General features: G+C 60.8%; 50 protein-coding genes (1 of these 50 running past the window's edge). 26 read left to right on the top strand and 24 right to left on the bottom strand.

Annotated features, from left to right (window positions below):
* The 3 genes in view from cysT to NTD84_RS20035 are tightly spaced (at most 13 nt apart) and all read left to right on the top strand, a layout consistent with a single transcriptional unit that may run on beyond the window.
* A protein-coding gene (gene cysT, locus NTD84_RS20045) for a sulfate ABC transporter permease subunit CysT (protein ID WP_033058556.1) crosses the window boundary here: on the top strand, positions 1 to 479 show its 3' portion. 340 nt of this gene lie to the left of the window's left edge; the window shows 479 of its 819 coding nt (coding positions 341–819); its start codon lies off the left edge, out of view; its stop codon occupies positions 477 to 479.
* A gap of 13 nt (positions 480 to 492) precedes the next feature.
* Positions 493 to 1365, top strand: coding sequence for a sulfate ABC transporter permease subunit CysW (gene cysW / locus NTD84_RS20040; protein ID WP_262168986.1), 873 nt, complete (start codon positions 493 to 495; stop codon positions 1363 to 1365).
* A gap of 3 nt (positions 1366 to 1368) precedes the next feature.
* A complete protein-coding gene (locus tag NTD84_RS20035; protein WP_262168983.1) occupies positions 1369 to 2358 on the top strand; it encodes a sulfate/molybdate ABC transporter ATP-binding protein in 990 nt (329 codons plus the stop codon).
* A gap of 107 nt (positions 2359 to 2465) precedes the next feature.
* Here NTD84_RS20035 and NTD84_RS20030 read toward each other — a convergent pair whose 3' ends face one another.
* Entirely contained in the window at positions 2466 to 2984 is a 519-nt protein-coding gene (locus NTD84_RS20030; RefSeq protein WP_262168979.1) for a DUF962 domain-containing protein, read from the bottom strand.
* An 84-nt stretch (positions 2985 to 3068) separates the two neighbouring features.
* On the opposite strand from NTD84_RS20030, the gene NTD84_RS20025 reads away from it, so the two are divergent.
* A complete protein-coding gene (locus NTD84_RS20025) occupies positions 3069 to 3755 on the top strand; it encodes a Crp/Fnr family transcriptional regulator (RefSeq protein ID WP_262168976.1) in 687 nt (228 codons plus the stop codon).
* An 87-nt stretch (positions 3756 to 3842) separates the two neighbouring features.
* Positions 3843 to 4208, top strand: a complete 366-nt coding sequence (locus tag NTD84_RS20020; protein WP_262168973.1) for a response regulator — start codon at positions 3843 to 3845, stop codon at positions 4206 to 4208.
* A 188-nt stretch (positions 4209 to 4396) separates the two neighbouring features.
* On the opposite strand, the gene NTD84_RS20015 is transcribed toward NTD84_RS20020, so the two are convergent.
* Positions 4397 to 5401: an AraC family transcriptional regulator gene (locus NTD84_RS20015; RefSeq protein ID WP_262168971.1), complete on the bottom strand. Its 1005-nt coding sequence runs from the start codon at positions 5399 to 5401 to the stop codon at positions 4397 to 4399.
* A gap of 100 nt (positions 5402 to 5501) precedes the next feature.
* On the opposite strand from NTD84_RS20015, the gene NTD84_RS20010 reads away from it, so the two are divergent.
* The 11 genes from NTD84_RS20010 (at position 5502) to NTD84_RS19960 (ending at position 20281) form a co-directional block, all read left to right on the top strand.
* Positions 5502 to 6575: a fatty acid desaturase gene (locus NTD84_RS20010; RefSeq protein WP_262168969.1), complete on the top strand. Its 1074-nt coding sequence runs from the start codon at positions 5502 to 5504 to the stop codon at positions 6573 to 6575.
* A gap of 448 nt (positions 6576 to 7023) precedes the next feature.
* Entirely contained in the window at positions 7024 to 7605 is a 582-nt protein-coding gene (locus NTD84_RS20005) for an alpha/beta hydrolase (RefSeq protein ID WP_262168966.1), read from the top strand.
* 59 nt (positions 7606 to 7664) lie between these two features.
* Complete coding sequence (locus tag NTD84_RS20000; protein WP_262168963.1) at positions 7665 to 8591, top strand: sigma 54-interacting transcriptional regulator; 927 nt, start codon at positions 7665 to 7667, stop codon at positions 8589 to 8591.
* A gap of 201 nt (positions 8592 to 8792) precedes the next feature.
* Complete coding sequence (locus NTD84_RS19995; RefSeq protein WP_262168961.1) at positions 8793 to 9839, top strand: hypothetical protein; 1047 nt, start codon at positions 8793 to 8795, stop codon at positions 9837 to 9839.
* Positions 9840 to 9876: 37 nt separating this feature from the next.
* Positions 9877 to 14595 (top strand): RHS repeat domain-containing protein, encoded by a 4719-nt coding sequence (locus tag NTD84_RS19990; protein ID WP_262168958.1) that lies wholly within the window; start codon positions 9877 to 9879, stop codon positions 14593 to 14595.
* 172 nt (positions 14596 to 14767) lie between these two features.
* Positions 14768 to 15550, top strand: coding sequence for a MetQ/NlpA family ABC transporter substrate-binding protein (locus tag NTD84_RS19985; protein WP_262168956.1), 783 nt, complete (start codon positions 14768 to 14770; stop codon positions 15548 to 15550).
* A gap of 557 nt (positions 15551 to 16107) precedes the next feature.
* Positions 16108 to 16773: an amino acid ABC transporter permease gene (locus NTD84_RS19980; protein WP_008148239.1), complete on the top strand. Its 666-nt coding sequence runs from the start codon at positions 16108 to 16110 to the stop codon at positions 16771 to 16773.
* Entirely contained in the window at positions 16754 to 17413 is a 660-nt protein-coding gene (locus NTD84_RS19975; RefSeq protein ID WP_262168952.1) for an amino acid ABC transporter permease, read from the top strand. Before NTD84_RS19980 ends, NTD84_RS19975 begins: the two co-directional genes overlap by 20 nt.
* Positions 17410 to 18192, top strand: coding sequence for an amino acid ABC transporter ATP-binding protein (locus NTD84_RS19970; protein WP_262168951.1), 783 nt, complete (start codon positions 17410 to 17412; stop codon positions 18190 to 18192). Before NTD84_RS19975 ends, NTD84_RS19970 begins: the two co-directional genes overlap by 4 nt.
* Positions 18189 to 19070: a transporter substrate-binding domain-containing protein gene (locus tag NTD84_RS19965; protein WP_262168949.1), complete on the top strand. Its 882-nt coding sequence runs from the start codon at positions 18189 to 18191 to the stop codon at positions 19068 to 19070. The genes NTD84_RS19970 and NTD84_RS19965 overlap by 4 nt, the downstream gene beginning before the upstream one ends.
* A gap of 101 nt (positions 19071 to 19171) precedes the next feature.
* Positions 19172 to 20281, top strand: a complete 1110-nt coding sequence (locus tag NTD84_RS19960; RefSeq protein WP_262168946.1) for an RHS repeat-associated core domain-containing protein — start codon at positions 19172 to 19174, stop codon at positions 20279 to 20281.
* Between the two features lie 20 nt (positions 20282 to 20301).
* Here NTD84_RS19960 and NTD84_RS19955 read toward each other — a convergent pair whose 3' ends face one another.
* Positions 20302 to 21462: an AAA family ATPase gene (locus NTD84_RS19955; protein WP_262168944.1), complete on the bottom strand. Its 1161-nt coding sequence runs from the start codon at positions 21460 to 21462 to the stop codon at positions 20302 to 20304.
* A 180-nt stretch (positions 21463 to 21642) separates the two neighbouring features.
* Between NTD84_RS19955 and NTD84_RS19950 the strand changes: the two genes are divergently transcribed.
* Genes NTD84_RS19950 through NTD84_RS19940 form a run of 3 tightly spaced genes read left to right on the top strand, consistent with a single transcriptional unit; the run spans position 21643 to position 26860 of the window.
* Complete coding sequence (locus tag NTD84_RS19950; protein WP_262168942.1) at positions 21643 to 22746, top strand: efflux RND transporter periplasmic adaptor subunit; 1104 nt, start codon at positions 21643 to 21645, stop codon at positions 22744 to 22746.
* Positions 22743 to 23810 (top strand): efflux RND transporter periplasmic adaptor subunit, encoded by a 1068-nt coding sequence (locus tag NTD84_RS19945; RefSeq protein ID WP_262168940.1) that lies wholly within the window; start codon positions 22743 to 22745, stop codon positions 23808 to 23810. The genes NTD84_RS19950 and NTD84_RS19945 overlap by 4 nt, the downstream gene beginning before the upstream one ends.
* Positions 23807 to 26860 carry an efflux RND transporter permease subunit gene (locus NTD84_RS19940; protein ID WP_262168938.1) on the top strand — a complete coding sequence of 1018 codons (3054 nt, stop codon included), beginning with the start codon at positions 23807 to 23809 and terminating at the stop codon, positions 26858 to 26860. Before NTD84_RS19945 ends, NTD84_RS19940 begins: the two co-directional genes overlap by 4 nt.
* Positions 26861 to 26979: 119 nt before the next feature.
* Here NTD84_RS19940 and NTD84_RS19935 read toward each other — a convergent pair whose 3' ends face one another.
* From NTD84_RS19935 to NTD84_RS19880, 12 genes are all read right to left on the bottom strand, one after another.
* Entirely contained in the window at positions 26980 to 27606 is a 627-nt protein-coding gene (locus NTD84_RS19935; RefSeq protein ID WP_262168937.1) for a class I SAM-dependent methyltransferase, read from the bottom strand.
* A gap of 157 nt (positions 27607 to 27763) precedes the next feature.
* A complete protein-coding gene (locus tag NTD84_RS19930) occupies positions 27764 to 28408 on the bottom strand; it encodes a methionine ABC transporter permease (protein WP_262168934.1) in 645 nt (214 codons plus the stop codon).
* Positions 28398 to 29519 carry a methionine ABC transporter ATP-binding protein gene (locus NTD84_RS19925; protein WP_262168932.1) on the bottom strand — a complete coding sequence of 374 codons (1122 nt, stop codon included), beginning with the start codon at positions 29517 to 29519 and terminating at the stop codon, positions 28398 to 28400. The genes NTD84_RS19930 and NTD84_RS19925 overlap by 11 nt, the downstream gene beginning before the upstream one ends.
* Before the next feature lie 2 nt (positions 29520 to 29521).
* Positions 29522 to 30331: a MetQ/NlpA family ABC transporter substrate-binding protein gene (locus NTD84_RS19920; RefSeq protein ID WP_262168930.1), complete on the bottom strand. Its 810-nt coding sequence runs from the start codon at positions 30329 to 30331 to the stop codon at positions 29522 to 29524.
* 119 nt (positions 30332 to 30450) lie between these two features.
* On the bottom strand, positions 30451 to 31809 hold the full coding sequence (locus NTD84_RS19915; protein ID WP_262168929.1) for an LLM class flavin-dependent oxidoreductase: 1359 nt from the start codon (positions 31807 to 31809) through the stop codon (positions 30451 to 30453).
* Entirely contained in the window at positions 31809 to 33002 is a 1194-nt protein-coding gene (locus NTD84_RS19910) for an SfnB family sulfur acquisition oxidoreductase (RefSeq protein ID WP_262168926.1), read from the bottom strand. Before NTD84_RS19910 ends, NTD84_RS19915 begins: the two co-directional genes overlap by 1 nt.
* Positions 33003 to 33025: 23 nt before the next feature.
* A complete protein-coding gene (locus tag NTD84_RS19905) occupies positions 33026 to 34267 on the bottom strand; it encodes an SfnB family sulfur acquisition oxidoreductase (protein WP_262168924.1) in 1242 nt (413 codons plus the stop codon).
* A gap of 386 nt (positions 34268 to 34653) precedes the next feature.
* Positions 34654 to 35403: a hypothetical protein gene (locus NTD84_RS19900; RefSeq protein ID WP_262168921.1), complete on the bottom strand. Its 750-nt coding sequence runs from the start codon at positions 35401 to 35403 to the stop codon at positions 34654 to 34656.
* 467 nt (positions 35404 to 35870) lie between these two features.
* On the bottom strand, positions 35871 to 36626 hold the full coding sequence (gene tcyN, locus NTD84_RS19895; protein ID WP_262168918.1) for an L-cystine ABC transporter ATP-binding protein TcyN: 756 nt from the start codon (positions 36624 to 36626) through the stop codon (positions 35871 to 35873).
* Positions 36627 to 36630: 4 nt separating this feature from the next.
* Complete coding sequence (gene tcyL / locus NTD84_RS19890; protein ID WP_150633140.1) at positions 36631 to 37296, bottom strand: cystine ABC transporter permease; 666 nt, start codon at positions 37294 to 37296, stop codon at positions 36631 to 36633.
* Positions 37296 to 38090 (bottom strand): cystine ABC transporter substrate-binding protein, encoded by a 795-nt coding sequence (tcyJ, locus tag NTD84_RS19885; protein ID WP_262168913.1) that lies wholly within the window; start codon positions 38088 to 38090, stop codon positions 37296 to 37298. Before tcyJ ends, tcyL begins: the two co-directional genes overlap by 1 nt.
* A 239-nt stretch (positions 38091 to 38329) precedes the next feature.
* On the bottom strand, positions 38330 to 39322 hold the full coding sequence (locus tag NTD84_RS19880) for a D-cysteine desulfhydrase (RefSeq protein WP_262168911.1): 993 nt from the start codon (positions 39320 to 39322) through the stop codon (positions 38330 to 38332).
* A 189-nt stretch (positions 39323 to 39511) separates the two neighbouring features.
* Here NTD84_RS19880 and epsC point away from each other — a divergent pair, with 189 nt between their 5' ends.
* Both epsC and betT read left to right on the top strand, forming a co-directional pair.
* Positions 39512 to 40438, top strand: a complete 927-nt coding sequence (gene epsC / locus NTD84_RS19875) for a serine O-acetyltransferase EpsC (protein WP_262168909.1) — start codon at positions 39512 to 39514, stop codon at positions 40436 to 40438.
* A 434-nt stretch (positions 40439 to 40872) separates the two neighbouring features.
* Positions 40873 to 42828 (top strand): choline transporter BetT, encoded by a 1956-nt coding sequence (gene betT / locus NTD84_RS19870; RefSeq protein ID WP_262169099.1) that lies wholly within the window; start codon positions 40873 to 40875, stop codon positions 42826 to 42828.
* Between the two features lie 15 nt (positions 42829 to 42843).
* On the opposite strand, the gene NTD84_RS19865 is transcribed toward betT, so the two are convergent.
* Complete coding sequence (locus NTD84_RS19865; RefSeq protein ID WP_262168906.1) at positions 42844 to 43104, bottom strand: hypothetical protein; 261 nt, start codon at positions 43102 to 43104, stop codon at positions 42844 to 42846.
* Between NTD84_RS19865 and NTD84_RS19860 the strand changes: the two genes are divergently transcribed.
* Positions 43103 to 43264 carry a hypothetical protein gene (locus NTD84_RS19860; RefSeq protein WP_262168903.1) on the top strand — a complete coding sequence of 54 codons (162 nt, stop codon included), beginning with the start codon at positions 43103 to 43105 and terminating at the stop codon, positions 43262 to 43264. The genes NTD84_RS19865 and NTD84_RS19860 overlap by 2 nt on opposite strands.
* An 11-nt stretch (positions 43265 to 43275) precedes the next feature.
* Here the strand turns inward: NTD84_RS19860 and NTD84_RS19855 are convergent, their stop codons facing one another.
* Positions 43276 to 44016, bottom strand: coding sequence for an SDR family oxidoreductase (locus NTD84_RS19855; RefSeq protein ID WP_262168901.1), 741 nt, complete (start codon positions 44014 to 44016; stop codon positions 43276 to 43278).
* A 120-nt stretch (positions 44017 to 44136) separates the two neighbouring features.
* Between NTD84_RS19855 and NTD84_RS19850 the strand changes: the two genes are divergently transcribed.
* Entirely contained in the window at positions 44137 to 45027 is an 891-nt protein-coding gene (locus NTD84_RS19850; protein ID WP_262168898.1) for a LysR family transcriptional regulator, read from the top strand.
* Positions 45028 to 45196: 169 nt separating this feature from the next.
* Positions 45197 to 46234 (top strand): L-glyceraldehyde 3-phosphate reductase, encoded by a 1038-nt coding sequence (gene mgrA, locus NTD84_RS19845; RefSeq protein ID WP_262168895.1) that lies wholly within the window; start codon positions 45197 to 45199, stop codon positions 46232 to 46234.
* A gap of 176 nt (positions 46235 to 46410) precedes the next feature.
* Here the strand turns inward: mgrA and tauD are convergent, their stop codons facing one another.
* The 7 genes from tauD to NTD84_RS19810 all read right to left on the bottom strand — a co-directional run bounded on the left by tauD (position 46411) and on the right by NTD84_RS19810 (position 54725).
* Positions 46411 to 47253 carry a taurine dioxygenase gene (tauD, locus tag NTD84_RS19840; RefSeq protein WP_262168893.1) on the bottom strand — a complete coding sequence of 281 codons (843 nt, stop codon included), beginning with the start codon at positions 47251 to 47253 and terminating at the stop codon, positions 46411 to 46413.
* A 55-nt stretch (positions 47254 to 47308) separates the two neighbouring features.
* The gene (gene tauC / locus NTD84_RS19835; RefSeq protein ID WP_262168889.1) at positions 47309 to 48142 is read right to left on the bottom strand and encodes a taurine ABC transporter permease TauC; all 834 of its coding nucleotides are present in this window, start codon (positions 48140 to 48142) and stop codon (positions 47309 to 47311) included.
* Complete coding sequence (gene tauB, locus NTD84_RS19830) at positions 48139 to 48933, bottom strand: taurine ABC transporter ATP-binding subunit (RefSeq protein WP_262168887.1); 795 nt, start codon at positions 48931 to 48933, stop codon at positions 48139 to 48141. The genes tauC and tauB overlap by 4 nt, the downstream gene beginning before the upstream one ends.
* 16 nt (positions 48934 to 48949) lie before the next feature.
* Positions 48950 to 49927: a taurine ABC transporter substrate-binding protein gene (tauA, locus tag NTD84_RS19825; RefSeq protein WP_262168884.1), complete on the bottom strand. Its 978-nt coding sequence runs from the start codon at positions 49925 to 49927 to the stop codon at positions 48950 to 48952.
* Positions 49928 to 50173: 246 nt separating this feature from the next.
* The gene (gshA, locus tag NTD84_RS19820; RefSeq protein WP_262168881.1) at positions 50174 to 51757 is read right to left on the bottom strand and encodes a glutamate--cysteine ligase; all 1584 of its coding nucleotides are present in this window, start codon (positions 51755 to 51757) and stop codon (positions 50174 to 50176) included.
* A gap of 260 nt (positions 51758 to 52017) precedes the next feature.
* A complete protein-coding gene (locus NTD84_RS19815; protein ID WP_262168878.1) occupies positions 52018 to 52401 on the bottom strand; it encodes a PaaI family thioesterase in 384 nt (127 codons plus the stop codon).
* On the bottom strand, positions 52401 to 54725 hold the full coding sequence (locus NTD84_RS19810) for a Tex family protein (RefSeq protein WP_262168876.1): 2325 nt from the start codon (positions 54723 to 54725) through the stop codon (positions 52401 to 52403). Before NTD84_RS19810 ends, NTD84_RS19815 begins: the two co-directional genes overlap by 1 nt.
* A 361-nt stretch (positions 54726 to 55086) precedes the next feature.
* Here NTD84_RS19810 and ompR point away from each other — a divergent pair, with 361 nt between their 5' ends.
* The gene (ompR, locus tag NTD84_RS19805) at positions 55087 to 55827 is read left to right on the top strand and encodes a two-component system response regulator OmpR (protein ID WP_064675389.1); all 741 of its coding nucleotides are present in this window, start codon (positions 55087 to 55089) and stop codon (positions 55825 to 55827) included.
* 103 nt (positions 55828 to 55930) lie between these two features.
* Positions 55931 to 57244 (top strand): ATP-binding protein, encoded by a 1314-nt coding sequence (locus tag NTD84_RS19800; protein ID WP_262168872.1) that lies wholly within the window; start codon positions 55931 to 55933, stop codon positions 57242 to 57244.
* Positions 57245 to 57326 lie beyond the last annotated feature (82 nt).

The following is a 57326-nucleotide window of genomic DNA, read 5'->3' as shown; positions in this document are numbered from 1 at the left end:
TGACCGCGTTGTACACCCCGACCGGTCTGGTAGGGCAGTTCGCGGCGGACCTGGGCTTCAAGATCGCGTATACCCCCCTCGGTATCACGCTGGCGCTGACGTTTGTCACGCTGCCATTCGTGGTACGTACGGTACAGCCGGTATTGGCCGATATCCCTCGTGAAGTGGAGGAAGCGGCGGCCTGTCTCGGTGCCAAGCCGTTGCAGGTTTTCCGGCATATCCTGGTGCCCGCGTTGCTGCCCGCCTGGTTGACCGGTTTCGCGTTGGCCTTTGCCCGCGGGGTCGGCGAGTACGGCTCGGTGATTTTCATTGCCGGCAACATGCCAATGAAAACCGAGATCCTGCCACTGCTGATCATGGTCAAGCTGGACCAGTACGATTACACCGGCGCTACCTCCATTGGTGTACTGATGCTGGTGGTTTCCTTCGTCCTGTTGCTGCTGATCAACTTGCTGCAACGCCGCATCGAAACCCCATAAGGAGGCGCGAACCATGTCCCAATCGTCTATTGCGGCCGCCTCTTCGGCCAACGCTGCCCGCCGTGGCAGTGCGACTTCGCGGCGGGTGCTGATCGGCCTGTGCTGGCTGGTCTTCATTTTGTTCTTGCTACTGCCGCTCTTCATCGTTGTCTCTCAGGGCCTGAAAAACGGCCTGGGCGCGTTCTTCACCGCGATCTTTGAGCCGGACGCGCTGTCCGCGTTGAAACTCACGGTGTTCGCCGTGCTGATCTCGGTACCGTTGAACCTGGTGTTCGGCGTCAGTGCCGCATGGTGCGTGAGCAAGTACTCGTTTCGCGGCAAGAGCATGCTGGTGACGCTGATCGACCTGCCGTTCTCGGTGTCGCCGGTGATCGCGGGCCTGGTCTACGTGCTGATGTTCGGCGCCCAGGGCCTGTTCGGGCCGTGGTTGCAGGATCACGACATTCAGATTGTCTTCGCCTTGCCGGGCATCGTGCTGGCGACGATTTTCGTCACGGTGCCGTTCGTGGCACGCGAACTGATCCCGCTGATGCAGGAACAAGGCACTCAGGAAGAAGAGGCCGCGCGCCTGCTGGGTGCCAATGGTTGGCAGATGTTCTGGCACGTCACCGTTCCCAATATCAAATGGGGCCTGATCTATGGCGTGGTGCTGTGTACGGCCCGTGCGATGGGTGAGTTCGGTGCGGTGTCGGTGGTTTCCGGGCACATTCGCGGGGTGACCAACACCTTGCCGCTGCACGTCGAGATCCTCTACAACGAATACAACCACGTGGCCGCGTTCGCCGTGGCGAGCCTGTTGCTGATCCTGGCGCTCTTCATCCTGCTGCTCAAGCAGTGGAGCGAAAACCGTATTAACCGCCTGCGCGCCAGCGCCGCGGAGGAATAATTCATGTCGATCGAAGTGCGTAACGTCAGCAAGAATTTCAATGCGTTCAAGGCGCTGGACAACATCAGCCTGGACATTCAGAGCGGCGAACTCGTGGCCCTGCTTGGCCCGTCGGGCTGCGGCAAGACCACGCTGCTGCGGATCATCGCCGGCCTGGAAACCCCGGATCAGGGCAGCATCGTGTTCCACGGTGAAGACGTCTCCGGGCACGACGTGCGCGATCGCAACGTCGGGTTCGTGTTCCAGCACTACGCGTTGTTCCGCCACATGACGGTGTTCGACAACGTCGCGTTCGGCCTGCGCATGAAACCGAAAAACCAGCGCCCGACTGAAAGCCAGATCGCCGTGAAGGTCCACGAGTTGCTGAACATGGTGCAACTGGACTGGCTGTCGGATCGTTACCCGGAACAACTCTCCGGTGGCCAGCGCCAGCGTATTGCCTTGGCCCGCGCCCTGGCGGTGGAGCCCAAGGTCCTGTTGCTCGACGAACCGTTCGGCGCCCTCGACGCCAAGGTGCGCAAGGAGTTGCGGCGCTGGTTGGCGCGGCTGCACGAAGACATCAACCTGACCTCGGTGTTCGTGACCCACGACCAGGAAGAAGCGATGGAAGTGGCCGATCGCATTGTGGTGATGAATAAAGGGGTGATCGAGCAGATCGGTTCACCGGGCGATGTCTACGAGAACCCGGCCAGCGATTTCGTTTATCACTTCCTTGGCGACTCGAACCGTCTGCACCTGGGCGAAGACAATCACGTGCTGTTCCGTCCGCACGAAGTGTCGCTGTCGCGGCATGAACTGGAAGATCACCACGCGGCCGAAGTGCGGGATATTCGTCCGCTGGGCGCGACGACGCGGGTGACGCTGAAGGTCGAAGGCCAGAGCGAACTGATCGAAGCTGAAGTGGTGAAGGACCACGACAGCCTGACCGGGTTGGCGAAGGGCGAGACATTGTTCTTCAAGCCGAAGGTCTGGCAGAAAGTCGCCAGCCTCTAAGATCAAAAGCTTCGCGAGCAAGCCCGCTCCCACAGTGAACAGTGTCGTGCACATAATGTGTGATCGACCAGATCCACTGTGGGAGCGGGCTTGCCCGCGAAAGCGATCTACGCTGCGGCGCGATTCGGATTGACCCGCACCCCACCCGCTCGCGCTTCGATCTGCTCTTTCAACTCCCCGCGCATCCCCAGCAAAAACGCCAGCTCCGCCACCACGAACAACGGCCCGACGATCAACCCGGTCACGTCATCGACAAACGCCGGCTTGCGGCCTTCGTAGTGATGACCGACAAACTGGATCGCCCAGCCGATCACAAACATCCCGATGCCGCTCGCCAGCCATACCAGCGTGCTTTGCTGCGCCAATACCTGACCAGCCCAAACGCACAGGCCGAGCAATACCGTCATCAACAGCCCGAGGCGCAATTCCAGGCGCAGGTAGAACCAGGCCGATGCCAGGGAGACCAGCACCGCCGGCGACAGCCAGCCACCGCTCCATTGCGGCCGCGACAGCAGCACCGCCACCGCCACCACAATCAGCGGAATACCGATAAAGTGGCTGGCGATATTGCGTGGGTCACGGTGGTAGGCGGCGTATTGACTGAGATGGTCAACGAGGCTTTTCATTGTTATTCCTCCTGTAGGGTGATTGATCATGCCCCGGGTTCACCTTTTGCTCTGTCAGCCAGGCGACAATTTCCAGGAGTTTCGATGGACATGCAGGTTTGGCGTTCGCGACTGATGACGGGGCAATGGTTCAGTCATTTATCGACCTCTTTTCAGAATAGTCTGCTGGCCGCCGCCAAGGTGCGGCGTCTGTCGTCGGGGCAGCGCCTGTTCAAGCGCGGCGATCCGCCCTGCGGCCTGTACGCGGTGCTCGAAGGGGCGGTGCGCATCGGCGCGGTGAGCGAGCAGGGCAAGGAGGCGCTGCTGAGCCTGGTGGAGTCGCCGCATTGGTTCGGCGAAATCTGCCTGTTCGACGGTCAGCCGCGAACCCACGATGCGTTCGGGCTGGGTCAGTGCGTGCTGTTGCACATTCCGCAAACCGCGCTGTTGGCGCTGCTGGATGAACAACCGCTGTACTGGCGGCAGCTGGCGCTGCTGATGAGTCAGAAGCTACGGCTGACCTTCATCAACCTTGAGCAGTTGAGCCTGATGCCGGCGCCGGCACGTTTGGCCCATCGCCTGCTGCTGATTGCGGCGGGTTACGGTGAGCTCGAGCCACCCCGGCGTTCGCTGCAACTGCCCCAGGACCAGTTGGCGTCGATGCTGTCGCTGTCGCGCCAGACCACCAACCAGATCCTCAAGGACTTGCAGGGCCAGGGGATCCTGGACCTGAAGTATGGCGAGATCGAAATTCTCGATGCCGAGCGGCTGCGGGCGTTGGCCACGTTGTAACCGCTCCCACAGGGAATAAGTTGCAGTTTGTGATGGGCAATCGAGCCGAAGGCGCCTAGCCTGTGTGGACGACAATCGAGGTGTGCCATGCGTGTGCTGTTAGTGGAAGATGAACCGGAAACCGCCAAGCTCCTGGCCAACGGCCTGAGCGAGGCAAGTTTTACGGTCGATGTGGCGCTCAATGGCATGGACGGCCGTCGCTTCATTGAGTCGGGTGAATACCAGTTGATCATCCTCGATGTGATGCTGCCGGGGCTCAACGGCTGGCAGTTGCAGCAACAGATCCGCAAGCTTGGCGAGACGCCGGTGCTGTTCCTGACCACCAGGGACGGCATCGAAGATCGCCTGCGCGGGTTGGAGTTGCATGAGGATGATTACCTGCTCAAGCCGTTTGCCGTAAGTGAGCTGGTGGCGCGGGTGCGCAAGTTGTTGCGGCGGGATCGGGGGCGCTGAGATTTTTGCGGCGCCTGAACCGCCGACCTGCTCGCGATACAGGTGGCACATTCAACATTGATGGCGACGGATACACCGCTATCGCCAGCATGCTGGCTCCTACAGGGGCCGTGATGTGGCTCTAATTCCCTGTGGGAGCGGGCTTGCCCGCGAAGGGGCCGGCTCAGGCACCGCATCTTTTCGACCTGTCACCGCAACCCATCCCGAAACTGCCCCGGCGTCATCCCCGTCCAGCGTTTGAACGCGCGGCTGAAGCTGCTGGTGTCGGCAAATCCGAGCAGATAACTGATCTCGCTCAACGAGCATTGCGGATCACGCAGGTGCAGCAGCGCCAGGTTTTCGCGGCTTTCATTGAGCAGCGTATCGAACCGGCAACCCTCATCCGCCAGATGCCGTTGCAGGCTGCGCAAGCTCAGGTGCAAAGCCTGGGCGATGTGCTCGGCGCTGGGCTCGCCTTCGGGTAATTGCTCTTCGATGGCATCGCGGACCTTGCGCTCCCAGGTCAGCGGTTTGAGTTGCGCCAAGGTCCGTTTGAGCACGGTTTCGTTGTGTTCGGCCAGTTCCGGATTGGCATCGTCCAGGTGACTGTCGAAATCCACCAGGGAAAACTCCAGCCGGTCTTCGTCAGCGGAAAAATGCACCGGCGCACGGAACACTTTATGCCACTGGTGCGCGTCCGCCGGTTCCGGGCGGCGCAGGTACACCGCCAGCGGCGCGTAGTCACGGCCGAGGCGATTGCGGCAGGTGCGCACGTAAATCGCGGTGAAGGCATCGATGGCTTCGAACGCCGGCGCCGGATTGCCTGGCGGGATTTTCAGGCGGAAGCGGTAGCGATCCTCGGCGCGGGTCAGTTCCAGCTCCAGTGCATTACTCACCACCTGGTGATAACGCACGATGCGCTCGAACACCTCGCGCAAACTGCCGCTGGCCACCAGCGCGTAACCGAGCGCATGAAAGGTGGTCGGGCTGACGAACCGTGACACACGCAAGCCGATCGCCGGGTCGCCGCTGACCAGCACGGCGATTTCCCACAGGCGCGTGGTGCCGGACAACGGGTAACGGGCGTTCGGGTCGTCCATCAATAGCGGGTCGAGCCCCGCCTGCTGACACAGGGCGGTGCTGTCGAGGCCCAGCGCATCGAGTTGTTTGCGCAGGGCGCGGGTCCAGCTGGCTAGGGAGGTCGGTTCAGTCATGCTGATTGGCGCTTCCGGTCAACAGGTTGGCGTCCACGGCTACCGCGTCGCGAGGGTTCGCAAGGCAGGATGCAGACATCAATAACCAGAGGATGGAAGCATGGAAGGTACTTCTGCAAGTCCCCAGCGACTGAATGCAGCCCAACGATCAGCACATATTCGCGAAGTGGTGTTGGCCAGAGGCGTCGAACTGCGTCAACGCTACCCGATTCTCAATCATCAGGACGCCTTGGGTGTGGGCATTCTGGCCTTCGCCCTTGCCGGCATGCTCGGTTCTGCGGCGCTTTACCTGACCGGGCACATGGCCTGGTGGGCGTGCCTGCTGCTCAATGCGTTCTTCGCCTCGCTGACCCACGAGCTGGAGCACGACCTGATTCATAGCATGTATTTCCGCAAACAACGGGTGCCGCACAACCTGATGATGGGCCTGGTATGGCTGGCGCGGCCCAGCACGATCAACCCCTGGATCCGTCGGCATCTGCACCTCAACCACCACAAGGTTTCCGGCACCGAAACCGACATGGAAGAACGGGCGATCACCAATGGCGAGCCTTGGGGTTTCGCGCGCTTGCTGATGGTGGGCGACAACGTGATGTCGGCCTTCATCCGCATGCTGCGGGCCAAGACCTGGACTCATAAATTCAGCATCATCAAGCGCACGCTGAAGGTCTATGCCCCGCTCGCATTGGTGCATTGGGGCGCGTGGTATCTGTTCCTAGGCTTTCACGCCGCCAACGGTGTCGCGCATCTGCTGGGGGCTTCGATTGAATGGTCGGCGACCACGCTTTCGGTCATGCAGGTGATCGATATCGCGGCCGTGGTGATCATCGGCCCGAACGTGTTGCGCACCTTCTGCCTGCACTTCGTCAGTTCGAACATGCATTACTACGGCGACGTCGAGCCGGGCAACGTGATCCAGCAAACCCAGGTGCTGAACCCGTGGTGGATGTGGCCGATGCAGGCGTTCTGCTTCAACTTCGGCAGCAGCCACGGCATTCATCACTTCGTGGTGAAGGAGCCGTTCTACATCCGTCAGTTGACCGTGCCGGTGGCGCATAAAGTGATGCGCGAGATGGGCGTGCGTTTCAATGATTTCGGCACGTTTACCCGGGCCAACCGCTTTGTTCGCCGGGACGCCGCCGAAGCGCAGGAGGCGCGTGCGGCTCAGGCTTGATCGATGCACCCGGAAACTCAAAAGGCTGGTCATCAATTTGACCCAATGCCGCGTTAAGTTGAAATCCAGAGTGAGAACGGCTTATGCGATCAAGGTCTAATAAAGTAATTAAATATTCCTTTATCAGATAACCGTTTCAGCCAATTATCGCGCTACAGATTTTTGAGTTTCCGGGGCCGTCTCCTTGGCAGGGTGCGGCCCCTTTTTTATCTCCGGCAAAAACCACCCCCCCTGTAGGAGCGAGCTTGCTCGCGATAAACGTAAGAACGCCGCGGAAGTCAGGGATCCAGCGTTATCGTTGACGACCCTCGCGAGCAAGCTCGCTCCTACAGGTTCCTTAATGCGCATATACGATATTGGTCTTAATAAATAGCTTCTTATTCCTTAACGGATATAACTCTCCTCCCTATACTCGTGCAGGAACAGACACGCAGCAGGAGAGCTCCCCATGCGCAACGAATCAATCCGCTACCTGATTGTGCCGGGCTGGCAAGGATCGCCAGATGATCATTGGCAAACCCATTGGCAGAACAGCCTGCCGAACAGCGCGCGGGTGGAACAGGCCGACTGGCTGACGCCGCGTCGTGAAGACTGGGTGGCGGCGCTGGCCGAGGCGATTGCCGCTGACAGCACACCGGTGATCCTGATCGCTCATAGCCTCGGTTGCATCACCGTTGCCCATTGGGCGGCTACCGCTCCGCTGGAGTTTCTGCGTCAGGTGCGCGGTGCGTTGCTGGTCGCACCCGCGGACGTCGAGCGCCCGGCCTGCGCGCCGGCATTGCGTAATTTTGCGCCGATTCCGACTCATCTCTTGCCGTTCCCGAGTCAGGTGGTCAGCTCCGACAACGACAGTGCCGTGAGTGCGCCGCGGGCACTCGAACTGGCGCGTCACTGGGGCGCCGAGGCGGGCATTCTGTCGGGTGCCGGGCACATCAACGTGAAGTCCGGTCATCAGCGTTGGGAGCAGGGTTTTGCTTATCTGTATCGCCTGCAAAACCGCATGGAACATCACGCCTTGCGCCGCGCTTGAGCCTTTTCCTTTTTTAAACACGGCCCCCGCCCATCGGCGCTGTGGGCCGGGAGTCTGCCATGAGTTTTGAAGCCTTCGGTCAGCCGCTGCTGACCTTCCCCGACGCCGACAAAAGTCCCCTGAGCATCCGCGCCAAGGCGCTGGTGTTCGTCGACCCGCGCTCGCGCCAGTTGCGCGAGGAGCTGGAGCAACTCGCACCGCGTTCGATCTCGGTGTTGATCCGCGGTGAAACCGGCAGCGGCAAGGAACTGCTGGCGCGGCACATCCACCGCGCCAGCGACCGCGGCGGGTTGTTCGTGTCGGTCAATTGCGGAGCGATCAGCCCGACGTACGCTGACGCCGAATTGTTCGGCTATGCGGCCGGGAGTTACACCGGGTCGGCCAGCAGTCGCGCCGGCTGGTTCGGTTCGGCCAATGGCGGCACCCTGTATCTGGACGAGATCGGCGACTTGCCTCTGCCGATCCAGATCAAGCTGCTCGCCGCACTGGAAAACCACGAAGTGACCCGCGTCGGCGCCCATCAACCGAGCCCGGTGGACGTGCGGCTGGTCGCCGCAACCAGCATCGATCTGGCCCAGGCGGTGGCTGCCGGAAAATTTCATGAGCGGCTCTATCACTACCTCAGCGAAGGCCAGCTTGAACTACCGGCGTTGCGTGAACGGGTCGGCGACATCCTTTCATTGTCCGAATACTTCCTCGGTATCTACAGCCAGCGCCTCGACCTGCCCGTGCCGCTGATCAGCGATGCGGCGCAGCACTTGCTGGAACAGCACAGCTGGCCGGGCAACACCCGGGAGCTGGAGAATGTCATTCACTTCGCGTTGCTGGTGAGTACCGGCGACGAGATTCTGCCGGAGCATTTGAATCTGCCTGCGATCCAGCCGTCCGCATCAGTGATACAGCGATGGCTGGAGCAACTTGTTCAACAAGGCGATATCACCGAACTCAAAGCGATGAAACACTATTTTGCAAGCTTGAATATATAACGAACTTATAAGCAGTAAAAAGCCCAGGTCACCATCCGTTACTTGGGCTTTTTGTTGTCTGCGCCGATATGTCTTGAAAATCTTGTAATGCGGTCGTAACACTTTTCCGTGCATTGACCGAAGGTGTCCAGGCGTATGCTTTTTACTCCCTGGATACATCGATATCCGTCACTATTCATCTTTATGCGGGAAAGTTCGTCCATGATCTTTACTGAAAATGATGCCGCCATGGCGCCAGGCATCGACACTGAAATAAACGGGTTTGAGGCTGTCGACAACCTATATAGAACTGCCACTGCAGGTATTGCGCCGTTATCCGATGCACAAGCTGAAGTATCAAGTTGGGTGGGCATTAACCGACTCCAGATATTTTCGGCCTGGGGCGGAAATGTCATTTACGCCAACGGGTCTCAACAACTGAAACTGATCGTCGTCATACAAGTGGCCGGTGCCAGAGCCAAAGCGGCAGATATTACTCAAGGTGAACTGGACAGCGTTCGTCTGCTGGACGCGAATTCCGGCAAGGCCCTGCCAATAGATATTATTCGGGATGGCGATGCGCCAGGCTGGAAATGCATGCTCGAACGTCAAGCGAAATTCGAGCCTTTCCCTTACGCGGGCGAGGTGCGCGGGCCTTTAACCACCGGTGAGCATGTTTTTCTGAAGGAGTTCTTTGTCAGTAGCAACACCTCAGAGCCGATCAAGCTGATGGCGGACATTACCCGTGCGGATGGCACGGTGTTCCCGAGTAACGAAAGGTCGCTGTATGGCAGTATCACCCTGAGCACCGTCTCCCCTCCTGCTTATCGAAAAGAGCACTACCGACTTAAACGATTGTCCACCAGCCGGCAAGCGACTGAACATGTTGCCAAAGTTGATCGCTATATTCTGGATCTGGTGTCGGATCAGCGTCATATCAAGTTCGTCGATTGCAGTCTCTCCGCAATCTTGCAGGCTCGCAGTGATAATTCGGATTATCTGGGCTATTACGCCCTTGGTTACTTTAACGGGCACAAAGCCAACCACTGGCAAGGAACATCGTGGGAAACGGCTGATAACTATGCGCTCAGCAATGAAGAGCCAGGCAAAGTGGTGTTGCTGATGCACTTCGCCAGGAAGGGTGGGCACTCACAGGTTCGATATGATCGTTTAATGGCGAGGATATTCGTTCGTGATATGTACGGCAATAAACACGAACTCGATGTGGCAATGAACGCTGCTAATCCCTCGCTGATTGAAATTATTTAATGACACCTGCCATCAAGGAATGATGATGAGTAAAGCCGTGCAAACATTAGAGTCGGGTGCTTTTAATTTTTCCGAGTTTATCCAGTCCGGTGTAGATGTCCGCACCGGGACTTATAGCACCAGCCTCAGTCTGGCGGGATGGATGGCCAACAATGGTGACGGTCCGGCCATACCCCTGAACATGTCATTCGACTGTTTCCGCACAACGGACATCGGCTGGGGCACCGGCTGGTCGTTGGGACTGAGTTCCTACGACCAGAAAACCCACAGGCTCACCCTGGCCAGCGGGGTTTCCTATCGCGTCTACATCGACAAGGGCAAGGTGATCGTCCGGGACAAAAAACTGCAGAACACCTGGGTGACACTTGACGGGGACAATCTGATCGTCAGCCATAAAAACGGCATGGTCGAAGTGCTGTCCCGACCCGATCACACCTACGACGAATGGCTCCCTGAGCGCGTGTATTCCAATGAAGGACGCTCGGTCAGTCTGATCTACGATCTGGTGCGTGGCCGTCGGTTATTGAAGGAAATTCGCGATCGCCAGCATCGGGCAGTGCTTCTGGAATATGAAACGTCCGACAGCCCCCCCAGCATTACCCTATGGCCGGATCACCCGCAGAGACGTCTGACATTCATCCTCTGGCTGCGTGATGGGTGGCTACGTCAGATCACCCTTGATTACGGTGCCGCCACTGACCTGGTGTGGTCGTTCGATTACCAGTCGCTCAACGATTTCGTGGTCATGACCGAAGCCCGCTCGCCTGGCGGCTGCGTCGAAAGGCTCGAGTACACCTCTCAAGGGCATCGTTTGCCGCTGGGAGCACCGGTCGAATCGATACCCACCGTCCTGCGCAGCGTCCTGATACCCGGTAAGGGATTACCCGCGATTACCCGTGCTTACCGGTATTCGGAAAAAAACTTTCTTGGCTATGATTCCGGCCTCGGCTGGACCCCGGAAGGCGACCTGCTGGCTGCGGCGACCGAGCCTTACGCTTACACCTGTATCGAGCGCCTGGTGCAGCTGGTGAAAGGCAAGTATGTCGAGCAAAGTCGTATCGAAAGAACGTACAACCGCTTTCATCTGATGACCGCGGAGAAGCAGATCAGCGGGACCCGGATCCAGGAAACCACGGTCACGTATCACGATGTTGACGGCCTGGATTTCGCCGGTCAGCCGGCCAATTTTCAGATGCAGAAAAAGTCTGTCGTCAGTTACGTCGACACCGCGACGAAGGTCCCGGCCAGAATCGAAACCACCCACACGAGCTACGATGACTCCGGCAATCTTCTGGTTCAGATCAACCCGAGTGGTGCGCGGGAAGACTATGTGTATTACCCGGCGGAGGGCGCCAACGGTTGCCCGGCCAACCCGCTGGGTTTCAAGACGGCACTGAAAGCGCGAACGGTGACGCCCTCGCCCGGTTTTGCGCCGGCGCCGACGGTCAGTGCGCGTTTTACCTACGTCGACTTGCCATCGTTACGCGCGAACGGCCATCGTTTTCTGTTGCCCAGGAGTGAGCAACTGTATGAGGGCGACAACGAGGAGCCGTGCCTGGATACCCAATTCGACTACATCGACGACGTCAGCGATGCGTTTTATGGGCGCATCAAAAAACGCTGGGTAGCGGAGCACGAAGAAGAGCGCAGCCTCGAGTTCGACTATTCGATTGATGGCGAATGGGTGAAAACCCTTCAGACATTGCTGGTAGCGGGCCACCGCCATGAACGCGAAATCTGGCACGACCGGCTGACCGGGCTCGAAGTCAAGGTGCGCGATGGCGCCGGCAATGAGCTGGTGAAGGTCCATGACCGGCTGAACCGTGTGGTCAGGGAAACGTCAGGCTTTAACCGGAGGCCGGGCGCCGACGAGACGCCAAACCCGTCGCGTACCACCGATTTTCTGACGGACAGCCTGGGTGGCCCGAGCATCGAGGTCACCAGCATACGGGGCGCGTTGACTAAAACCTGGGTGGACGGGTTGGGGCAAACCCTCAAGGTCGAGGTTCAGGATGTCGACTCGTCAGGCAAGCACATGCGCCTGGTCTATGAGGCCGAATACGATCATGCCGGCCGGCTGCTGAGCGAAATCAGGCTGGACTGGATCGGTGAAACATCCACCGCCTCAACCACCACCTACCGCTATGACGAGTGGGGGCGGGTGTGCGAAACGGTAGGCCCTGACGGCGTCGCCAGGAATGACGTGTTTGACCCGGTTGCAATGACGCGCACCTGCTGGATCGACGGCGCTGGCAAAACCCGGTCGGTGTTGAATACGTTCGGTAAGCCGGTTCGGGAAGAGCGTCTCGAAATCGTTGATTCCGAAGAGGTCTGCACGATCACCGCGACTTTTTCCTACGACGGCCTGGGGCGCTGCGTGGAGCAAACCAACGAGGCCGGTTTCGCAACGCTGTACCGCTATGACCTTTTCGGGCGCCTGATCGAGACAGTACTGGCGGACGGCACGTCGCTAAAAAAAAAGTACAACCCCCTGAGTACGGGGGACCATCCGACTGAAATAACCGCCAATGACTACGTACTGGGCACCCGGACTTACGACGGTTTGCTGCGTGTCACCAGCACAACGGTAGGGGGTAGAACCGAAACAAAAAAGTATGAAGGCGGGTTCGCGCAAGCGACGGGGCTGGTGACTGCCGCGGGTGATCCTTTCAACTTCACCCTCGACCCGCGGCTGAACGGGGCGGTGACGGCGCGCACGGGCGGCGGCCATGCTCAATCGGCCCGATTCCGCTTTGATCCCCTGACTGCCCGACTCGAAGAAACGTCGAGCCCGGCCATCCAGCGCCGGGTTGAATACGCCCGGTCCGGCAAAGTGACGTCTGAGCGGTGGGTCTCCAGCGAGGGTAGTTTCAGCACGGCCATCAGCCGCTCGCTGCAGGGCTTGCCGGTCCGCTTCACTGACGTCAACGGCATGCTCACCCGCTACGAGCATGACGCTGCCGCCCGCCCTGTGCACATTCAGCAGGGCGCGGTTTCAGCGAAATTCAGCTACGGATCTCAGGGCCAGCTGCACACTTTCAGCGTCGAGGATACGCATTCGCGGCGCTCGCTGACGACGACCCTGACCCACGATGCGTTCGGTCGCGAAATCAAGCGGGTTTCCGAGTTCGGCGATGGGGCTCGTCTGGAGATTCGCCAGGCATTCGGTGCCGACGACAAACTGCAAAAGCGCTCGACGGTGTCCGGTAACGCCTCACGCACCGAGACGTTTACCTACGATTCCCGCGGGCGTTTGCAGCGTTATGACTGTGCAGGCACGCAGGCCCCGATCGATGCCTGGGGCAAACCCATTACGTTTCAGGAGTACACCTACGACTACCTCGATAACCTGTTGACGGTTTTCACAGGTTTCGAGGGGGGAGACAACCTGTGCACGTTCTCCTACGAGCGTGCCGATAAAACCCAGGTGAGCTCACTGAAGCACAGCCATGCCGACTATCAACCTGCGCAGGTGAATTTCAGTTATGACGCCAACGGCAATCTGCTCAACGACGATCAAGGACGCGTTTTCAGATTTGACCCTCTGAGCCGTCTGGAGCGTGTGACCGGCGCTGGCGGCGATACGCACTATCAGTTCGACGCCGAAGACCAGCTGCACGCAGTGGCGCCCGGGTCGGGAGCGCTGATCAGGCTTTTCTTTAACGAACAGGCCCTGTGCAGCGAAGTCGAAGGCCAGCAGCGGCGGAGTCTGTTGGCGAGGGGCGGCGCGACGCTGGCTGAACAGCAGGGCAACGACGTCGTGCTGTTCGTGACGGACGGCCAGGGCACTGCCCTGACGCGCCTGGGAACCGGGGACGAAGGGTTTTTGTCCCATGCGCCCTACGGTGATCGCCCCGCATCCAGCGGGCTGGGCAGCCTGCTGGGATTTCAGGGCGAGCGGCTGGACCTGGCAACCGGGTGTTATCTGCTCGGCAGGGGTTACCGCGCCTACAACCCTCGTTTGATGCGGTTTCACAGCCCCGACAGCTGGAGTCCGTTCGACGGTGGCGGCATCAATGCCTACGCCTATTGCCTGGGCGATCCGGTCAATCTCAAGGATCCCACCGGGCATATTTCGACGTTGGGCTGGGTCAAGATTGGCGTGACGGCCGTCCTGGCCGCCGCCGCGATTGCGTTGACAGTGGTCACCCTGGGAGGTGCGGCGCCGTTGGTGCCGATATCCGCCAGCGCCTACGCCTGGCTGGCGCTGGAGGTTATTTCCGCCACGGTTTCAATTTCCTCGGCGGTGGTCGATGAGTTGGCGCCGGACAGCGTGGGCGCTCAGGTCCTGACGTACTCGTCGCTGGCACTGAGTGCGGTTTCGCTGGGCGCCACGGGGCTTGCGAAGTTCGGCAGTCGAGGCATTGGCCTGGCGGTGAAGAATAGCGTCGCCTCCTTGGAGTCCGTGGCGGTTGCACAGCGCGGGGCCGCGCGCGTGGCAGTGGGGCGGTGTCTGTACGGCGCGGCTTCGACGGCCAATGAGGCGGCGCGACAGGCGCTCCAGTTGCAGGGCCGTCTCAATCACGTGCTCACGGCAAAAGCGATCGGCAGCGGAATCAGCGCGAGCGCTACAACAGCGTTCGTGATTGCTAATTCGGAAAAATACGCCATCAAAACCGACGCCTTTCTGGAGGAATACTTACCGTCGTGGGTCCCGCGATGGAGTCTCCAGGACCTGCGATCCGGCGTGGTGGACGGCCTTGAGTCGTTCACGCAGGAGATCAGCGATCAGATCGTAAAGCTGCGCACGGAGTGAACGGTCGCCACCGATCTGTATGCTTAAAATGGAATATCAACGTGAATAAAAGTTATTGTTCGGGAATAAAAAATCCCGGTATTGTCCGCGTCACGCCAGCGATAGCACTTCACTGGCACTCGTACTCAAAGCCGTCGTCGATGACGATCGTGATTTTCGATAAGGACACTGCATGAAAAAGGTTCTGTTGTTCACCGCACTGGCGGCTGCCCTGACCGCGGGCCTGGCCCACGCTGGCGAAAAACTGGTGGTTGCGGCGACCCCGGTCCCACACGCCGAGATTCTCGAGCTGATCAAGCCGACCCTGGCCAAAGAAGGCGTGGACCTGGAAATCAAAGTCTTCACCGACTACGTTCAGCCGAACGTGCAGGTTGATCAGAAACGTCTGGACGCCAACTACTTCCAGACCCTGCCGTACCTGAAAAACTTCAACGAAGGCAAAGGCACGAACCTGGTCACCGTGATCGGCGTCCACGTCGAACCGTTCGGTGGCTATTCGAAGAAGTACAAGAAACTGGCTGATCTGCCAAACGGCGCAACCATCGCCCTGCCAAACGAAGGCAGCAACAGCGGTCGCGCTTTGCTTCTGCTGCAGAAGGCTGGCCTGATCGAGTTGAAAGACCCGAAAAACGCCTTGGCCACTCCGAAAGACATCGCCAAGAACCCGCACAACTTCAAGTTCAAGGAACTGGAATCGGCCATGCTGCCGCGTGTTCTGGACCAGGTCGACCTGGACCTGATCAACACCAACTACGCGCTGGAAGCGGGTCTGAACCCGGCCAAAGACGCATTGGTGATCGAAGGCGCGGATTCGCCTTACGTGAACTTCCTGGTGGCCCGTCCGGACAACAAGGACAGCGTCGCCATTCAGAAACTGGCCAAGGCATTGACCAGTCCTGAAGTGAAAGCATTCATCGAGAAGAAGTACAGCGGCGCGGTACTGCCGGCGTTCTGATTCGACGCAGCAACAGCCCCTTCAAGTTTGAACGCCGACGGCTAACAGCAGCGTCGGCGTTTTTTGTGCCTGCGCACTTCTTTCTGTGGAAGCGAGCCTGCTCGCGATAGCGGTGTGTCCGTCACACAGAGGTTGTCTGACGCGCCGCCATCGCGAGCAGGCTCGCTCCCACAGGGGTGCGTCAGGCCACCCTGGCCTTCAACGCCCTGCGCAACGCCACCAGCAGTTTCAGAATGTCTCGCGGATCCAGTCGCTGCGGTGCTTTTACGTTAGCCATGTGCTCTTCCTTGTGATGGTTCGGCCGGGAGTCTGGCCAAAAGCTGTGCGTCCTTGGAGGTCTGTTTCAAAAAAAAGATCCTTCCTACGGCGCAAAGGAAAATAGTCGTATGACTGCTTCTCGGCAAACTCACGAGATAGTGTTTTGCGTGATATCAATATGCTTTAACGGTATTTAAATTTCGGTTCTTATGCCTTTAAAGTCACTGCCTGCCGGGTGGTTATCCACTGCCCATGGGACTGCACCACCGTCGCTTACCGAGCGGCGTCCGGGATGTTCAATGAACTTCGATTACGCTTTTATCCTCAGCACCCTGCCGGCGTTTCTCAAGGCGGTGGGCGTGACGCTGCAGGTGGGTTTTATCGCCATCGGCACCTCGTTGCTGGTGGCGCTGATCAACGCGACGATCCTGGTGTTCCGCACGCCTTACCTGCAACGCCTGGTCGGGTTGTACGTCGAGCTGGCGCGGAATACGCCGTTGCTCATTCAGCTGTTCTTCGTCTACTTCGCGTTGCCCGCGCTGGGCATCAAGGTCTCGGGGTTTGCCGCCGCGATCATCACCATGACGTTCCTCGGCGGTGCGTATCTCACCGAAGTGCTGCGTGCCGGGGTGGACGCGGTGCCTCAGGCGCAACTGGAATCCGGTCGCTCCATCGGCTTGTCCCACGGGCAATTGCTGCGCTACGTGATCCTGCCGCAAGCCGGCATCCTCAGCCTGCCGTCGCTGTTCGCCAATTTCATTTTCCTGCTCAAGGAGACCACCGTGGTCTCGGCCGTGGCGGTGCCGGAGATTCTCTACACCACCAAAAGCTACATCGCGCTGTACTACAAGACTTACGAAATGCTCGCCGTGCTGACGCTGATCTGCGTGCTGCTGTTCCTGCCGCTGTCACTGCTGCTCAGCCGTCTGGAAAGGAGGCTCCAGCATGGCCAGTTCGGGTCTTGAATTGCTCTGGGTGTCGTTGCCGCAATTGGGCAAGGGCGCTGCGCAAACCCTGTCGATCTCATTCCTGAGTATCGCCATCAGCACCGTCGGCGGCGTGCTTTACGGCGTGTTGCGCACGCTGAATTCGAAGTGGCTGAACGCGATCTTGCGGGTGTACCTGGAACTGTTCCGGGCGATTCCGGTGCTGGTCTGGTTGTACCTGCTGTTCTTCGGGTTGCCGATTTTCTTTGGCCTGAGCATTCCGAGTTTCTGGTGCGCGGTGCTGGTGCTGTCGTTGTGGGGCGCCAGCGAAGTCGGCGAAGTGGTGCGCGGTGCGTTGCATTCGTTGCCACGCGGGCAACGTGAGGCGGGGTTGTCGATCGGCCTGAACGGCGCGCAACTCTACGGCTACGTGTTGCTGCCCCAAGCGCTGAAACGCATGACGCCGCCGACCATCAACGTCTACACGCGCATCATCAAGACCAGCTCGCTGGCGGTGCTGATCGGTGTGGTGGACGTGATCAAGGTCGGCCAGCAGATCATCGAGCGTACCTACGAATCGGTGCTGATCTACGGCGCGCTGTTCCTGTTTTTCTTTTTCATCTGCTACCCGCTGTCGGCCGCCTCGCGCGTGCTCGAGCGGCGCTGGACACAAGCATGAGCGCTCTGATCGAGTTCAACGGTTTCAATAAGTTTTTCGGCGAGCAGCAGGTGCTGAACGGCATCGACCTGCACGTGAAACCGGGCGAAGTGATCGTCGTCCTCGGCCCCAGCGGCTGCGGCAAAAGTACCTTGCTGCGCTGCCTTAACGGCCTGGAAGTTGCCCACAGCGGCAGCCTGAAATTCGCCGGCCGCGAGTTGCTGGACAAGGCCACCGACTGGCGCGAAGTACGGCAGCAGATCGGCATGGTGTTCCAGAGTTATCACCTGTTCCCGCACATGAGCGTGCTCGACAATCTGCTGCTCGGCCCGGTCAAGGTGCAGAAACGTGAGCGCAGTGACGCCCTCGCTCAAGCCGAAGCCCTGCTGGCGCGCGTGGGCCTGCTGGACAAGCGCGATGCCTTTCCCCGTGAGCTCTCCGGTGGCCAACAGCAACGCATCGCCATCGTCCGTTCGCTGTGCATGAACCCCAAGGTCATGTTGTTCGATGAAGTCACCGCCGCCCTTGATCCGGAAATGGTCAAGGAGGTGCTGGAGGTCATCCAGGGCCTGGCCCGTGAAGGCATGACGCTGCTGATCGTCACCCACGAAATGGCCTTCGCCCGTGCCGTGGCTGACCGCATCGTGTTCATGGATGCCGGGCGAATCCTTGAACAAAACCCTCCCGAGATTTTCTTTACGAACCCGCAAACCGCACGAGCGCAGCAGTTCCTGGAGAAGTTCTCCTACGTCGCCGCACTACCCAAAACGACTCAAACAAAGGAACTGGAACTGCCATGAAAACTGCCAAGTCTTCCCTCTTGCTCCTCCCGCTGCTCGGCCTGGCGCTGTTGGCCGGCTGCAACAAAACCGAAGAACCGCCGAAGCCGAAAGTCGCCAGCGAGAGTACCGCGCCGGCCGGCTACCTCGACAAGATCAAGGCGCGGGACAAATTGATCGTCGGCGTCTTCACCGACAAGCCGCCGTTTGGTTTCGTCAATGAAGCGGGGCGCTACGTCGGTTTCGATACCGACATTGGCCGTCGATTCGCCAAGGATCTGCTCGGCGATGAAAACAAGGTCGAGTTCGTTGCGGTGGAACCGGCGAGCCGGATTCCGTTCCTGCAAAGCGACAAGGTCGACCTGATCCTCGCCAACATGACCGTGACCCCGGAGCGCAAGGAGGCCGTGGAATTCACCAACCCGAACTTGAAGGTCGCGGTGCAGGCATTGGTGCCACAAGCCAGCGACGTGAAAAACCTCGATGACCTGGCGACCCGCACTACTATCGTCACCACCGGTACCACGGCGGACATCTGGCTGACCAAAAATCACCCGGACTGGAAACTGCTCAAGTTCGAGAAAAATTCCGAATCCCTGCAAGCCCTGGCCAACGGCCGTGGCGATGCCTATGCCCAGGACAATCTGGTGTTGTTCAGTTGGGCCAAGCAGAACCCCGGCTACCGCGTGCTGGCCCAGACCCTGGGCGCCGAAGCACCGATCGCTCCGGCGGTGAAGAAGGGCAATATCGAACTGCGTGACTGGGTGAACGTTGAATTGGCAAAGCTGGGTGAAGAGAAGTACCTGCTCAAGCTGTACGACCAGTACGTACGCAAGGAACTGAGCGATGACACCAAGCCTGAGAGCGTGATTGTCGAAGGCGGGAAGTGGCAGGGTTGAGTCAGTGACGGATCGCTGAAGCCATTGGCCACCTAGCAGTTCTGCCAGGTGCCCAATCTTCTGATATCGGTGCAAGCTTTGCATTGGATCGGGAGGCTCTCATGGCGACTTCACACGCAAAGCTGTGCCAGTACCGGTATGACGCGTTGGATCTGCTGGTCGGCCTCGAACCGGCCAGCAGGTCCCCGTTGCAACGGTTTTATCGTCATCAGCACCTGGTGACGGAAATGCAAGGGCAGGCCAGCGAGGCCGTTTTTCGGCAAGGCGATCATCTGCTGGCCCTGCAATCGAATTCAGGCGACCGTCTCAAGAGCCGACTGCTGTGCACGGATCAGCAGCGTTCGCTTTTGCAACTGAGCGACCCTTTCTCGTCACGGGTTTCCACGCCCTATGGTCATGACCGCGCCGACAGCCTGCTGGGCTATACCGGTGAGCGTCGTGATCCGGTCACCGGGCATTACCTGCTGGGGAACGGCCATCGGGCATTCAACCCGGTACTGATGCGTTTCAACGGTCCCGACCGCTTGAGCCCTTTTGGCCGGGGCGGGTTGAATCCTTACGCGTATTGTCTGGGGGATCCGGTGAATTTCACTGATCCGTCGGGAGAGTTTGTCGATGCTCTCGTACGGTTCTTGCCGAGTATTTTCAGTGTTTCGAGCGCTCGTATCGTCATGGAGCCGGCGGTCCCTTTTGGTTTGGCCAAGAACGCCATGCAATGGGGGGCGGCAGGGCATCTACCGGCCAAGTACACAGTGGGTGCCATGGGTTCGACCTTTGCCGGGGTCACGACGATGCTGGCGGCACTCACCGGGGTCGGCAGTGCGGTGGCAGCCATCAAACAGGACACCGGGGCCGCCGCCGCTCTGGGTTTCGTTGCGCTTGGGTTGGGGGCGATGACGTTGGCGGGACGGGTGGGGTCTGGATGGGCGGCCCGTGATCCCAAGACTATCCCTGAGTTGAAGCGCTTCGTGGCGGAGCGAAAATCACGGGTGGCGAGGTCTTCACTTGCTTTGGACCTGAGTTCTGGCTCTCGTCGACCTACCGCGCCGCCTCTGACACCCAACACCCTTGAACCAACGGCACCACCTCTGACGCCAGATGCAATGAGCGAGCCCGGTGCGAGCCGAGCGCTCGGCTTCTTGAACGAGCAGATCGACAGGCAGCTTTGGGTTAGCAAAAATGCCAAGAACATTCGCCGTCATTCCCGATAAAGCAATTTGGGGCCGGGTGCTTAATCCGGCCAATACCACGCCGGCTCATCGAGCACCCGCTGCCCGACAATCCCGGTCTGGCCCAGATTCTTCTCCAGCACGATGCAATTGCATTCCGGGTCTTCCTGCAACGCCGAGATCAGTCGGCGAGCATGGGACACCACCCACACCTGGCATTGCTCCGACACCCGGATGATCAGGCGCGCCAAGGCCGGCAACAGGTCTGGGTGCAGGCTGGTTTCCGGCTCGTTCAGCACCATCAGCGACGGTGGACGCGGCGTCAACAGGGCCGCCACCAGCAGCAAGTAGCGGAACGTGCCGTCGGACAACTCCGCCGCCGACAACGGCCGCAGCAACCCTTCTTGATAAAACTCGATGGCGAAGCGTCCACCCTGCAGCGGCTCGATGTTTAGCCGCGCACCGGGAAATGCATCGCTGATGGCGGCCTGCAGCGTCTCGGGGTCGCCGATTTCACGAATGGTCTGCAACGCCGCGGCGAGGTCGCGGCCATCGTGATGCAAAATCGGTGTGCGCGTGCCCAGCTGGGGCTGGCGTGCCGGCGCGTCGGCGTCGCTGCGAAAGTGATCGTAGAAGCGCCAGCGGCGAATGAATTCGCGCAACTGCAAGACTTCCGGAGAGGCATGAAGACTGCCGACTTGATCGAACAGACTGTCGAAGATCGGCGTGTGCTGGGCCAGTACGTCCCAGCGGCGACCGTTGCGGGCACGAATCATCGGGCCGTCGCGATCCACCAGCAGGCTGGCCGGCCGATAGAGCGGCCCGGACCAGATGCATTCCTTCTTGATTTCCGGGTCGAGGGAAAACGCGGAAAGACTGGGGGTCGGCAAGCCCAGCGCGATCGCGTAGCTAAAATCTTCGCCGGCGAACCCCAGGCGCAAGCGTTTGACGCCCTGGCGCACGGTCGCCTGGATTGGCGCTTCGCCGTTTTTCATGCGCCGGGTGATCTGCTCTGGCCCCGCCCAGAAGGTCGAATCCAGTCCGCCCTCGCGCGCCAGCGCATTCACCACGCCACCCTGGGCGGTTTCCGCGAGCAGGCGCAGCGCGCGGTAGAGGTTGGATTTGCCGCTGCCGTTGGGTCCGGTGATCAGGTTCAGGCGGCCCAGTGGAATCACCAGTTTGTTGATCGAGCGGTAATTGGCTACCGCAAGGGTCTTGAGCATGGGAAGCATCCTGCTGCGCTGCGTGGTCCGCCAGTTTGCCCTATTGTCCCCAGCACCGGGTCCCCTTCGGGAGCAGGCCCGTTCCTGCAGAGTGCGGTGCAAACTGGCACCTATTGAACCCTGTTCTAAGCTCACAGTCGTATCGCCATTGGCACGTCTGTACAACGCAAAGGAGTCTGCATGGCTGGTCCCGGATTGAAAAGAGTTGTTGGCCTGAGTCTCCTTGTCCTGTTGAGCGCTTGCGGCGAAAAACCCCAGGTCGAAAAGGACCGCCCGCGGGTGTTCGTGCAGGCCGTCAAACCGGCCGCTTACGCCGCGTCGGTGACGCTTACTGGCGACGTGCAGGCGCGCGTGCAGACCGAGCTGTCGTTCCGGGTCGGCGGCAAAATCATCCAGCGCGCGGTCGATGTCGGGGATCGTGTCTCGGCCAGACAGGTGCTGGCCAAACTCGACCCGAAAGACCTGCAGACCAATGTCGACTCGGCCCAGGCCCAGGTCACCGCCGAGCAGGCGCGGGTCAAACAGAGCGCCGCCGCCTTCGTGCGCCAGCAGAAACTCCTGCCCAAGGGCTACACCAGCCAAAGCGAATTCGACGCCGCCCAGGCGGCATTGCGCAGCAGCCAAAGCGCGCTGACGGCCGCCCAGGCGCAACTGGCCAACGCGCGTGAGCAACTGAGCTACACCGCGCTGATCGCCGATGCGCCGGGGATCATCACGGCACGCCAGGCCGAAGTCGGCCAGGTGGTACAGGCGACGATGCCGATTTTCAGCCTTGCCCGCGACGGTGAGCGGGACGCGGTATTCAATGTCTACGAATCGTTGCTGGCGGAGGCACCCGATGACAAAAGCGTCGTGGTCAGCCTGCTCGGCAACCCGGCGATCAAGACCACCGGCACCGTCCGGGAAATCACCCCGGCGGTGTCGGCGCAGACCGGCACGGTGCAGGTCAAAGTCACCCTCAACGGACTGCCGGAAGGCATGCAGCTCGGCTCGGTGGTCAGCGCCACGGCGAAGATACCGGGCAAATCCGCGATCGAGCTGCCGTGGTCGGCGCTGACCAAAAACCTCAGCGACCCGGCCGTATGGCTGGTGGACGACGACGGCAAGGCGCAGCTGCGCACGGTCACGGTCGGGCGCTACCTGACCGGTAAAGTGATCATCAACGACGGTCTGAAGGACGGCGAAAAAGTCATCATCGCCGGCGGCCAGTTGCTGCACCCCGGCGTGAAGGTGGAAATCGCCGAAGACACCTACAAGGATCTGGCCGAAGGGGTTCAGCCATGAAGCGTCTGCTACTGGTTGCCGCCAGCCTGATGCTGGCGGCCTGCTCGGACAAGGAGCCACCACCGGAACCGGTGCGCCCGGTGCTCTCGGTCAAGGTGCAGGCGCTGAATGAGGAAACCCTCGGCCGCTTCGCAGGCAGCATTCAGGCCCGTTACGAAACCAATGTCGGTTTCCGCGTGCCGGGGCGTATCGCCAGCCGGAACGTCGATGTCGGCGCCGAAGTGGAGAAGGGCGCCTTGCTCGCCACCCTCGATCCCACGGATCAGCAAAACCAGCTGCGCTCGGCCCAGGGCGATCTGGCAAAGATCCAGGCGCAACTCATCAATGCCCAGGCCAACGCCCGGCGTCAGCAGGAGCTGTTCGACCGTGGGGTCGGGGCACAGGCGCAACTGGACATCGCCCAGACCGATCTGAAAACCACCCAGGCCTCGCTCGATCAAGCGAAAGCGGCGGTCGATCAGGCCAAGGATCAACTCGGCTATGTCGAACTGCGCACCGACCACAAAGCCATCGTCACCGCGTGGAACGCCGAAGCCGGGCAAGTGGTGACCGCCGGCCAGCAAGTGGTGACCCTGGCGCAGCCAGACATCAAGGAAGCGGTGATCGACCTGCCCGACACGCTGGTCGATCAGTTGCCGACGGACGTGGTGTTTCAGGTCGCCGTGCAACTGGACCCGAGCATCACCACCACCGCCATCGTGCGTGAGATCGAACCCCAGGCCCAGAGCGCGACGCGTACCCGCCGCGCGCGCCTGACGCTGACGGACACCCCCGCCGGCTTTCGCCTGGGCACCGCCATCAGCGTCACGCTCAGCTCCGCGATCAAACCGCGGATTGAACTGCCGCTGACGGCGTTGCAGGAGGTCGATGGCAAGGCGCGAATCTGGATCGTCGATCCGCAAAGCGCCACGGTGTCGCCCCGCGATGTCAGCCTGGTCAGCCGCACCGATTCGACCATGATCCTGGCCAGTGGCGTGAAATCCGGCGAACGCGTAGTGAGCGCTGGTGTGAACAGCCTGAAGCCTGGGCAGAAAGTAAAAATCGATGAGGACAGCCCACAATGAAAGGGAGTTTCAACTTATCCGAATGGGCCCTCAAACATCAGTCCTTCGTCTGGTATCTGATGTTCGTCGCGCTGCTGATGGGTGTGTTCTCGTACATGAACCTGGGCCGCGAGGAAGACCCGTCGTTTACCATCAAGACCATGGTGATCCAGTCCAGATGGCCTGGCGCGACCCAGGAAGAAACCCTCAAGCAGGTCACGGATCGCATCGAGAAAAAACTCGAAGAGCTCGATTCCCTCGACTACGTGAAAAGCTACACCCGCCCCGGCGAGTCCACGGTGTTCGTGTACCTGCGCGACACCACCAGCGCCAAGGACATCCCGGAAATCTGGTACCAGGTGCGCAAGAAGATCAACGATATTCGCGGCGATTTCCCCAAAGGCCTGCAAGGGCCGGGGTTCAACGATGAATTCGGCGATGTGTACGGTTCGGTGTACGCGTTTACCGCTGACGGTTTGTCGATGCGCCAGTTGCGCGACTACGTCGAGCAGGTGCGCGCCGAGATCCGCGAAGTGCCGGGCCTGGGCAAGGTCGAAATGGTCGGCGAGCAGGATGAAGTGCTGTACCTGAATTTCTCCACGCGCAAACTGGCGGCGTTGGGCATCGATCAGCGTCAGGTCGTGCAGAGCCTGCAATCGCAAAACGCAGTAACGCCGGCGGGGGTGATCGAGGCCGGGCCGGAACGGATTTCGGTGCGCACGTCAGGGCAGTTCGCCTCTGAGAAAGACCTGGAAAACGTCAACCTGCGGCTCAATGATCGTTTTTATCGCCTGGCGGACATCGCCGAAATCAGCCGCGGTTATGTCGACCCGGCGACCCCGGAGTTCCGCTTCAACGGCCACCCGGCCATCGGCCTGGCCATTGCCATGAAGAAGGGCGGCAACATCCAGGAATTCGGCAAGGCCCTGCACCAGCGCATGACCGACCTGACCGCCGACCTGCCGGTGGGCGTCGGCGTGCACAACGTGTCCGACCAGGCCGCCGTTGTGGAAAAAGCCGTTGGCGGCTTCACCAGTGCCCTGTTCGAAGCGGTGGTGATCGTGCTGATCGTGAGCTTCGTCAGCCTCGGCGTGCGTGCCGGGTTGGTGGTGGCCTGCTCGATTCCACTGGTGCTGGCGATGGTCTTCGTGTTCATGGAATACAGCGGCATCACCATGCAGCGGATTTCCCTCGGCGCGCTGATCATCGCCCTCGGCCTGCTGGTGGACGACGCGATGATCACTGTGGAGATGATGGTCACGCGCCTGGAAATGGGTGAAACCAAGGAGCAGGCGGCCACGTTCGCCTACACCTCGACCGCGTTCCCGATGCTCACCGGTACGCTGGTGACCGTCGCCGGTTTCGTGCCCATCGGCCTCAATGCCAGCTCGGCGGGCGAGTACACCTTCACGCTGTTCGCGGTGATTGCGGTGGCGATGCTGGTGTCGTGGATTGTCGCGGTGTTGTTCGCCCCGGTGATCGGTGTGCACATCCTCAGCGCCAATGTGAAACCGCACAACGCTGAGCCGGGCCGCATCGGCCGCGCCTTCAATTACGGCATGCTCTGGTCGATGCGCAATCGCTGGTGGGCCATCGGCATCACCATCGCCTTGTTCGTGGCGTCGGTGTATTCCATGCAGTTCGTGCAGAACCAGTTCTTCCCGTCCTCGGACCGACCGGAGATTCTCGTCGACCTGAACCTGCCGCAAAACGCCTCCATCAACGAAACGCGCAAGGCGGTGGACAAGCTCGAAGCGACGCTCAAGGACGACCCGGACATCGTGCGCTGGAGCACCTACATCGGTGAAGGCGCGATCCGTTTCTACCTGCCCCTCGACCAGCAATTGCAGAACCCGTACTACGCGCAACTGATCATTGTCAGCAAAGGCCTGGAATCGCGCGAAGCCCTGAGCCAGCGTTTGCGCGAACGCTTGCGCAAAGAGTTCGTCGGCATCGGCAGTTACGTCCAGGCCCTGGAAATGGGCCCGCCGGTGGGCCGGCCAATCCAGTACCGGGTCAGCGGCAAGGACATCGATCAGGTCCGCAAACACGCGATTGCCCTGGCCACCGAACTGGATAAAAACTCGCACATCGGCGAGATCATTTATGACTGGAACGAGCCCGGCAAAGTCCTGCGCATCGACATTGCCCAGGACAAGGCGCGGCAATTGGGGCTGTCGTCGGAGGACGTGGCCAACCTGATGAACAGCATCGTGGTCGGCGCGCCAGTGACCCAGGTCGACGACGATATCTATCTGATCAACGTCGTGGGCCGCGCGGTGGACGCGGAGCGCGGCACGCCGGAAACCCTGCAGAACCTGCAGATCGTCACGCCGAGCGGCACCTCGATCCCGCTGCTGGCCTTCGCCACCGTGCGCTACGAACTGGAGCAACCGCTGGTGTGGCGGCGCGACCGCAAGCCGACGATCACCATCAAGGCGGCGGTGCGCGATGAAATTCAGCCAACCGATCTGGTCAAGCAACTGAAGCCGACCATCGACCAGTTCGCGGCGTCGTTGCCCGTGGGTTACAAGGTCGCCACCGGCGGTACGGTCGAGGAAAGCGGCAAGGCCCAGGGGCCGATTGCCAAAGTCGTGCCGTTGATGCTGTTTTTGATGGCGACCTTCCTGATGATCCAGTTGCACAGCGTGCAGAAGCTGTTCCTCGTTGCCAGCGTCGCGCCGCTCGGATTGATCGGCGTAGTGTTGGCGCTGATCCCCACAGGCACGCCGATGGGCTTCGTGGCGATCCTCGGGATCCTGGCGCTGATCGGCATCATCATCCGCAACTCGGTGATCCTGGTGACCCAGATCGATGCTCTGGAGAAGGAGGGGCTGGGCCCGTGGGATGCGGTGGCGCAGGCCACGGAACACCGGCGCCGACCGATTCTGCTGACCGCCGCGGCGGCGAGCCTGGGCATGATCCCGATTGCCCGGGAAGTGTTCTGGGGACCGATGGCCTACGCGATGATTGGCGGCATCATTATCGCAACGTTGCTGACGCTGCTGTTTTTGCCGGCGCTGTATGTGGCCTGGTACAAGATTCGCGAGCCGAAGAAAGAGGCGCAGTAAACGCGAGCGCTTCGCGCTCTATTCGCGAGCAAGCCCGCTCCCACAGGGTTCAGCGCAATCCTTGTGGGAGCGGGCTTGCTCGCGAAGGCATCAGCCCAAACGACACAAATCTGAAGGCTTCACACCTTGCGCCAGACACTGGCCAACCAAGGCTGCTGCTCCCGCGGCAGCCCCGCCGGCCGGTAGTAATGCTCCAGCTCGACAAACCCGGCGGCGGTCAGCATTGCCTGCCACGCCTGAAGATCGTGATACGCCCCGTACCGTGGCCCGTTCCAGCCTTCCTGATTCTCCCCGCGCGGGTTGGAGCTGAACAACACGCCGCGTGGTTTCAGCGTCCCGTGCAATTGCTTTAATACCCGTGGCAATTCCTGACGCGGAATGTGGAACAGCACGGCATTGGCAAAGATCCCGTCGAAGCGTTCGGCCGGCAGATCCAGCTGGAGAAAATCCTGCTGCCAGACTTCACAACCACTGTCCTCGCGCGCCATTTGCGCAAACTTTTCCGAGCCGTCGAGGCCGACAGCGGTGTGGCCCATGCGCGTGAAGGTTCGCAAGTCGCGGCCCGGCCCGCAGCCAAAATCGAGAATGTCGAACGGCGCCTCGCCCTGGATATGTCGCAGCAGCGCGTCGATGTTCTGGCTGACATCGTGGTCGCGCGTCCCTTCGCGAAAACCTTCGGCCACCGAGTTGTAATGGCCCAGGGTGGTGGAGGTGATCTGCTTGAGGTCGTCGGGGGTCTGTTTCATGGCAGGCTGCGCAGGCAGTTGGGATTTGCCGAATATACGCCATCAGGTCGGGTGCTGCTGCGCCGCCATTCGCGAGCAAGCCCGCTCCCACAAGGGCGGCGCTGACCCTGTGGGAGCGAGCCTGCTCGCGAAAGCGCCACCACTGACAGCCGATGACTCAACGCTTATTCAACCCCCGCGCCAAGCGATCCCCGCCGAGCTGAATCACCGCCACCAACACCACCAGCAGCACAATCACCGTCAGCATGATCTGGCTATCGAAACGCTGATACCCATACCGATACGCAATGTCCCCCAGCCCACCCGCACCAATCGCCCCGGCCATGGCCGACGAGTTGATCATCGTCACCAACGTGATCGTGAAACCACCGACGATGCCCGGCAACGCCTCCGGCAGCAGCACATGCCAGACGATATGCCAGCGCCGGCAGCCCATGGCCTGTGCCGCCTCGATCAAGCCGAAATCGACCTCACGCAAACTGACCTCCGCGATCCGTGCAAAAAACGGCGTGGCCGCAATCGTCAGCGGCACCACGGCCGCCCACACGCCGTACGTGGTGCCGACGATCAGGCGGGTGAACGGAATCAACGCCACCATCAGAATCAGGAACGGAATCGAGCGGAACAGGTTCACGAAGGCGCCCAGCACGCGGTTCAGCGTCGGCGCTTCGTAGATGCCACCCTTGGAGCTGGTCACCAGGATCACCGCCATCGGAATGCCCGCCAGCAGCGCGATCAATGACGACACGCCGACCATCAAGAACGTGTCGATAAAGCCTTGCAACAAGCGATCAAACCACATAACCCAATACCTCCACCTGTTGCGCCCATTGCGCGGCACGCTGATGCAGTTCTTCGGCGCTGTGCGACGAGCCGGCCACTGCCAGTAGCAATTGCCCCAACGCATGGCCCTGGATCCGTTCCACACCCCCTTGCAGCAAACGCACACGGCCGCCGAGCGCGGCGAACAACGCCGCCAAGTCCGGTTCGTCAGTGGCGCTGCCGGTGAATTGCAAACGCAGGACCACGGCGGCGTCCGACGACTGTGGTTGCGCCTGGAGACGGCTTTGCAGCTCTTCCGGCAACGCGTGTTGCAACGGCGCGAGCAAGGTTTTGCTGACCTCGTGTTGCGGATTGCCAAAGACTTCCCACACCGGGCCTTGCTCGACGATACGCCCGTGCTCCAACACCACGACGCGGTCGCAAATGTCGCGGATCACTGCCATTTCGTGGGTGATCAACACGATGGTCAGGCCCAGGCGCTGATTGATCTCGCGCAGCAGGCCGAGGATCGATTGCGTGGTCTCCGGGTCCAGCGCCGAGGTGGCTTCATCGCACAGCAAAATCGCCGGGTCATGCACCAGCGCACGGGCGATGCCGACGCGCTGTTTCTGCCCGCCGGACAGCTGCGCGGGGTAGGCCTTGTGCTTACCTTGCAGGCCGACCAGCTCCAGTAATTCGCGGACTTTCTGCTCGCGCTTTTCCTTCGGCACGCCAGCGACTTTCAGCGGCAACTCGACGTTCTGCCACACGGTCTTGGCCGACATCAGGTTGAAGTGCTGGAAGATCATGCCGATGCGCCGGCGCAGGGTCACCAGTTGGTCTTCATTGAAATGACCGATGTCCACCTGATCGATCAGCACGCGCCCCGTGCTCGGTTGCTCGAGACGGTTGATGGTGCGGATCAGTGACGACTTGCCAGCGCCGCTGCGGCCGATGATGCCGAACACTTCACCGCGCTGGATCGCCAGGTCGATGCCGTGCAATGCGGCCACCGGGCCTTGCTGGCCGTTGTAGGTTTTGCCCAGGCCGATGAATCGTACGTGCGCGCGATTGAGCTGCGGGTGCAGTTCGGTCTGGTCAGCTTTTTGAGGCTCTGGAATTTCCAGTCGCCATTGGGTGGCTGCCGTCATCCTCAGCTTTCCCAGCCGGCTTGATAGAGCTTGCCGTGAGCTTTATCCAGGGCGGCGCGCACAGCCGGCGAATGCTGGTAGATGTCGACGAACTTGATCAGGCGCGGGTCGGTTTTGCTCTTCGGCTGGATCACGAACTGGATCACGTATTCCTTGTGGTCGAGCCCATCGAACAGCAACGCGGAACCCGCATCGAAGGTCTTCGCCAGACGGATATAGGCCGGGTAGCCCTGCACCAGATCGGCGTCGTCATAAGCGCGCACCAGTTGCACGGCTTCGACCTGAAGGATTTTGATTTTCTTCGGGTTGGCGATGATGTCTTCTTCGGTGGCCTTGTAGCCGACACCCGGTTTAAGCGTGATCAGCCCGGCCTTGGCCAGCAGCTGCAAGCCGCGACCGCTGTTGATCGGGTCGTTGGCGATGGCGACGCTGGCACCTTCAGGCAGCTCGTCGAAGCTTTTGTATTTCTTCGAGTAGAGGCCGACGTTGTTGATGATCCCCGGCGCGAACGGCACCAGGTCAAAACCGGCGGCGGCCTTGGCATTTTCCAGGAACGGCACGTGCTGGAAGTAGTTCACGTCGATGTCGCCGGCCGCGAGGCTGACGTTCGGCGCGATCCAGTCGGTGAACTCGACGAGCTCGACCTTCAGGCCTTGTTTACCGGCTTCTTCGACGGCGGCTTCTAGCGGGATGGCGAAGGCGGCGGTGGTGCCGACTTTCAGCGGCGCGTCGGCGGCGAAGGTGATGGAGCTGAAAAGGCCGAGGGCCAGGGCCAGTGCTTTGACTGGGTGAGAGAGGTAGTGCTTGGTCATGATGGTTATTCCAGTCAGTGCATGAATGTGTGGTGCTGGGTTGGGCCTCATCGCCAGCAAGCTGGCTCCCACAGTGGGAACTCATTGCAACTGTGGGAGCCAGCCTGCTGGCGATGCTGTTAATGCCGGTAGGAAGAACCGGTATGTTGCTCAGGCAAATGCGCCTCGCCATGAAACAGCTTCTCCCGCAGGCTGCCTTCGTCATAAGCCGTCTTGTACGACCCACGCCGCTGCAACTCCGGAATCACCAGCTCGATGAAATCCACATAGCTTTCCGGCGTGACGATCCGCGTCAGGTTGAAGCCATCCAGCCCGGTTTCGGCGATCCATGATTCCAGTTCGTCCGCCACCTGCTCAGGGGAGCCCACGACGGTGATGTAGCGGCCACCGAGGGCGTGTTGTTCGAGCAATTTGCGGCGGGTCCAGTCGTTGTTCTGCAGGTTCTTGGTGGCCGACTGGATCGCGTTGCTCTTCACGTACTGGATCGGTTCGTCGATCGCGTACTCGGAAAAATCGATCCCGGTCGAGGCCGAGAAGTGGGCGACGCCGGCCTCGGCGCTGGCGTAGCTCAGGTACTCGGCGTGCTTGGCCCAGGCCAGTTCCTCGGTGGCGCCGACAATCACGTTCAGGCCCATGAACACCTTGATGTCTTGCGGATTGCGCCCGGCCTCAACGGCGCTGGCGCGGACCTTGTCCACCTGGACCCGGGTCGACGGTTTGTTCTGGCCACTGATGAACACGCACTCGGCGTGGCGCCCGGCGAACAGCAAGCCGCGCTCGGAGCTGCCGGCCTGGAACAGCACCGGCGTGCGCTGCGGCGAAGGTTCGCAGAGGTGATAACCCTCGACCTTGTAGAACTCGCCCTGGTGCTCGACCTTGTGCACTTTGTCCGGCTGCGCGTAGATCCGCTGCTGCGGATCGTTGAGCACCGCGCCGTTCTCCCAGCTGCCTTCCCAGAGTTTGTAGAGCACTTCGAGGTATTCGTCGGCCTGGTCGTAACGACGGTCGTGTTCCACCTGTTCACTCAGGCCCATGGCCTTGGCGGCGCTGTCGAGGTAACCGGTGACGATGTTCCAGCCGACCCGTCCGCGACTCAGGTGATCGAGGGTCGACATGCGGCGGGCGAACAGGTACGGCGGCTCGTACGTCAGGTTGGCGGTGAGGCCGAAACCGAGGTTTTTGGTGACCGCCGCCATCGCTGAAACGAGCAACAGTGGATCGTTGACCGGTAACTGGATCGATTCTTTCAACGGCACGTCCACCGAATTCTGGTAGACGTCGTACACGCCGACGATGTCCGCGATGAACAACCCGTCGAACAAACCGCGCTCCAGCAACTGCGCCAGCCCGGTCCAGTATTCGATGGTTTTGTATTGCGTCGAAGTGTCCCGCGGATGCGTCCACAAGCCATGGTTGATGTGCCCGATGCAGTTCATGTTGAACGCATTGAGCAGGATCTTCTTTTTCGCGGCGCTCATCAGATGGTCCCTCGCAACGGAGGGTTTTCATCGTTGAGGTAGTAGTTGCCCACGGCGTGATACTTCCAGCGTACCGGGTCGTGCAGTGTGTGCACCCGCGCGTTGCGCCAGTGGCGATCGAGGCCGTGTTCGATCAGGGTGGCCTGGCTGCCGGCGAGTTCGAACAACGTGCTGCCGGCGGCGAGGGAGATGTCGGTGCTGATGGCGCGGGCCTCGGCGACGGCAATCGAGGCCGCGGCGACGGTTTCGGCGTTGGGCTCGGCTTGCGCTTTGTCGAGAAATTCGCCGGAGCGTTCCAGCAAGGCCTCGGTGGCGTGCAGACGAATGCTCAAATGGCCGAAAGTCTTGAGGGTCAACGGATCTTCGACAGCCTTTTCATGCGTGGCGTCGATCCACGGCCGGGTTTTGGTCCGGACAAAATGCAGCGCGTCTTCATACGCCGCACGGGCGATGCCGGTGTCGATCGCGGCGTGAAGGATCTGTGCCAGCGGGCCAACGGTTGTCGGGCGTTCGAAGGCGCTTTGAAACGGAATCACGTCTTCGGCGCCGACGTAGACGTCTTCGAACACCACCGAACCGCTGCCGGTGGTGCGCTGGCCGAAGCCGCTCCAATCGTCGATGACGGTCAGGCCCTTGCTGTCGCGCGGGACAAAGGCGAGTTGCTGCACGCCGTGTTCATCCACCACCGAGGTCGGGATGCGCTGCGCGTAGATCGCCCCCGTGGCGTAGAACTTGCGGCCGTTGATGCGATAGCCGTCACCGTCGCGAGTCAGACTCGTGGTGCGGTCGTGGGCGGTTTTTGTACCAAGTTCGGCAAGGGCATTGCCGAAACGCTGACCGGCCAGCACCTCGGCGTAGAGACGTTTTTTCTGCTCGGCGCTGCCATTCACGCGCAGCACTTCGAGCGCGTAAAAATGGTTCTGCGGAATTTGTCCCAGAGAGCCGTCAGCCTGGGCGATCAAGGCGATCACTTTGGCCAGGGTGACATTGGAAACGCCAGCGCCGCCGTACTCCTTCGGCACACTGATGCCCCATAGACCGGAGCGGGAAAATACTTCCAGTTCCGGGTACGGCAAACGTCGCTCGCGGTCGCGCAGGGCGCTGTCGCGTTTGAAATCGTCGGCCAGGTCACTGGCGACAATCAAGGCTTGCTCATCGCTGGTGATGACCGCGACGTGGTGGGAAAAAGTCATGGGTTTCTCCAGATGTCTGGTCGTCAGATCCAGGAATGGCGAGCGGGCAGCGTGCCGTTGAGGTGATAGGCGCCGACCGCGTGATATTTCCAGCGCACCGGGTCATGCAACGTGTGCACGCGGGCGTTGCGCCAGTGGCGGTCGAGGTTGAATTCGGCGAGGGTGGCGCGACTGCCGGCCAGCTCGAAGAGTTTTTCGCTGGCCAACAGCGAGATCTCGGTGGTCAGCACCTTGGCTTCCGCCACGGCGATCGAGGCACGCGCAGCGGATTCGGCGGTGAGCGGCGCAGCTTCGACCTGATCCAGCACCTGCCCGGCCTTGCGCAATAGCGCTTCGGCGGCATGCAGTTCGATTTTCAGTTTGCCGATGTCGGCGATCACATAGAGGTCATCGCTGGCGCGGTCGACCTTGGCATCGATCCAGGGACGTGCGCGGGTTTTCACGAATTCGATGGCGTCGTCGATGGCGCCGCGGGCGATGCCGGCGTCGATGGCCGCTTGAATCAGTTGCGATACGGCGCCCTGGGTGTTCGGCTTGTCGTTGATCCTCCAGTTATCCACCACCAGCTCGGCATCGACTCGCACGTTGTTGAGCAGAATGGTGCCGCTGGCGGTGGTGCGCTGGCCGAACCCGGACCAGTCGTCGACGATGCGCAGGCCCGGCGTGCCGCGCCGCACGAACGCCAGCACTTGCTTGCCTTCGTCGTTCAGCGCCTTGACCGCGACCCAGTGGGCGAACAGTGCGCCGGTGGAATAAAACTTTTGCCCGCTGATGACAAAACCGTCGCCATCGGCGGTGATCCGCGCCTTCAGCTCCAAGGTGTTTTTGGTGCCGCGCTCAGGCCCGGCATTGCCGATGCGCCAGCCGTCGAGCACGCTTTTGAACAGCTGCTTTTTTTGCGCTTCGGTGGCGCTGCCGAGCACCAGGTTAAGGATGCCGAACTGGTTCTGCGGGATCTGCCCCAAGGCCGGGTCGGCCGCGGAAATGATCGCGAACACCTCGGCCAGGGTGACGAACGACACCTGCGGGCCGCCGTATTCGCGCGGGATGGCAATGCTGCCCAGGCCGCTGCGGGTGAACTGTTCGATTTCCGACCAGGGCAGCTTGCGCTGCTGGTCGCGTTTGGCGGCTTGCAGGCGGGCGGCGCGCGCCAGCTCATGGGCGGCGTTGATCGCTTGAGCGTCGTTGCGCAAGACCTGCGCGGGCAACAACAACGGGGCCACGTCCAGATCACTCTGGAGGATTGCTTCTGCCAGACTGGACATATCAGTGCCGCTCCTTGGCTGCACGCAATGCCCTGGCGATCTGCACTGGGGTGATTGTGTTCCGGACCATACCTACCTCACATCTCATGAAACGCCGCGAACGTGGCGACGAAGTAAAAACAAGAATGTCCGGTGGTCCGGTTTATATACCCTAAGCGTGTATAAAAATTAAATAAACTAACTTTTAGGAATATGAATAGAAGTGTGTCGCCACGAACTGTTGGCAGAGAAACAGTTGTTTCTGGAGCAACAGCTGAAGGGGGATTTGACCCCTGTAGGAGCGAGCATGCTCGCGATGGAAGACGAAACACCGCGGGGCATCAGGATGGCAGCGTTATCGTTGACGCCCATCGCGAGCATGCTCGCTCCTACAGGGTAAGGGGGGGTCAATGCTCGTTCACTGGTTCTTTCAGAGGCACCTTCAGACAGGGATTCGCGCACCCGATTTTCAACGTTCGCGCCGGTGCCCAGCGAGAGTTGTTGCCCACCCGGTCGAGGATGCAATACGTCACTTCCAGGCGCAGGTCTTCGCCAGCTTCAAGAATGATCGCGGGCGGCACCCAAACGTGGATGGGTTCGCCGACGTCGCTGGCCTTCAGCAGAGGCAGGTCCATGCGCACATCGCCCCAGCGCAGGGTAATTTCGTCTTCCGCCGCCATGTTCAGGTACGGTTCGATGGTCAAGGGCACGCCGCGTTTGATCTGGTTCGGGTTAACCCCCTGGCGGCGGATCGTCTCCGGAATGTTCACCGGCGCCAGGTGCTGGTTTTCGTCTCCGCACAATGCGCAAGGCTGGCCGCCGGGGCAATCGAGCTTGACCTGCACGCGGGTGGTGGGCGACAGCGCCGGCCCATGGCCGACCTGCATGAGTCGATAGTGAATGCGCGAGGCGCCGTTGGCGATGAAGCTCTCTGGCACCCGCAGGCTTACCGTTTGCCCTACGTCACGGGCGTCGAGCACCCTGGAGGCCACGTAGCAGTTGTCCCAGAACAACTCGATCAGATCGCCTGCGTCCATATCGGGGTAAGGCGCCACGTCGATCAGCAAATGAGCCGCCGAGGTGATGTTGATGCCGCTCTTGTGTGACTGCGCCACGGTCGGTGCCGCGAGCTCGCGTGTGTGGGAGGTGTTTTTCATCGGTTTCTCCTTGAAGTCTTGCAGCGAAGTCCGTTTCTGAAAGAAACAATGGCCAACAATAAATAACTCATTACTTACTGATAAAAGTAATGACTGATCGTGATTGATTGCTGTTGCTGGCGACTAGATAAGAGTGCGCGTGAATAAGTGTCAATAGCATGAGTTAGTTAAGTATTGAATCCATAGTTATTCAGAAAGCTCCTACACTTGCAGGTCAGGAAACCGTAGCGCTGTGTCGAACATGGCCACTGAATCAGCGGGTGCAGGCGCCCCAGGGTGGGCGTGGTTGCGCAGGGGGAGGACTGAGTATTTGGGGATTCTAGGCGAGCTCAATCTGTGTCAGAACATATATATGTACCGCACACGATATTGGAAAAGAGCGATAAATTATAAGCGGGTGATAGAGGCGGGAGTTATGAAAGTGAATGTTACTTCCGTCCATGGAAGTTACAGGTTGCCATTGAAACTCAGTGGTGAGTGTTGTTCAGAAACTTGCTCAAAAACTGCTTCGTACGTTCTTCTTTCGGGTTGGCAAACAGTGACTTGGCTTCGCCTTGCTCGACGATCACACCCTTGTCGAAAAACACCACGCGGTTCGCCACGTCACGGGCGAAGCCCATTTCGTGGGTGACGATGACCATGGTGCGTTTCTCTTCGGCCAGGCTGCGAATGGTCGCCAGCACTTCGCCCACCAGCTCCGGATCGAGCGCTGAAGTGGGTTCGTCGAACAGAATCACTTCCGGCTCCATCGCCAGCGCCCGGGCAATCGCCACGCGCTGTTGCTGGCCACCGGAAAGGCGACGCGGATAAGCGTCTTCCTTGCCCGCCAGGCCCACCCGGGCCAACAGTTTCTTGCCGAGTGCAACGGCTTCGGCGTGGGGCGTTTTTTTCACCACGATCGGGCCTTCGATGACGTTTTCCAGGGCGGTGCGATGGGGAAACAGGTTGAAGCTCTGAAAAACGAAGCCGACGTGCTGGCGCAAGCGCCGCACCAGGCCCTGCTGCTGGTTCAACGGACGGCTGCCATCGATTTCGATGTCACCGACCTTGATCCGGCCGCTGGTGGGTTCTTCAAGGAAATTCAGGCAGCGCAGGAACGTGGTTTTCCCCGAGCCGCTCGGCCCGATGATCGCCACGACCTCGCCTTCCTTCACTTCCAGATCGATGCCGTTGAGCACGACCTGACCCTTGAACTGCTTTGTCAGTTTTTCCACGACAATCATGGGGTCAGGACTCCTGGTCGTGCCGGTTGACCCGTGCTTCCAGCTGGTTCTGCAGGTGCGACAGCACCGTGGCCAGAATCCAGTAGATCAGCGCGGCGGCCAGATACATGGTGAAAATTTCGAAGGTCCGGGCGGTAATCAGCTGCGCCTGACGGAACAGTTCCGGCACCTGGATGGTGGCGGCCAGCGCGGTGTCCTTGACCAGCGAGATGAAGCTGTTGCCCAGCGGCGGCAACGCCGTGCGCATCGCTTGCGGAATGATGGCCCGGCGTAGGGTCTGCGCGCGGGTCATGCCGATACTCGCGGCAGCCTCCCACTGGCCGCGCTCAATGGAGCTGATCGCGGCACGAAGGATTTCGCAGGCATAGGCGGCCATGTTCAGCGAGAAGCCGATCAGGGCCGCCGGCAGCGGATCAAGTTCGATACCCAGCTGCGGCAAGCCGTAATAGATCACGAACAGTTGCACCAGCAACGGCGTGCCGCGAAAGAACGACACGTAGATGCGCGCCAGCCAGCTCACCAGCTTGAAACGCGACAAGCGCATCAACGCCAGGCCGAAACCCATCACCAGGCCGAAGAACATTCCGCCCAGGCTGAGAATTACCGTGTAGTACGCGCCCTTTAACAGAAAGGGCGCGGAATCCAGGGCAAGTTGGAAAGCTTCTTCCATTATTGAGTGACGTCAGCGCTGAAATATTTTTCCGAAAGCTTTTTCAGCGTGCCGTCGGCGCGCAGCTTGTCGATGGCCTTGTTGACCGCGGCCAGCAGTTCAGGCTCGCCTTTGCGCAGGGCGACACCGGCTTCCTGGCGGGAGAACGCTTCGCCGGCAGCGACGGTGTCCTTGGCCTTCTTGGCGTATTCCAGTGCGGCGAGGCGGTCGATCAGAATCGCGTCGGTGCGGCCGTTGCGCAGGTCGGCGAATTTGCTCGGATCATCTTCGTAGGTGCGCACGTCAGCGCCTGGCACATTGGCTTTTACCCACTGTTCGTAGTTGGTGCCCAGGCCTACGCCGACCTTCTTGCCGGACAGGTCGGCGGCGGTCTTGATGGTGTCCTTGTTCTTGATCAGGGTGAGCGCCTGAATCCCGGAAACGGTGTACGGCTCGGAGAAGTCATACTTCTTCTTGCGCTCTTCGGAGATGGTCACCTGGTTGATCACTGCGTCCAGACGCTTGGATTCCAGCGCCGCGAGAATGCCGTCCCACTTGGTCGGTTGCAGTTTGACCTTCACGCCCAGCTCTTTGGCCAGGGCTTCGGAGAATTCGACTTCGAAGCCGGCCAGTTTGCCGTCGGCGTCAACGAAGCTGAAGGGCGGGTAGGTGCCTTCCAGGCCGACGTTGATCACGCCCGCGTCCTTGATTTTTTGCAGCTGCTCACCGGCAACCGCTTGCCCCAGCAGACCGGCGCTCAGCGCCAGGCCCAGCGAACCCACCAGCAGATTTCGACGTAGTGCGGAAAAATTCATGACAAGCCCCTGTGGTTTCTTATGAAGACGCTTTTAGGAATGTTGGCAAAATCGGGATTTGGACGACAGCAATATCCTGCCCTAAAGCAGCGGATGCGTCTCGCTGCAAATTCGCCTGCGGCATGACTATATGATGGCGTCTTTAGAGAATAAAATAATAAATATCAATTTTATTATTCGATTAAAGAATATGCGAGCCTGTAGGCGCCGGCTTGCTGGCGATCGAGCACGCAGCGTTCTCAGAATGCTGAATCGTAGGCAAACAACGCCGGCGCTCCACCGGTGTGCAGGAAAATAATCGGCCCCTCATCAAAACGCTGACGCCCGATCCCATCGAGCAGACCGGCCATGGCCTTGCCGGTGTACACCGGGTCGAGCAGCAAGCCTTCCTGGCTGGCCACCAGCTTGACCGCCGACAGCGTTCCGGCATTCGGCTCGCCATAGCGCGGAGCGAAGTATTCGTCCCACAACTCGACCTTGAAACTGGCCGGTAGACTCACGTCCAGCAGCGCCGCGGTGCGCTCGGCCAGGCCCTGGACCTTAGGCCGCTGATCTTCATCGCTGCGCGACACCGTCACGCCAATCACTGGCAGAGCCGGCAGGACTTCGCTCAATGCGAGCGCCAGGCCGCTGTGGGTGCCAGCGCTGCCCGAGGCCAGGACGACGGCGGCGAACGTCAGGCCGGTGTCCTTGATCTGCTCGGCCAGTTCCAGCCCGGCCCGCACATAACCCAACGCGCCCAACGCATTCGAGCCGCCGATCGGTACCAGGTACGGTTTTTTGCCGTTGCTGCGCAGGCGCGCGGCCAGCGCTTCCAGCTGCTCGTCAGCGTTGTCGAGGTTCTCCACCAGTTCGACCTTGGCATCGAACAGGTCGAGCAGCAGTCGATTGCCGTTACCCAGGTAGTTGGCATCGTCCGTGCCCAGGGGATTTTCCAGCAGCGCGACGCATCCCAGGCCGAGCCGGGCGGCGAGGGCGGCGGTCTGGCGCACGTGGTTGGATTGCAGCGCGCCGGCGGTGATCAGTGTGTCTGCGCCCTGGGCCAGGGCATCGGCGCCGAGGTATTCGAGTTTGCGCAGCTTGTTGCCGCCCATCGCCAATGGCGTCAGATCATCGCGTTTGACGTAGACGTCGCGGCCCAGCCACGTCGACAGGCGTTCGAGTTTTTCCAGGGGGGTCGGGTGGCTGAGCAGGTCGAGGCGGTCGAAACGGGCGAGCTGTTGTTTGATCATGGGTCCGTACTGGCGTGGGAGATGTCAGGACTATAGGCACGGCTATAAGGGCGGGCAACCGGCAATTGCTTATATCGAAAAGTGCTGAGCACAGCACAATCAGTTCTTAATTCGGCTTCCAGCGCTTGCCGTAAAGTAATCGCCGTCAGCGCGGCCAGACAGTCCGGCCGCCCGTGTGGAGTTTTTACCGTGAGCGAGCGTTCCAGCCATTGGCAATTGCAGACCATCGTCAGCCAGCTGCGCCAGGCGCGCGATCAGTGGCGTACGCAGAACGGCCGGGTCAGCGGCGAACAGGGCGGGCGTGAATTGCCTTCGCGAGCGGCCATGGCGGAGATTCTGGAAGCGCTCTGCGGTGCGTTGTTCCCGATGCGCCTTGGCCCGGTGGACCTGCGCGAGGAGAGCGAGGATTTCTACGTTGGGCACACCCTCGACGTGGCGCTGAACGCGTTGCTGGGCCAGGCGCGCCTGGAACTGCGCTACGCCGCCCGCCACAGCGCCGAGGCCGACACCGAGGTCGAGGCCAAGACCATTTCGATCATCCAGGATTTCGCCCTCGCGTTGCCGGGATTGCGCAGCCTGCTGGACACCGATGTGCTGGCGGCCTATCACGGCGACCCGGCCGCCCGCAGCGTCGATGAGGTGTTGCTCTGCTACCCGGGAATCCTGGCGGTGATTCACCATCGTCTCGCCCACCATTTGTACCGTGCCGGGCTGCCTTTGCTGGCGCGCATCAGTTCCGAAATCGCTCACTCGGCGACGGGTATCGACATTCACCCGGGAGCGCAGATCGGTCGCAGTTTCTTCATCGATCACGGGACGGGCGTGGTGATTGGCGAGACCGCGATCATCGGCGAGCGGGTGCGGATTTATCAGGCTGTGACCCTGGGTGCCAAGCGTTTCCCGGCGGATGAAGACGGCCAGTTGCAGAAGGGCCACCCCCGGCACCCGATCGTCGAGGACGACGTGGTGATTTATGCCGGCGCGACGATCCTGGGGCGAATCACCATCGGCAAGGGCTCGACCATTGGCGGCAACGTCTGGCTGACCCGCAGTGTGCCGGCGGGGTGCAACCTGACGCAGGCGAATCTGCAGCATGATGATGGGACGCAGAAGTAAAGATCCGGAATCTCGAATCTCGATTGACTGAGCTGGCCTCTTCGCGAGCAAGCCCGCTCCCACATTGATTTGTGTCGGACACGCAATGTGCCTACGACAGAAAACCAATGTGGGAGCGGGCTTGCTCGCGAATGGTTTCAAGCCGAATGCCACCAACAGCATCGCTGATTTCCGAATGAACGAATCCGGCAAAATCCCGCCTCATACCCATCCTTGAGCTAGCGTACGAACAGTACCGCCGAGCCCTGCGATTAGTCCTTAGCCGCCTATCCATGTTTAAATTGAACGCTCATTCAAGTTAAACCGCCGGTTCGCTGCCCGCTCACAACAGGAGGCTTGCCCTTGCCGAGTCCGTTACTGATTGCCCGGTTTCATCCCCTTGAGGCGCACCGTTCATGAGTGCACCGTCCACCCCCGCCAGCGGCCAGGTCCGCATGAATCCGCCGGTGTTTTACTTCGCCGCGACCTTCATCCTGCTCTTCGGCATCGTTGTGATCGCCCTGCCGGAACAGGCCGGTGCCTGGTTGCTGGCAGCGCAAAACTGGGCGGCCAACACGGTCGGCTGGTACTACATGCTCGCGATGTCCCTGTATCTGGTCTTCGTGGTGGTCACCGCCTTGTCCGGCTACGGCAAGATCAAGCTCGGTGCCGACCACGACGAACCCGAATTCAGTTACCTGTCCTGGGCGGGCATGCTGTTCGCCGCCGGGATCAGCATCACGCTGTTCTTCTTTTGCGTGTCCGAACCGCTGACCCATCTGGCGCAGCCGCCGCAAGGCCAGGCTGGCACCGCGGATGCCGCGCGCCAGGCGATGCAGATTCTGTTTCTGCACTGGGGCCTGCACGGCTGGGGCGTGTTTGCCTTTGTCGGTATGGCGCTGGCTTATTTTGCTTATCGCCACAATCTTCCGCTGGCTCTGCGCTCGGCGCTTTATCCATTGATTGGCAAGCGCATCAACGGCCCGATCGGTTACGCCGTGGACGGCTTTGGCATCATCGCCACGGTGTTCGGCCTGGGGGCCGACATGGGCTTCGGCGTGTTGCACCTCAATTCCGGTCTGGACTACCTGTTTGGCATTGCGCATACCCAGTGGATTCAGGTCGGCCTGATCACGCTGATGATGGGCGCTGCGATCATCGTTGCCGTGTCCGGCGTCGATAAAGGCGTGCGGGTGATGTCCGACATCAACATGCTGCTGGCCTGTGCGCTGCTGCTGTTCGTGTTGTTTGCCGGGCCCACGCAACACCTGCTCAACACCCTGATCCAGAACATCGGCGACTACCTCGGCGCGCTGCCGATGAAGAGTTTCGACCTCTACGCCTACGACAAGCCCAGCGACTGGCTGGGTGGCTGGACCGTGTTCTATTGGGCCTGGTGGATCGCGTGGTCGCCGTTCGTGGGCCTGTTCATCGCGCGGATTTCCCGTGGCCGGACCATTCGCGAGTTCGTCTTCGGCGTGCTGTTGATTCCGCTCGGCTTCACCCTGGCGTGGATGTCGATCTTCGGCAACAGCGCCATCGATCAAGTGCTCAATCACGGCATGAGCGCCCTCGGCATGTCGGCCATCGATAACCCGTCGATGACCTTGTACCTGCTGCTGGAAACCTACCCGTGGAGCAAAACCGTGATCGCGGTGACGGTGTTCATCAGCTTCGTGTTCTTCGTCACCTCGGCCGATTCCGGCACCGTGGTGCTGTCGACGCTCTCCGCCAAGGGCGGCAACCCGGATGAAGACGGGCCGAAATGGCTGCGGGTGTTCTGGGGCGCGATGACCGCGCTGGTGACCAGTGCGCTGCTGTTCTCCGGCAGCATCGATGCGCTGAAGTCGGCGGTGGTGCTGACCTCGTTGCCGTTTTCGCTGATTCTGCTGCTGATGATGTGGGGGCTGCACAAGGCGTTCTATCTGGAGTCGCAGAAGCAGATCGCGCAGTTGCATTCCCTGGCGCCGGTGTCCGGTTCACGACGGGGCGGCTGGCGTCAGCGCTTGAGTCAGGCGGTGCATTTCCCGTCGCGGGACGAGGTCTATCGTTTCCTCGATACCACGGTGCGTCCGGCGATCGAAGAAGTGACCGCCGTGTTCGTCGAGAAGGGCTTGAACGTGGTGACTCAACCGGACCCGGCGAACGACAGCGTCAGCCTGGAAATCGGTCACGGTGAGCAGCATCCGTTCATCTATCAGGTGCAGATGCGCGGCTACTTCACCCCATCCTTCGCCCGTGGCGGCATGGGTTCCAAGGAACTCAACAATCGTCGTTATTACCGGGCCGAAGTGCATCTGAGCGAGGGCAGCCAGGATTACGATCTGGTGGGTTACACCAAGGAGCAGGTGATCAACGACATCCTCGATCAGTACGAGCGGCATATGCAGTTTCTGCATCTGGTGCGTTGATCGGGGATCGACGTTTCAGGCTTCCGTGCTCAACACCATGAACAGCACCAGCGCCGCCACCGGCACGCCAAACACGATACTGCCGACCACCAGTTCCGTCGTCACGGGCTGGCCGGCAGTGACCACGCCGATGGCGCCGTTGATCATCGTCAGGGCTAGCCAAAGGACGATAAAGCTGTAGGTCAGTGTCTGGCGGCTGAAGCCGATTTTCTCGCCGATGAACAGCATCAGCGCCAGCAGGACCAGGCCGAAGAAGATGATGATGGTGGTGTGCATGGCGCGTTCCTCTTTCCAGATCGGTATTGCTGTTGAGGCCGTCATCGCTGGCAAGCCAGCTGCCACAGGGCTTGCGTCGTTCACGAAATCATCATCCGACGCAGAAACCTGTGGGAGCAGGCTTGCCAGCGATGGCGGCTTCGCTGATTTACCTGTCTGAATCGAGCATAGTTAAACCAACCCACCGTTGGCGCGCAGGATTTGTCCGTTGACCCACGCCGAATCCGGGCCGACCAGGAAAGACACGACACGGGCGATGTCTTCCGGCTGGCCGAGGCGTTCCAATGGCGCCATCCTGGCGAAGTTCTGGATCTGCTCTTCGCTCTTGCCATGCAGGAACAGGTCGGTCGCCACCGGGCCCGGTGCGACGGCGTTGACGGTGATGTGGCGACCGCGCATTTCCTTGGCGAACACTTGCGTCAGTGATTCCACCGCCGCTTTGCTGGCGATGTACACCGCGTAGCCCGGCAGGTTCAGGCCGACGGTGCTGCTGGAGAAGTTGACGATCCGTCCGCCGCTGTTGAGGCGCGTGGCCGCTTCGCGCAGGGTGTTGAAGGTGCCGCGGGCATGAATGTTGAAGGTCTGCTCGAACAGCTCGTCGGTGTGCTGCGCCAGTGGCAGAACCTTGAGGATGCCGGCGTTGTTGATCAGCACATCGACCTTGCCCAGGTGCGCTTCGGTTTCGTCGAACAGCCGGCGCACGTCATCGGCATTGGCGACGTCAGCCTTGACCGCGATGGCTTGATGACCGGCCTGGCGCAGCTCGACCACCAGGGCCGACGCCTCGGTGGCGCTGCTGGCGTAATTGATGGCGACAGCAAAACCTTCGCTGGCGAGCTGTTTGGCGATCACGGCGCCTATGCCGCGGGAGGCGCCAGTCACGATGGCAACTTTAAAGGTTTGTCCGGTCATGGTGATGGTTCCTTACAGATGATGGCTTGGGGTAAAGCCAGATTCACATGTTTACTCGGGCCGATAAATGCATGAGAGTTGCCTTGACTGTTCAATAAGCGCCAACAATCGAGGGGCCCCGTGGATCAAGTCAAAGCAATGAAAGCATTCGTGCGGATCTACGAGCGCAGTAGCTTCACCTTAGCCGCCGAAGACCTGAACCTGCCCCGGGCCACCCTGACCCACACGCTGAACCAGTTCGAGGCCTGGCTCGGCACCCGTTTGCTGGAACGCAGCACGCGTAAGGTGCGGCCTACGCTGGACGGCGAGGCGTACTACTTGCGCTGCGTGCAATTGCTCGCAGAACTGGAGGAAGCCGAACTGGCTTTTCGCGGCTGCGCACCGAAAGGCCGATTACGCGTCGACCTGCACGGCACACTGGCGAAAAATTTCGTGATCCCCGCGTTACCGCAGTTCATGGAACGCTACCCGCAGATCGAACTGTCCATCAGCGAGTCCGATCGCTTCGTCGACCTGATCACCGAAGGCGTCGACTGCGTGCTGCGCGCGGGCACGCTGAGCGATTCGGCGCTGATCGGCAAACGCGTGGCCAGCCTGCGCCAGATCACCTGCGCCAGCCCGTCTTACTTGCGCAAATACGGCGAGCCGAAAACCCTTGAAGACCTGAAACATCATCGCGCGGTGAACTACGTCTCGCGCACCACCGCCAAGCAGTTTCCATTTGAATTCATGGTCAACGGGACCGTGCAGGAAGTCGCCATCGAAGGCGCATTGTCAGTCTTCGGCGCCGAAATCTACGCCGCCTCGGCGCTCGCCGGCCTGGGCCTGATCCAGTGCCCGCACTATCGAATGGAAACCCAAATCGACCAGGGCCTGGTGAAGGAAGTCCTGACCGACACGCCCCCTCCACCGATGCCGGTCTCCGTCCTGTATCCCCACAACCGACACATGTCGCCACGGGTTCGGGTCTTTGTGGATTGGTTGGGGGAGGTGTTTGCGGAGGCGCGCTAGATGTGGTTTCGCAGATCGTTCCAAAGGGCGTGGGAACGATCATCCTGAGAATCTGTGAAACGTTTCAGCATTTTCTCCAGTCCGAGGTTTATCGGCGTTTGTCTCGGCGTATGCTGGGCCACTTGCGAAGCAGTCGATACCAACTTCAAGACAGACAAGAGAGGATTCGATGACCTACACCGCTGCCGAAAACCGCTACGACTCCATTCCTTACCGCCGCGTCGGTCGCAGTGGTTTGGTGCTGCCGGCTCTGTCGCTGGGCCTGTGGCACAACTTTGGCGACAGCACGCCGATCGACACCCAGCGTTCGTTGCTGCGCACGGCGTTCGATCTGGGGATCAACCACTTCGACCTGGCCAACAACTATGGCCCGCCGTACGGCAGCGCCGAGATCAACTTCGGTCGTTTGCTGCGCGAAGATTTCAAGCAGTATCGCGACGAGCTGATCATCTCCAGCAAGGCCGGTTGGGACATGTGGCCAGGGCCCTATGGGCAGGGCGGCGGCTCGCGCAAATACGTGCTGGCCAGCCTCGATCAGAGCCTGCAACGCCTCGGTCTGGACTATGTGGATATTTTCTATTCCCACCGCTTCGACCCGGACACGCCGCTGGAGGAAACCGCCAGTGCCTTGGCCACTGCCGTGCAACAGGGCAAGGCGCTGTACATCGGCATCTCGTCCTATTCCGGGGTGAAAACCCGTGAGATGGCGGCGTTGCTGCAAGCGTGGAAAGTGCCGTTGCTGATTCACCAACCGGCTTACAACCTGCTCAATCGTTGGGTGGAAAAAGACCTGTTGGACGTCACTGATGAGCTCGGCACTGGCGTGATTGCTTTCACGCCGTTGGCGCAAGGGCTGTTGACCGACAAATACCTCAACGGCATTCCGAAGGACGCACGGGTCAACCGTCCGGGCGGTGGCTCGTTGCAGGCGTCGCACTTGTCCGAGGCCAACATCGCCCATGTGCGCGGGTTGAATGAGATTGCCAAGCGTCGGGGTCAGAGCCTGGCGCAACTGGCGCTGGCGTGGACGTTGCGCGATACGCGGGTAACCTCGGCGCTGATCGGTGCGAGCCGGCCGGAGCAGATTATCGAGAACGTCGGGGCGTTGAAGAATTTGAGTTTCAGCGCGGAGGAGCTGGCAGAGATTGACCGGTTTGCCCAGGAAGGCGGGATCAATTTGTGGGAGAAGCCTTCGACAGCTGAGTAAGTGTCCGGCGCCGGTATATCGGGTCTCTGTTACATCGCTATCGCTAGCAGGCTAGCTCCCACAGGTGGATTGCATTCCAATGTGGGAGTCAGCTGCTCCCAAAATGGCCCGGTGTACACAGATCCAATGTGGGAGCCAGCCTGCTGGCGATGAGGCCGGAGCATGCAATGGAGCGTTCAGCGGAAAAACGGCACATCCCCCAACACCGTCGCCCGCTGCATCACCCGCCGCGCCGGGCGGTAATCATCCACTGCGTAATGCTGTGTCACGCGGTTGTCCCAGAACGCGATGTCGTCCTGCTGCCAGCGCCAGCGAATGGTGAATTCCGGCCGCGTGGAGTGAGCGAACAAAAACTTCAGAATCACTTCGCTCTCGGTGTCCGACAGCTCATTGATCCTTGAGGTGAAACCCTCGTTGACGAACAGCGAGCGGCGCCCGCTTACCGGGTGGGTGCGAATCACCGGGTGTGACAGCGGTGGATTCTTTCGGCGTGCCTCTTCCCACTGGGCTAGCGCTTGCGGCGTATTGCCATAGCGCTCAAGCGGAAACGAGCGAGTGAAATCGTGAGTGGCCGTCAGCCCTTCAAGCAAACTTTTCATCGGCGCGGACAGCGCTTCATAGGCTGCAATGCCGCTGGCCCACAACGTGTCGCCACCAAACTCCGGCAGCAGTTTCGCACTGAGGACTGCGCCCATCGCCGGGGTCGGCAGGAACGTCACGTCGGTGTGCCAGATGGCGTTGTCGCGCACGTCGGTGACGGCGGTGTCGAGGATCAGCACCTCGGGCTGTTCCGGCACATTCGGGTAGATCGGGTGAATGTGCAGGTCGCCGAAATTCGCGGCGAAGCGAGCCTGCTGCGGCGGCGTGATCGGCTGCTCGCGGAAGAACAGCACTTGATGCTTGAGCAGCGCCTGCTCGATGGCATCGCGCTGTTCTAGGGTCAGCGGCTGACTGATGTCGATGCCATTGATTTGCGCGCCGAGCGCGGAGCTGAGGGGGGTGATTGTCAGGTGGCTCATGGTCTTTCTCTCAATCCGGGGGTGCCGAGCTGTCGGCATGGTCAATGACAAATCTTCAGTGCGCCTGGCCGTGCCATGGCACCAGTTTGCGTTGCAGGACGCGCAGGCCCATTTCCATGGCGAAGGCGATCAGCGCGATCACCAGGATCCCCAGCACCACCACATCGGTGACCAGGAACTGTGCGGCGGACTGCACCATGAAGCCCAAACCGCTGGTGGCGGCGATCAGTTCGGCGGCGACCAGCGTCGACCAGCCAACCCCCAGACCGATGCGCACACCGGTCAGAATATCCGGCAAGGCGCTTGGCAGAATCACATGGCGAATCAACTGCGCCCGGGTGGCGCCCAGCGACTGGGCAGCACGCAGCTTGGCCGGGTCGACGGTGCGCACGCCGGTGGCGGTGGCGATGGCGATTGGGGCGAAAATCGCCAGGTAGATCAGCAAGACTTTCGACAGCTCGCCAATGCCGCACCAGATGACGATCAGCGGCAGATAGGCCAGCGGCGGAATCGGCCGGTAGAACTCGATCAGTGGGTCGAGAATACCGCGAGCGATGCGATTGGCTCCGATCGCGATGCCCACCGGCACCGCGGTCAACACCGCGAAACCCAGGCCCAGGCCGATCCGGCTGAGGCTCGCGCCCAAGTGCTGCCACAACGTGGAATCCATGTAGCCGGCGGTCGCCAGCAGCCAGCCTTTTTGCAGCACGGCCGACGGTGGCGGCAGGAACAGCGGCTCGATCATGCCCGTCGCGGTCACAGCCCACCATAGGGCGACCAGCGCGATCAGGGTCAACAGGCTGATCCAACGGGTACTCAGACTGCGCCGCAGCGGAATCGCGGTCGAAACCGGTTTCACTGTGACGGCGGGAATTTCATAGCTGCTCATGCGCGCTCCTGCCGCGTGGCGGCGCTGCGTTGGGAGAACACTTTGGCGAGGACGTGTTCGCGGGTTTCGATAAATCGCGGGTCCGATTTGATCGCCCGTGCCGACTCACCGGCGGCGTAACGCTGGCCGAAATCCAGGCTAAGGCGTTCGACGATTTGCCCCGGATTCGGTGCCAGCAGGATCAGGTCCGTGGCGAGGAAAACGGCTTCTTCGATGTCGTGGGTAATCAGGAACACCGGTTTGGCGGTGCGCTGCCACACCTGCAACAGCAGCTCCTGCATCTGTTCGCGAGTGAACGCATCGAGGGCGCCGAAGGGCTCATCCATCAGCAATACACGCGGGTCGGCGGCGAGCGCGCGGGCCAGGCCGACGCGCTGCTTCTGGCCGCCCGAGAGCTGCCAGATGCGCCGATGTTCGAAGCCGGACAGGTCCACCAGCGCGAGCATTTCCCGGGCGCGGGCTTCACGTTTTTCCCGGGAGACGCCTGCCAGTTCCAGGCCAAAACCGACGTTCGCCAGCACGTCTTGCCACGGCAGTAAGGCATCGTCCTGGAACACCACGCCCCGTTCGGCGCTGGGGCCTTTGACCGGCACGCCATCGAGGGTGATGCGCCCGGCGCTAGGCTCGACGAAACCGGCGATCAGGTTCAACAGCGAAGTCTTGCCACTGCCGGACGGGCCGAGGGCAACCAGTAACTGCTGGGGCCCCAGGGTCAGGGAAATATCCGCCAGCACCGGTTCCGGGCTGCCGGGGTACTGTGCGCTGATGCGCTCCAGCTGTAGCAAAGCCATCGCGATGAACTCCCGATCAGTTGGTGATGAACTTGGCGCTGACGTACGGCGCGTAGTCCGGCAGCACGGCCTCGACCTTGCCTTGCTCCTTGAGGAACACCGCGGTGTCGGTGATGGCTTTGGTGGTTGGCGCGCCGAGGGTGATCACCTGGTCAGCCGCCAGCGGGTAGACGTTGCCCTGCAACAGCAGCGGGATGTCGCTGGCCTTGGCGCCGGACAGCTTCACCAGTTTGTCGACGTTGGACTGATTGGCGAGCCAGGCTTGTGGGTCTTTGCGATAGTCGGCGTAGGCATCCAGGGTGACCTTGGCGAACGCGGTAACGATTTCCGGGTGCTTCTCGGCGAAGTCCTTACGCACGATCCAGGCATCGAAGGTCGGTGCGCCGAACTTGGCCAGTTCGCCGGAGGTGATCAGCACTTTGCCGTTTTCCTTGGCAACGCCGAGCGCCGGGTCCCAAACGTAGGTGGCATCGATGTCGCCGCGTTTCCAGGCGGCAATGATCGCCGGTGGCGCGAGGTTGAGGATGGTGACTTTCGACGGATCGATGTTCCAGTGCTTCAGCGCGGCGAGCAGGCTGTAGTGGCCGGTGGAAACGAACGGCACGGCGACTTTCTTGCCGATCAGGTCCTGTGGCGTCTTGATCCCGGAACCGTCGCGGGCGACCAGGGCTTCAGCAGCGCCGATCTGGGTGGCGATGAGGAACGTTTCGACCGGGACTTTGCGGGTGATCGCCGCCGTCAGCGGGCTGGAACCGAGGTAGCCGATCTGCACGTCGCCGGAAGCGATGGCGGCGATGATGTCGGCACCGTTGTCGAACTTTCGCCAGTCGATCCTGGCGTTGGTGGCTTTTTCGTAAGAACCGTCGGCCTGGGCGACCTTGGCCGGGTCGACGGTGGTCTGGTAGGCGACGGTAACGTCAGCCGCCTGGGCAAACAGACTCGCCGCAGCCAGCGACGCGGCCGCCAGGAGGCGAAGGGGGAAGTGCAGTTTCATGGGAGAAGCTCCTTAACAGGCGACCGAGGATCGGCGTGTAAGGAGACTAAATGATCTAAGAATTCGAAAATAAATAACCTTTTCGAATTAGCTTATGAGCGGAAATTTTTAAGAGCGACCGCTTTCCGGTCGATCGCTAGCAGGCTAGCTCCCACAGGGGTTAAGTTGTTAACACAACTGTGCCAACACGAAAATCCACTGTGGGAGCTAGCCTGCTAGCGATAAGGTCCGCAGGACCTTCAAGGATCAGTTGCTGATCGCCAGAATGCTCGCCTGATACGACCCGACAAACACATCGAAATCGCCGACTTCGTTCTTTTCCAGCTCCACTTGCTCAGCCAGGGATGAACGCGCCCGCGCTTCAAAGGTCGCCTGCTCGTCGCTGCTCAATGGCTCGCTGCGAAAATACGCCGCATGGGCCTGGCTCTGACGCATGGAGAACTGGCTGAAGCTTTCCTTGTGTTCGGCCATTGCCGCCAACACCTGGGCCGACGGCGTCAGTGAAGGATCCTTGACCTTGGCCAGTTGCGCATCCAGCGCCTTGTTGTGGGCATCGCCGCCATGGCTCTGGTCCAGCAACGCCGCCAGTGGCGCAATCTTCTCCAGCAACTCGCCGGCCCATTCCTTCAGGTCAACCGGTTGGCCTTCGCGCTGCAATTGCAAGCCCGGACGACGACCTTCCTTGACCACGCTGAGGAAATTCGACGATGCATTTCCGCACGAGTTATCGGTCAGCAACGGGCTGTCGTTCAGCGCGCAATACAGCAGGAACGCGTCAAGGAAGCGCGACTCGGTGAGGTCAATGCCCATCGGCAGGAACGGGTTGATGTCCAGGCAGCGGACTTCAACGTACTGAATGCCACGGGCCATCAGCGCCTGGATCGGCCGCTCGCCGGTGTAGGTCACGCGTTTCGGGCGGATGTTGGAGTAGTACTCGTTCTCGATCTGCAGGATGTTGGTGTTGAGCTGAACCCACTCACCGTCCTTATGCGTGCCGATTTCGACATACGGCGCATACGGCGTGGCCACCGCTTTACGCAGGCTGTCGGTGTAGCTCGACAGATCGTTGTAGCACGGTGTCAGGCCAGCCTGGGCATTGCTCTGGTAACCCAGGTCGCTCATGCGCAGGCTGGTGGCGTACGGCAGGTACAAGGTGTCCGGGTCCAGTTGTTCCAGCTGGTGCGAACGACCGCGCAGGAAACCGGCGTCCAGCGCCGGCGAAGCACCGAACAGGTACATCAGCAACCAGCTGTAGCGACGGAAGTTGCGGATCAGCGCGATGTAGGCCGACGACTGATAGTCGCGGTCGGTGCCGACGAAGCCTTCGGCTGCCTTGAGCAGCGGCCAGAGTTGCTCCGGCAGGGAAAAGTTGTAGTGAATCCCGGCGATGCACTGCATGGTCTTGCCGTAACGCAAGGCCAGGCCCTTGCGGTAAACGTACTTGAGCTGACCGATGTTGGAGGTGCCGTAGTAGGCGATCGGGATATCTTCCTCGGCCGGCAACGGGCACGGCATCGATGGACTCCACAGGTACTCGTTGCCGAGCTTGCTGTAGGCAAAACGGTGAATCTTGTCCAGGCTCGCCAGGGTATCGGCCGGGTCGGGCAGCGCGGGCGTGATGAACTCCAGCAGCGACTCGGAATAGTCGGTGGTGATTTGTTCGTTGGTCAGCGCGGAACCCAATTCTTCCGGGTGCGGCGTTTGCGCCAGGCGACCTTCGCCGGTCACGCGCAGGCATTCACGTTCGATGCCGTGAAGGCACTGTTCGAGCAGAGAGAGGTTAGCGCGCTCGCCGAGCAGAGCCAGGCGGCGGTTGAGAAGTTCGCTCAAGTTGGATTCCTTCACGCGTCAGTCGCCCCAATATGGGGGTGGGCAAGACGGTCTACAAGGGTGAAGTTGAAACTGGCGTTATCGCCTGGTTTTGTAACGGATCAACGCAATCAATGTGGGAGCGGGCTTGCTCGCGAAGGCGGTGGGTCAGACAACATCATGCTGACTGACCCACCACCTTCGCGAGCAAGCCCGCTCCCACAGGAAACTTCGGCGCTGCGGTCACAGCGCCGAAATTAACTCAAATCGATGACTTCTAGCTACAGGACAGCGAACGTGCCTTGTGCTTTTGCGACGAGTTTGTCGCCCTGCATCACGTCGGCCTCGACCACCAGCGTGCGGCGGCCCGGGTGGATCACCCGCGCCGTGCACATCACTTCACCGTCCGACACGGCGCGAATGTAATTGATCTTGCATTCGATGGTCACGCTCTGCTGGTCAAAGCCATGGGCGCTGGAACACGCCAGTCCCATGGCAATGTCCACCAGACTGAACAAGGCCCCGCCGTGCAGCTTGCCGCCGCGATTGCGCAACTCCGGCTCAAGTGCCAGGGCAACTTGCGCCACCCCGGTTTCCAGGCTGTGCAAGCGACAGCCCAGCAACCTGAAAAAAGCGCTTTCGGTCACCCCGGCAGGGAGTTCCATCAGCGTTTCTTCAGCTGCTTGGCGTTAGCGAACAGCGAAGCCATGGCGTTATTGGCCGGGGCCGCGGCCGTGGTTTCCTTGCGCGGTGCGGTGTTCTGGGACTGGCGTGGCGCCGATCCCGGACGCGCGCCACGGGCACCGTCGATTTTCTCGCCCGGGGTGTCGCTCATGCGCATCGACAGCCCGACGCGTTTGCGCGGGATGTCGACTTCCATGACCTTCACCTTCACCACGTCACCGGCCTTCACCGCTTCCCGTGGATCCTTGATGAACTTCTCCGAAAGCGCAGAGATATGCACCAAGCCGTCCTGATGCACGCCGATGTCGACGAACGCGCCGAAGTTGGTCACGTTGGTCACCACGCCTTCGAGGATCATCCCCGGTTGCAAATCCTTGAGGTCTTCGACGCCTTCCTGGAACTCGGCGGTCTTGAACTCCGGACGTGGGTCGCGCCCCGGTTTTTCCAGTTCCTGCAGAATGTCGGTCACCGTCGGCAGGCCGAAGGTTTCGTCGGTGTACTTCTTCGGATCGAGGCGCTTGAGAAACGCGGCGTCGCCGATCAGCGAGCGGATGTCGCGGTCGGTTTCAGCGGCGATGCGCTGCACCAGCGGATAGGCCTCAGGGTGAACCGCCGACGAATCGAGCGGGTTGTCGCCGTTCATCACACGCAGGAACCCGGCGGCCTGTTCGAAGGTTTTTTCGCCCAGGCGCGCGACTTTCTTCAATGCCGCACGGGTTTTGAAGGCGCCATGCTCGTCACGGTGGCTGACGATGTTCTGCGCCAGGGTGGCGTTGAGGCCGGAGATACGGGCCAGCAGCGCCACGGACGCGGTGTTCACGTCAACGCCCACGGCGTTCACGCAGTCCTCGACCACCGCGTCCAGGCCGCGCGCCAGTTTCAGCTGCGAAACGTCATGCTGGTATTGGCCGACGCCGATGGATTTCGGATCGATCTTCACCAGTTCGGCCAGCGGGTCCTGCAAGCGACGGGCAATCGACACCGCGCCACGGATCGACACATCGAGGTCCGGGAATTCCCTGGAAGCCAGTTCCGACGCCGAGTAAACCGATGCACCGGCCTCGGAGACCATGACTTTGGTCATTTTCATCGCTGGGTATTTTTTGATCAGCTCAGCCGCCAGCTTGTCGGTTTCACGGCTGGCGGTGCCGTTGCCGATGGCGATCAGGTCCACCGAGTGCTTGGCGCACAGCGCGGCGAGAATCGCCAGGGTCTGATCCCATTTGTTGTGCGGCACATGCGGGTAAACCGTGGCGTGGTCCAGCAGCTTGCCGGTGGCGTCGACCACCGCAACCTTGCAACCGGTGCGCAAGCCCGGGTCGAGGCCCAGGGTGGCGCGCGGGCCGGCCGGCGCCGACAGCAGCAAATCGTGCAGGTTGTGCGCGAATACGTTGATCGCTTCGGTTTCCGCGCCATCGCGCAACTCGCCGAGCAGGTCGGTTTCGAGGTGGGTGTAGAGCTTGACCTTCCAGGTCCAGCGCACCACTTCGCCGAGCCATTTGTCAGCGGCGCGGTTCTGGTTCTGGATGCCGAACTGCTGGCCGATCATGCCTTCGCACGGGTGCATGGTGCCTGGCAATTCGTCGCCGACTTTCAGCGCCGAGCTGAGGATGCCTTCGTTGCGGCCACGGAAAATCGCCAGCGCGCGGTGCGACGGCATGCTTTTCAGCGGTTCGTCATGTTCGAAGTAGTCGCGGAACTTGGCGCCTTCCTCTTCCTTGCCGGCGATGACGCGGGCACTGAGGGTCGCTTCCTGCTTGAGGTAGTTGCGCAGTTTGTCCAGCAGGCCGGCGTCTTCGGCGAAGCGCTCCATGAGGATGTACTTGGCGCCTTCGAGGGCGGCCTTCACGTCGGCCACGCCTTTGTCGGCGTCGATGAAGCGGGCGGCTTCGGTGTCCGGGTTCAGGGTCGGGTCGTTGAACAGACCGTCGGCCAGCTCGCCGAGGCCGGCTTCCAGGGCGATCTGGCCCTTGGTACGACGCTTTTGCTTGTACGGCAGGTACAAGTCTTCGAGGCGGGTCTTGGTGTCGGCGAGCTTGATATCGCGTTCCAGTTGCGGAGTCAGCTTGCCCTGTTCCTGGATGCTGGCGAGGATGCTGATGCGCCGTTCGTCGAGTTCTCGCAGGTAGCGCAGACGCTCTTCCAGATGACGCAACTGGATGTCATCGAGGCTGCCGGTCACTTCTTTCCGGTAACGGGCGATGAAGGGAACGGTAGAGCCTTCATCGAGTAGCGCGACGGCCGCTTCGACCTGTTGTGGGCGTACGCCGAGTTCCTCGGCGATGCGGCTGTTGATGCTGTCCATAAAACCACCTGACAAATTGTGAAAGCAGGCTCGCGGGCGCGGAGATAAAGGCTCGGCGAGTCTGGTTGAGCGGCCTGGCCTGCGCCGCTACCTGGGTCAACAGGCATCCCGTTGACCCGTGAAATCGAACATTTACTGCCGCAGCCATGAAAATAAATAGCGGCCACCGCAGCAACGATCAGACGTTGCCTGACACAAAAGGCCGCGCATTATAACCAGCGTTCGGTCATTCGGGGGGCATCGCAGGCTGTAGGCACAATGCCCGGATTTCTGGCGGTGAAGGAAAAATCTGCTAACAATGCACACGGTGCGTATAACGGCAGCTACGCCATAATGCGCGCCGAGATCAAAGGAGCATCCAATGAGCAGCACTGCAAACATTGCTGAAGGCGAAAAAATTCTTATCGTTGACGACGATCCGGGGCTCAGCAGCCTGCTGGAACGCTTTTTCGTCAGCAAAGGCTATCGCGCCCGCGCGGTACCGAACACCGAACAGATGGACCGCCTGCTGGCCCGCGAAGTGTTCAACCTGGTCGTCCTCGACCTGATGCTGCCCGGCGAAGACGGCCTGACCGCTTGCCGCCGCCTGCGTGGCGCGAACAATCAGATTCCGATCATCATGCTCACCGCCAAGGGCGACGAGCTGAGCCGCATCAAGGGCCTGGAACTGGGCGCCGACGATTACCTGGCCAAGCCGTTCAACCCGGACGAGCTGATGGCTCGCGTCAAGGCGGTCCTGCGCCGTCAGGCGGCGCCGGTGCCAGGCGCGCCGGGCAGCGAAGACGAAAGCGTGACCTTCGGTGACTACGAACTGTCCCTGGCCACCCGCGAACTCAAGCGCGGCGACGAAGTGCACATGCTCACCACCGGAGAGTTTGCGGTACTCAAGGCTTTGGTGATGAACGCGCGTCAGCCACTGACCCGCGACAAGCTGATGAACCTGGCCCGTGGCCGCGAGTGGGATGCGCTGGAGCGTTCCATCGACGTGCAGATTTCCCGTTTGCGCCGGATGATCGAACCCGATCCATCCAAACCGCGTTACATCCAGACGGTATGGGGCGTGGGCTACGTGTTCGTTCCGGACGGCGCCGCCACCAAGTGATCGGCGATTTGTAGGAGCGGGTCTTGCGGATGAAGTTGTCCGCAGACTCGCGATCCGCAATATGCGAGCATCGCTCGCTCCTGCAAGTGTGTAGCGGTTATCCATGAAAACCCCCGTGTGGTTCCCCCAGAGTTTCTTCTCCCGCACCCTGTGGCTGGTGCTGATCGTCGTCCTGTTCTCCAAGGCATTGACCCTGGTTTATCTGCTGATGAACGAAGACGTGCTGGTGGACCGCCAATACAGCCACGGCGTCGCCCTGACGCTACGCGCCTACTGGGCGGCAGATGAAAACAACCGCGACAAGATTGCCGAAGCCGCGACCCTGATACGAGTGGTGGGCACTGGCGTGCCGGAAGGCGAGCAGCACTGGCCTTACAGCGAAATCTATCAGCGGCAGATGCAGGCGGAACTGGGTGCCGACACCGAAGTGCGACTGCGCATGCATTCCCCGCCAGCGCTGTGGGTTCGGGCGCCGAGCCTGGGCGATGGCTGGCTGAAGGTGCCGCTGTATCCGCATCCGTTGCGTGGCCAGAAAATCTGGAACGTGCTCGGCTGGTTCCTCGCCATCGGCTTGTTGTCCACCGCCTCGGCGTGGATCTTCGTCAGCCAGCTCAATCAACCGTTGAAACGGTTGGTCTATGCCGCCAGGCAACTCGGCCAGGGTCGCAGCGTGCGCCTGCCCATCAGCGATACGCCGAGCGAGATGACCGAGGTGTACCGCGCCTTCAACCAGATGGCCGAGGACGTCGAACAGGCTGGCCGCGAGCGCGAGCTGATGCTGGCCGGGGTGTCTCACGATTTGCGCACGCCGCTGACCCGACTGCGTTTGTCACTGGAGTTGATGGGCGACCACAGCGACCTGACCGACGACATGGTCCGTGACATCGAAGACATGGATGCGATTCTCGACCAGTTCCTGGCGTTCATTCGCGATGGTCGTGACGAGTCGGTGGAAGAGGTGGACCTGACCGACCTGGTGCGTGAAGTCGCCGCGCCGTACAACCAGAACGAAGAGAAGGTGCGCCTGCGTCTGGAACCGATTCAGCCGTTTCCGTTGCGTCGGGTGTCGATGAAGCGCTTGCTGAACAACCTGATTGGCAATGCGCTGCATCATGCGGGCAGTGGGGTTGAAGTGGCGGCGTATGTGTCCGGAGACGTGAGTGCACCGTATGTGGTGCTGAGCGTGATGGACCGTGGAGCGGGCATTGATCCGGCGGAGCTGGAAGCGATCTTCAATCCGTTTACCCGGGGAGATCGGGCTCGCGGTGGTAAAGGCACCGGATTGGGGCTGGCGATCGTGAAGCGGATTGCCTCGATGCATGGCGGCAATGTTGAATTGCGCAACCGGTCTGGAGGCGGGCTGGAAGCGCGGGTGCGGTTGCCGTTGGGGTTGATGTTGCCGCGGGATGCGGTTTGACTGCTGGCATTTGTGGGGGGGGCGGGGGCGCCCCCCGTCCTTATACCAAAAACAACACCCATGTCCCCGTCATGTTAGGGCC

This window comes from Pseudomonas sp. 14P_8.1_Bac3, assembly GCF_025466085.1.
Lineage (GTDB): Bacteria > Pseudomonadota > Gammaproteobacteria > Pseudomonadales > Pseudomonadaceae > Aquipseudomonas.
The sequence above is the reverse complement of the archived record's forward strand: the minus strand, read 5'-3'. Positions and strand labels throughout refer to the sequence as shown.

What these genes read in the sequence shown, in the direction of transcription:
- cysW (WP_262168986.1), top strand. Translation starts at nt 493, where the DNA reads ATGTCCCAATCGTCTATTGCGGCCGCCTCTTCGGCCAACGCTGCCCGC.
- NTD84_RS20035 (WP_262168983.1), top strand. Translation starts at nt 1,369, where the DNA reads ATGTCGATCGAAGTGCGTAACGTCAGCAAGAATTTCAATGCGTTCAAG.
- NTD84_RS20030 (WP_262168979.1), bottom strand. Translation starts at nt 2,984, where the DNA reads ATGAAAAGCCTCGTTGACCATCTCAGTCAATACGCCGCCTACCACCGT.
- NTD84_RS20025 (WP_262168976.1), top strand. Translation starts at nt 3,069, where the DNA reads ATGGACATGCAGGTTTGGCGTTCGCGACTGATGACGGGGCAATGGTTC.
- NTD84_RS20020 (WP_262168973.1), top strand. Translation starts at nt 3,843, where the DNA reads ATGCGTGTGCTGTTAGTGGAAGATGAACCGGAAACCGCCAAGCTCCTG.
- NTD84_RS20015 (WP_262168971.1), bottom strand. Translation starts at nt 5,401, where the DNA reads ATGACTGAACCGACCTCCCTAGCCAGCTGGACCCGCGCCCTGCGCAAA.
- NTD84_RS20010 (WP_262168969.1), top strand. Translation starts at nt 5,502, where the DNA reads ATGGAAGGTACTTCTGCAAGTCCCCAGCGACTGAATGCAGCCCAACGA.
- NTD84_RS20005 (WP_262168966.1), top strand. Translation starts at nt 7,024, where the DNA reads ATGCGCAACGAATCAATCCGCTACCTGATTGTGCCGGGCTGGCAAGGA.
- NTD84_RS20000 (WP_262168963.1), top strand. Translation starts at nt 7,665, where the DNA reads ATGAGTTTTGAAGCCTTCGGTCAGCCGCTGCTGACCTTCCCCGACGCC.
- NTD84_RS19995 (WP_262168961.1), top strand. Translation starts at nt 8,793, where the DNA reads ATGATCTTTACTGAAAATGATGCCGCCATGGCGCCAGGCATCGACACT.
- NTD84_RS19985 (WP_262168956.1), top strand. Translation starts at nt 14,768, where the DNA reads ATGAAAAAGGTTCTGTTGTTCACCGCACTGGCGGCTGCCCTGACCGCG.
- NTD84_RS19980 (WP_008148239.1), top strand. Translation starts at nt 16,108, where the DNA reads ATGAACTTCGATTACGCTTTTATCCTCAGCACCCTGCCGGCGTTTCTC.
- NTD84_RS19975 (WP_262168952.1), top strand. Translation starts at nt 16,754, where the DNA reads ATGGCCAGTTCGGGTCTTGAATTGCTCTGGGTGTCGTTGCCGCAATTG.
- NTD84_RS19970 (WP_262168951.1), top strand. Translation starts at nt 17,410, where the DNA reads ATGAGCGCTCTGATCGAGTTCAACGGTTTCAATAAGTTTTTCGGCGAG.
- NTD84_RS19965 (WP_262168949.1), top strand. Translation starts at nt 18,189, where the DNA reads ATGAAAACTGCCAAGTCTTCCCTCTTGCTCCTCCCGCTGCTCGGCCTG.
- NTD84_RS19960 (WP_262168946.1), top strand. Translation starts at nt 19,172, where the DNA reads ATGGCGACTTCACACGCAAAGCTGTGCCAGTACCGGTATGACGCGTTG.
- NTD84_RS19955 (WP_262168944.1), bottom strand. Translation starts at nt 21,462, where the DNA reads ATGCTCAAGACCCTTGCGGTAGCCAATTACCGCTCGATCAACAAACTG.
- NTD84_RS19950 (WP_262168942.1), top strand. Translation starts at nt 21,643, where the DNA reads ATGGCTGGTCCCGGATTGAAAAGAGTTGTTGGCCTGAGTCTCCTTGTC.
- NTD84_RS19945 (WP_262168940.1), top strand. Translation starts at nt 22,743, where the DNA reads ATGAAGCGTCTGCTACTGGTTGCCGCCAGCCTGATGCTGGCGGCCTGC.
- NTD84_RS19940 (WP_262168938.1), top strand. Translation starts at nt 23,807, where the DNA reads ATGAAAGGGAGTTTCAACTTATCCGAATGGGCCCTCAAACATCAGTCC.
- NTD84_RS19935 (WP_262168937.1), bottom strand. Translation starts at nt 27,606, where the DNA reads ATGAAACAGACCCCCGACGACCTCAAGCAGATCACCTCCACCACCCTG.
- NTD84_RS19930 (WP_262168934.1), bottom strand. Translation starts at nt 28,408, where the DNA reads ATGTGGTTTGATCGCTTGTTGCAAGGCTTTATCGACACGTTCTTGATG.
- NTD84_RS19925 (WP_262168932.1), bottom strand. Translation starts at nt 29,519, where the DNA reads ATGACGGCAGCCACCCAATGGCGACTGGAAATTCCAGAGCCTCAAAAA.
- NTD84_RS19920 (WP_262168930.1), bottom strand. Translation starts at nt 30,331, where the DNA reads ATGACCAAGCACTACCTCTCTCACCCAGTCAAAGCACTGGCCCTGGCC.
- NTD84_RS19915 (WP_262168929.1), bottom strand. Translation starts at nt 31,809, where the DNA reads ATGAGCGCCGCGAAAAAGAAGATCCTGCTCAATGCGTTCAACATGAAC.
- NTD84_RS19910 (WP_262168926.1), bottom strand. Translation starts at nt 33,002, where the DNA reads ATGACTTTTTCCCACCACGTCGCGGTCATCACCAGCGATGAGCAAGCC.
- NTD84_RS19905 (WP_262168924.1), bottom strand. Translation starts at nt 34,267, where the DNA reads ATGTCCAGTCTGGCAGAAGCAATCCTCCAGAGTGATCTGGACGTGGCC.
- NTD84_RS19900 (WP_262168921.1), bottom strand. Translation starts at nt 35,403, where the DNA reads ATGAAAAACACCTCCCACACACGCGAGCTCGCGGCACCGACCGTGGCG.
- tcyN (WP_262168918.1), bottom strand. Translation starts at nt 36,626, where the DNA reads ATGATTGTCGTGGAAAAACTGACAAAGCAGTTCAAGGGTCAGGTCGTG.
- tcyL (WP_150633140.1), bottom strand. Translation starts at nt 37,296, where the DNA reads ATGGAAGAAGCTTTCCAACTTGCCCTGGATTCCGCGCCCTTTCTGTTA.
- tcyJ (WP_262168913.1), bottom strand. Translation starts at nt 38,090, where the DNA reads ATGAATTTTTCCGCACTACGTCGAAATCTGCTGGTGGGTTCGCTGGGC.
- NTD84_RS19880 (WP_262168911.1), bottom strand. Translation starts at nt 39,322, where the DNA reads ATGATCAAACAACAGCTCGCCCGTTTCGACCGCCTCGACCTGCTCAGC.
- betT (WP_262169099.1), top strand. Translation starts at nt 40,873, where the DNA reads ATGAATCCGCCGGTGTTTTACTTCGCCGCGACCTTCATCCTGCTCTTC.
- NTD84_RS19860 (WP_262168903.1), top strand. Translation starts at nt 43,103, where the DNA reads ATGGCGCGTTCCTCTTTCCAGATCGGTATTGCTGTTGAGGCCGTCATC.
- NTD84_RS19865 (WP_262168906.1), bottom strand. Translation starts at nt 43,104, where the DNA reads ATGCACACCACCATCATCATCTTCTTCGGCCTGGTCCTGCTGGCGCTG.
- NTD84_RS19855 (WP_262168901.1), bottom strand. Translation starts at nt 44,016, where the DNA reads ATGACCGGACAAACCTTTAAAGTTGCCATCGTGACTGGCGCCTCCCGC.
- mgrA (WP_262168895.1), top strand. Translation starts at nt 45,197, where the DNA reads ATGACCTACACCGCTGCCGAAAACCGCTACGACTCCATTCCTTACCGC.
- tauD (WP_262168893.1), bottom strand. Translation starts at nt 47,253, where the DNA reads ATGAGCCACCTGACAATCACCCCCCTCAGCTCCGCGCTCGGCGCGCAA.
- tauC (WP_262168889.1), bottom strand. Translation starts at nt 48,142, where the DNA reads ATGAGCAGCTATGAAATTCCCGCCGTCACAGTGAAACCGGTTTCGACC.
- tauB (WP_262168887.1), bottom strand. Translation starts at nt 48,933, where the DNA reads ATGGCTTTGCTACAGCTGGAGCGCATCAGCGCACAGTACCCCGGCAGC.
- tauA (WP_262168884.1), bottom strand. Translation starts at nt 49,927, where the DNA reads ATGAAACTGCACTTCCCCCTTCGCCTCCTGGCGGCCGCGTCGCTGGCT.
- NTD84_RS19815 (WP_262168878.1), bottom strand. Translation starts at nt 52,401, where the DNA reads ATGGAACTCCCTGCCGGGGTGACCGAAAGCGCTTTTTTCAGGTTGCTG.
- NTD84_RS19810 (WP_262168876.1), bottom strand. Translation starts at nt 54,725, where the DNA reads ATGGACAGCATCAACAGCCGCATCGCCGAGGAACTCGGCGTACGCCCA.
- ompR (WP_064675389.1), top strand. Translation starts at nt 55,087, where the DNA reads ATGAGCAGCACTGCAAACATTGCTGAAGGCGAAAAAATTCTTATCGTT.
- NTD84_RS19800 (WP_262168872.1), top strand. Translation starts at nt 55,931, where the DNA reads ATGAAAACCCCCGTGTGGTTCCCCCAGAGTTTCTTCTCCCGCACCCTG.